Source organism: Gaetbulibacter sp. PBL-D1 (genome assembly GCF_050509525.1).
GTDB lineage: Bacteria > Bacteroidota > Bacteroidia > Flavobacteriales > Flavobacteriaceae > Gaetbulibacter_B > Gaetbulibacter_B jejuensis.
In genome coordinates, this window is sequence record NZ_JBNWKB010000009.1 from 115,343 (window position 1) to 169,649 (window position 54,307).

The following is a 54,307-nucleotide window of genomic DNA, read 5'->3' on the forward strand; positions in this document are numbered from 1 at the left end:
ATGGCTTCATAAAAACCATTCACTATCCAAAGGCATATATCTTATTTTCTACAAAGTAGAACACGAAAATGAAAGTATGCGATGGGAAGAAGCTGTAAAAGTAGCCCTTTGTTATGGCTGGATAGATTCTACAGTTAAAAGTCTTGGTAACGGAAAACGCAGACAATATTTTTCACCTCGTAACCCTAAAAGTGTTTGGAGCGCTTTAAACAAGCGTTATATAGATGACCTAATTACTGAAAATTTAATACATGATGCAGGTCATAAAACTATTGAAATAGCAAAAGAAAACGGAAGTTGGTCTGTACTCGATGATGTTGAAAATGGTATTATTCCTGAAGATTTACAAATTGCTTTCAATGCAAACAAAACAGCATTTACCAACTACCAAAACTTTGCTCCATCATACAAAAAAGGATATTTGTATTGGCTCAATCAAGCTAAACGAGAAGCTACAAGAATAAAACGAATTTCTGAAATTATTGAATTGTGTAGTAAAAACATAAAATCAAGAAGTAGTAGGTAATATTTTAGTAACTTTAACTCTAGCTATTTATCAATTAACCATGTCTGAAGAAACTACCCAACCAAAAAAAAGGAAATGGAAGGTTAACTGGACCACTGAAAAAGTAATGAGTACCTCTGCTCTTTTTATCAGTGTCATTTCTTTAATTGCATTAATTTATCAATCTTATTTAGCGAGAGAAGACAATAAACTTACTCAAAAACAGCAAAGTGCAAGTGTCTTACCATATCTAAACCAATGGCAGAGTAATTACAATAATCACTTCCAGCTTATACTTGGTAATAAAGGTGTTGGTCCTGCTTTTATTAAAAAAGTAAAATTAACTTTAAACAACTCTAAAACATTTAATAACTCTGACGATTTATTTAATGAAATCTTCAAATCCTCTGAAGAGATTGACACAATACCAAAAGTAACTAGCGCATTGGTGAGTGGTTTTGTACTACCAGCAAATGAATATATTAGCTTAATTGAAATTAATGGTAAAAGAAATATTGAAATGTTTTTAAAGGTTTTAGAAACAAAAAATATTTCTTATGAAATTACCTATGAAGATGTTTATGGAACGCAGTGGATTATAAACAATAATGAAGAAGATAAAAACAAAGCTAGTGTTCCAACTTTAATCTTAAAAGAGTAAACTCGCATTAACAAGAGTTTAAGATATTTTTAAGGAATATTATATATTTTTAGTGTTTCTTAACTTTTTTGTAAATCTTAAGCTTGAAACAAAAACGAAAACAACTCGCTAAAACCTCTAGAACATACAGAAAACTTCATCGTTATGTTGCAATTCCCTTAGTGTTTTTTATGTTTCTTTTAGGAGCTACAGGCTTTCTTCTAACTTGGAAAGAACAATTTCAATTCAAACCCAAAACGCATGCTTCGTCCTCAAACACATTATCTCTAATATCATTAGATATAATTAGAGACAATGCTATAAAACATATAGAGTCTTTAAACCTTTCACCTGAAATCAACCGAATAGATTACAGACCAAATAAAGGTGTTGCTAAAGTGAGGTTTGAAAATCACTTTACCGAAATTCAAATAGACTGTTACACAGGTGAAGTCCTATCAGTAAAACAAAGAACTGCTGATATTATTGAAATGATTCATGATGGTTCAATAATGGACTTTCTATTTAAAAACCAATCCACTCCATTTAAGCTTTTCTATTCAACTATCACATCCTTAGGGTTGATGTTGTTATCGTTTAGCGGATTTTGGTTATGGCTTAAACCCAAACAAATCAAACGTTTAAAAGACTAGAATATAAGCGCTTGATTGTTTTTTTACGTAAATTTAAAACTCAATAATAATAAACACATGAAAAACGTCTTCTCAATCATTCTCTTCTTAAGTGCCTCATTGCTTTTTGCCCAAGAGTTTTCAATGGATTTAGTAAAAAACATGAAACCACGAAATATAGGTCCTGGTGGAATGTCTGGTCGTGTTACAGCCATTGATGTAGTTACAGATAATCCTGACGTTATGTACGTTGGCACAGCATCTGGTGGTTTATGGAAGTCAACTTCTGGAGGTATAAAATGGGAACCTATTTTTGACAACGAAGCTACTGCTTCAATAGGAGCTGTTGCTATACAACAATCAAACCCAAGTGTAATATGGGTAGGTACAGGAGAAGGAAACCCTAGAAACAGCCTTAATGGTGGTTATGGCATATACAAATCGCTTGATGGAGGTAAATCTTGGATGCTCATGGGACTTGAAAACACAAGACACATTCATAGAGTAATTATTGACCCAACAAATCCTAACGTAGTTTATGTTGCTGCAATTGGCTCTCCTTGGGGAGAACATCCTGAAAGAGGTATTTTTAAAACCACAAACGGAGGAGAAACATGGGAAAAAATCTTGTTTGCCAATAATAAAACTGGTGCTGCAGAATTAATCATGGATCCAACAAATCCCAACAAATTAATTGCTGCTCTATGGGAACACAAACGCGACCCTTGGTTTTTCAAATCTGGTGGTGAAGGTTCTGGTTTACACATTACACATGATGGCGGAAAAACATGGAAAAAAATAACTGATGAAGACGGATTGCCAAAAGGAGAATTAGGAAGAATTGGTATTGCAATAGCACCAAACAAACCTAATATTGTATATGCATTAATAGAAGCTAAGAAAAATGGTTTTTACAAAAGTGAAGATGGAGGTTTTACTTGGAAAAAAGTAAATGACAACTTAAATGAGATAGGAAACAGACCCTTTTACTATGCCGAAATATATGTAGCTCCTGATAATGAAAATCGTGTGTATACCATTTTCACTTACGTAAACGTATCTGAAGATGGCGGAAAAAGCTTTGACCAACTTATGCCAGCTTATGGTGTAGATAATGGTATTCATCCAGACCATCACGCATGGTGGATTCATCCTAACAATGGTAATTTTATGATAGATGGTAACGATGGTGGATTAAATATCACTAAAGATGGTGGAAAAACATGGCGATTTATTGGCAATATACCTGTAGCTCAATTTTATCACATCAATGTCGATAACGACTACCCTTACAATGTATATGGAGGCATGCAAGACAATGGTTCTTGGAGAGGTCCTGCTTACGTATGGAAAACACAAGGTATTCGTAATAGCTATTGGCAAGAAATAAGTTTTGGTGATGGTTTTGATGTCGTTCCTGATAAAGACGACTCTCGTTTTGGCTGGTCAATGAGTCAACAAGGTTATGTAAGTAGATACGATTGGGAAACTGGTAATAACCTTTTAGTAAGACCAACACATCCTGACCCAAATGTAGAGTTACGTTTTAACTGGAATTCTGCAATTAATATTGATCCTTTTAATAATAGTACACTGTATTTTGGAAGTCAGTTTGTTCATAAATCAACTGATAAAGGTGAAACTTGGACAGTCATTTCAGAGGATTTAACCACTAACGACCCAGAAAAACTAAAACAATCAGAAAGTGGCGGATTAACAATGGATGCTACAGGAGCAGAAAACCACTGTACCATTTTGGTCATTGAACCTTCTCCTGTTGAAAAAAATATGTTGTGGATAGGAACTGATGATGGTCGTGTTCACGTTACTCAAAATGGTGGACAAACCTATACTGATGTGTCCAAAAACATAAAAGGATTACCCAAAGGCAGTTGGATTCCTCAAATAAAAGCATCAAACAAAAACAAAGGAGAAGCATTACTAATAGCTAATGATTACAGACGTTTTAATTACACACCTTATGCATACAGAACCAAAGACTATGGTAAAACATGGACACGCATAGTAGATGAAAATGATGTAAAAAGCTATACACTCTCAATTGTTGAAGATATTGAAGAACCAAACCTGTTATTTTTAGGAACTGACGACGGTTTATACATTTCCTTAAACGCTGGAGAAAGCTGGACTAAATGGACAGAAGGCTTCCCTACTACATCTGTAAAAGATTTAGTAATTCATCCAAGAGAGCACGATTTAGTAATAGGTACTTTTGGTAGAGCTGCTTGGGTTTTAGATGACATAAGACCTTTACGCGCTCTGGCTAAAAACAAACAAGTATTACAACAAAAAGTAGAGTTATTTCAACCTCCTACAGCTATTCAAGCTGCATACCAACAACCAACAGGAAGTCGCTTTGGAGCTGATGCTTTATACAATGGAGAAAACAGAAGCTATGGTGCTCAATTGTCATATTATGTAAATATTGATACTCAAAAAGAAGACGCAAAAGAGGAAGCTTCAAATGAAGACGAAGAAACTTCTGCTGAAAAAACCAATGAAGTAAAATGGGATTCTTTAACATTAAAAATATATGATGGAAAGCGTTTAATAAGAACATTAAAGCAAAAAGCGCCTAAAGAAACAGGTATTCACAAATGGACATGGTATATGGATGAAGCTGGTGTTGAAAGAGCTTCTAGACGAAATAGAACCAGAAACAGCGAACCAGGAGGTATCACTGTTAAACCAGGCACTTACAAAGCTGTTTTAAATTTTGGAGACCAATCTTCAGAAAAACAAATTACAGTAATGTATGACCCAAGATTAAATATTTCTACAGCAAACATCAATGAAGTTTACAACACTTTAAAAGATTTAGAAAGCGCTCAAGAAACTATGGCTAATGCTGTAAAACAACTTGTTGAAAGCAAAGAAATAGCTGAGAAATTTCAGTCTGAACTTAAAAAACTAGATAAAGAAAAATATAAAGACGATATAAAATCATCTAAAGACATCGTCAAAAAAATAGATGAAATTATTGATATTTATTTAGGAAAAGTTGACGAAAGACAAGGTATTACCAGAAACCCAGAAGTTACCATCAACACAAGACTTAGTCTTGCAAGAGGTTATGTTCAAGATAGTCAAAACGGTATCACAACTACCGAAACTACGTTAATTAAAAACTTTAAAGACGCTTTAAATAGTGCGCTTGAAAAAACCAACACCTTCTTTAATGAAGACTGGAAATCGTATCAAACAAAAATGGAACAGTTACAAACTAATCCGTTTAAAGACATATCAACCTTTAAACTCAATTAATTATGAAAAACATTTTAATATTAGTGTTTTTTGCTACTATGCTGTCTTGCAAAAAAGACACTGAGAGCAAGAATGAAGCCCAAGCTAAAAGTATTGAACAGTACAGCATTGAACAGTTCATGAACAACGAAGCTGTAAGTGGAGGAAGTTTTTCTCCTGACAACTCCAAGCTTTTAATCTCCAGTAATCGCTCTGGTATTTTCAATGCGTACACAGTACCTACAACAGGTGGTGAATACACACAAATCACAGCATCAGATAGCATTTCATACTTTGCTGTTTCTTACTTCCCTAATGATGAGCGTATGCTACTTTCAGCCGATGGGAATGGTGACGAAATAGACCATATTTATATGAGAGACACAAATGGTGAGATTAAAGATTTAACACCTGAGCAAGGAGCAAAATCTTCATTTTATGGTTGGTCTGCTGATAAAAACAGTTTTTATTTTGGGTCAAACAAAAGAGATGCTCGCTATTTTGATGTGTACAAAATGAGTATCGCTGATTTTTCATCTGAATTAATTTACCAAAATAATGATGGTCTAAATTTCAGTGGAATTTCTAATGACGAAAATTACATTGCTTTAGTTGAATCTGTCAACACTAACGATAGCAACTTGTATTTATTCGACAGAAGTTCTAACGAAAAAACAAAAATCAATGACAACCTAAGTGCAAATGCATCTGAAGATTTTGCAGTTGATAGTAGTGCATTTTATTACACTACTGATGATGGCGAAGAGTTTTCATACTTAATGAAATATGATTTAGCGTCTAAAACAAAAACTAAAATTGTACAAAAACCTTGGGATGTTAGTGGAGCTGGTTTTACTGATAAAGGGACTTACTTAGTAGTTTATGTAAACGAAGATGGTAAAAATGCTATTGAAGTTTTAGATAGCAACACATTACAACCAATAACACTACCTAATTTTGATAATAAAAGTATTACCAGTGTAAGTTTTTCAAAGGATGAAACATGGATGCGCTTGTATGTTGGTGGTTCCAATTCGCCTTCTGATTTATACACTTACAACTTAGAAACCAAAGAACAGCACAAACTCACCAATGTTTTAAACAAAGAGATTAATCCTGACGATTTAGTTACTGCTAAAGTTGTTCGTTTTAAGTCTTTTGATGGTACAACAATTCCTGCCATATATTATTTACCACATCAAGCATCTGCAGATAATAAAGTGCCTGCAATGGTTTGGGTTCATGGTGGTCCTGGAGGTCAAACACGTCAAAATTTCAGCTCTTTAATTCAGTATATGGTTAATCATGGATATGCTGTTTTAGCTGTGAATAATCGTGGAAGCAGTGGTTATGGTAAAACGTTTTTTAAAATGGATGATAAAAACCATGGCGAAAAAGATTTACAAGACTGTGTTGAAGGAAAAAATTGGTTAGCTGAGCAAGCTGAAATCAATTCTGAAAAAATAGGAATCATTGGTGGCTCTTATGGTGGATATATGACTATGGCAGCATTAACTTACACTCCAGAAGAGTTTGATGTTGGTGTTAATATATATGGTGTTACCAACTGGATGCGTACATTAAAAAGCATTCCGCCTTATTGGGAATCGTTTAGAGAATCATTATACTTAGAGTTAGGCGACCCTTATTCTGCTGATTCAACACGTTTAAAACGAATTTCTCCTCTTTTCCATACTGATAAGGTTACCAAACCTTTAATTGTTTTACAAGGAGCTAAAGACCCTAGAGTATTACAGGTTGAGTCTGATGAAATTGTTGCTGGAGTAAGAAAAAATGGCGTTCCTGTTGAATATGTTTTATTTGAAGACGAAGGTCATGGATTTATAAAAAAGGAAAACCAAATTGAAGCTTACAGCAGAATTTTAAAATTCTTAGACGAGCATCTTAAAAAAGAAAATGCACCTTTAGATGGTGAAACTCCCAAAACGGAAATAGATCCAAAAACGGAATAAACAAAACAAAAACGGCTAAACTATGTTTAGCCGTTTTTTATTCTATAAGCTTTAATGCTTTACTATCTTCTATCTTTATTTGTTTGCCTTCTGTAGAAATTAATCCTTCTTTTTTAAATTGAGACAATATTCGTATTGCAGATTCTGTAGCAGTACCAACAATATTAGCATAGTCATCTCTAGTAAGTACTATATTTAAAAATCCATTATCATCTTCTCCAAAATTGGTTTGCAAATACAAAAGCGTTTCAGCTAAACGTTGCTTCACCGATTTTTGGGCCATATCAACAATAACCTTATCAGCAAGTTTTAGTTCCTCAGCCATATCCTTTAGCATTTCCAACGAAAAATTAATGTTATGTGTTAGGTCGTGTATTATTTCGTGCTTTGGAATAAAACACACTTGCATATCATTTATAGCTACAGCACTTAGGTTAGAAGCCTCATCAGAAATTAAAGAACGTTGCCCTAACAAATCTCCTCTAACAACTAATTTTACAATTTGGTCTTTTCCGTTTGCGCTTAACTTAGATAATTTACAAACACCATCCTTTATACAGTAAACACCATTAACATTATCACCTTCTTCAAAAATAATCTCTCCTTTTTTGATAGTGTGTGTTGTTTTACATCCAGAAAGCCGTATAAGGTCATCCTTTTGTAACGCTCTTAAAGCATTAAACTGCCTGATAATACATTGTTCGCACTTGCTCATACCTTATTTTGAAGTGTTCTGTAAAAATAACTAAAAACTGATAAATATCATATTTTTTTTAGCCTTTGCTTTCGACCTTTGCACTAGGTATAAATGAGCAAATATTATGAAACAAGCTACATGTTTTCATTGTGGTGATAATTGTACAGTTGAACATATTGTTCACAACGAAAAAGACTTTTGTTGTAATGGTTGTAAAACCGTTTACGAAATTTTTTCTGAAAACGATTTAACCTGTTATTACGATTTACAACAAGCTCCTGGAGCTACACCTAAAGAAATTCAAGGTAAATATGATTTCCTGTCGGATGACGCTATAATTGAAAAGCTCACCGAATTTAATGATGATAAACACCAAATTGCAACCTTAACCATTCCGCATATTCATTGTAGTTCTTGCATCTGGATTTTAGAAAACCTCAACAAACTCAATGCAAATATTACTGCTTCTCAAGTAAATTTTGGAAAAAAGACCGTAAGAATAACTTATAAAACTGAAGCTTTTTCATTAAAAGAAGCTGTACTTCTATTAAGTAAAATTGGTTACGAACCTTACATTTCTCTTGAAGATTTCAATACAGGAAAAAACAAAGTAAACCGCAGTTTAATTTACAAACTTGGTGTTGCTGGTTTTGCTTTTGGTAATGTGATGTTTTTATCGTTTCCAGAGTATTTTGAAGTCAATGAGTTCTGGCTAGAGCAGTACAAACCTGTGTTTCGTTGGCTCATGTTTACATTTTCACTACCAGTAGTTTTTTATGCGGCTCAAGATTATTTTATTTCGGCTTACAAAGGATTAAAGGCGAAACTTTTAAATATAGATATTCCTATTGCGCTTGGTATTTTAGTGTTGTTTATACGAAGTACAGCCGAAATTATTCTAGACCTAGGCACAGGCTTTTTCGACAGCTTAACAGGTTTGGTGTTCTTCTTATTACTTGGGAAATATTTTCAGCAACGCACCTACAATTTCTTATCGTTTGAGCGCGACTACAAATCGTACTTTCCTATTGCTGTGACGAAAATTTTAAACGGAATTGAAACACCAATTCAGGTTTACGACATTAAAAAAGGCGACCGATTATTAATTAGAAACGAAGAGTTAATTCCTGTTGATGGCATTTTAATTAACGGAAACGCTAATATAGATTACAGTTTTGTTACAGGAGAATCTGAAGCTGTTAAAAAATCGTCTGGTGATAAACTTTTTGCAGGTGGCAAACAATCCACTGGAAGCATTGAAATGGAAGCTTTAAATGCTGTTGAGCAAAGTTACCTTACTCAACTTTGGAGCAACGATGTGTTTAACAAAAATAAAGAAGATAGCTTTACAACACTAACAAATACCATAAGCAAACGCTTTACTATTGCTGTGTTGAGCATTGCTTTTTTAGCTACAACTTACTGGCTGTTTGCCGACTCAAGTAAAGCACTTAACGTATTTACTGCTGTGTTAATTATTGCTTGTCCTTGTGCTATTGCGCTTTCTGCCCCTTTTACTTTAGGAAATTTGTTACGCATTTTTGGAAAGTTAAAATTCTATTTAAAAAACGCTTCGGTTATTGAACAGTTGGCAAAAATAGACACCATTATTTTTGATAAAACAGGTACCATAACTTCCAACCAAAAAAGTAAAACAGCCTATAAAGGTGAAACGCTTACGGAAGAGGAAACAGTTATTTTAAGTAGTACACTTAGACATTCTAACCATCCATTGAGTAGATCGTTATACAACTTGCTTAAGCAAAACAACATTATAACCCTAAGCCATTTTGAAGAACATTTAGGTGAAGGTATTTATGGCAAAAGCAATAATCAATCGGTAAAAATAGGTTCTGCAAAATATGTTGGACAACTTCAATCAGAAACCGAATTAAGTACAGCAGTTCATATTAGCACCAATAACACATACAAAGGAAAGTTTACCTTTTACAATGCATACCGAAAAGGCATTTCAAAACTGTTTAACAAACTAAAAAAAGACTACGATTTAGCGATACTTTCGGGTGACAATGCAAGTGAATTAAATAACCTAAAAAAATTACTTCCAAGCAAAACCAAACTTATTTTCAATCAAAAACCAAACGATAAGCTAGAATACATTAAGCATCATCAAAACAATGGCGCTCAAGTACTCATGGTTGGTGATGGTTTAAACGATGCAGGTGCTTTAGCACAGAGTAATGTTGGCATTGCTATTTCAGAAAATATCAATGTGTTCTCGCCTGCTTGCGATGCCATTTTAGATGCTTCAAAATTCAATCAATTATACAACTATATAAAAGCTTCAAAAGCAGCTATTAAAATCATAAAATGGAGTTTTGTGTTCTCCTTTTTCTACAATGCTATTGGTTTATACTTTGCCATTACTGGTCAACTTATGCCTGTGATTGCAGCTATTTTAATGCCTTTAAGTTCCATAAGTATTGTTGTATTTACCACAATTGCAACAAACCTTTTAGGTCGAAAATTAAAATGAAAAAATTAATGAAACATGACAAATATCATCTTTTAAAAAGAGATGCCAACGTAATTTTGAACTATAACTTCAAGTAGGTATGAGTGTTATTTATGTATTACTAGCTATTAGCATTATCATTGCTATTGTCTTTTTTATTGGATTTATAAAAGCCGTAAAATCAGGACAGTACGATGATGACTATACACCATCTGTACGCATGCTGTTTGAAGACGAACTGGTTAAAAACAAAACCAATAAATCCATTAAAAATCAAAAGTCTAACTAATTATTATGGAAGTACAACAATTTTATTACGACAACAAGATTGTTAAAAAATTCTTACTCGCTACCATGCTTTGGGGTGTTGTGGGTATGCTTGTAGGTTTACTACTAGCCTTTATGTTCTTGTTCCCTAACCTAACCGACGGTATTTCGTGGTTAAGCTTTGGTCGATTGAGACCTTTACACACAAATGCTGTTATTTTTGCCTTTGTAGGTAACGCCATTTTTGCAGGTGTGTATTACTCTTCTCAACGTTTACTAAAAGCAAGAATGTTTAGTGACGCTTTGAGTAATATCAACTTTTGGGGTTGGCAACTTATAATTGTTGGAGCAGCAATTACACTTCCCTTAGGTTATACAACTAGTAAAGAATATGCCGAATTAGAATGGCCTTTTGATATAGCCATTGCTATTGTATGGGTTGTATTTGGTTGGAACTTAATAGGAACTATTTTAAAACGTCGTCAACGTCACATGTATGTTGCCATTTGGTTTTATTTAGGCACATTTGTTACAGTTGCTGTTCTTCATATTTTTAACAGTTTAGAATTACCAATCAGCGGATTAAAAAGTTATTCAGTTTATGCAGGTGTTCAAGATGCCTTAGTACAATGGTGGTATGGACACAATGCAGTAGCATTCTTCTTAACAACTCCATTCTTAGGGTTAATGTACTATTTTGTTCCAAAAGCGGCAGATAGACCTATTTACTCTTATAGATTATCTATTGTACACTTTTGGTCATTAATATTTATTTATATCTGGGCAGGACCACATCACTTATTATATACTGCTTTACCAGAGTGGGCTCAAAATTTAGGTGTAGCATTTTCGGTAATGTTATTAATGCCTTCTTGGGGAGGAATGATAAATGGTCTATTAACATTAAGAGGCGCTTGGGATAAAGTGCGTGTTGACCCTGTGTTGAAGTTTATGGTTGTAGCAATTACTGGTTATGGTATGGCAACCTTTGAAGGTCCAATGCTTTCACTTAAAAACGTAAATGCTATTGCCCACTTTACCGATTGGGTTATTGCTCACGTACATGTTGGTGCTTTAGCTTGGAATGGCTTCTTAGCTTTTGGTATGATTTATTGGTTGATTCCAAGATTATTCAACACCAAGCTACACTCAACAAAATTGGCAAACTTCCACTTTTGGATTGGAACTTTAGGAATTATTATATATGCATTACCTATGTATGTTGCTGGATTTACTCAAGCAAGTATGTGGAAACAATTCAATCCTGACGGAACATTAGTTTATGGTAACTTTTTAGAAACAGTTTCTGAAATCATCCCAATGTACTGGATGCGTGCTATTGGAGGATCGTTATACATTATTGGAATGTTTGTCTTAGCTTACAACATAATTGTTACTATTAAAAAAGGTAGCAAGGTAAGCGATGAACTTGCTGAGGCTCCTGCTCTACAACGTGTTTCAAAAAGACGAATTGCTGGAGAAACCTTCCATACTTGGTTAGAGCGTAAACCAGTGCAACTAACTATACTAGCTACTATTACGATTTTAATTGGTGGTATTATTCAAATTATACCAACAATAATGGTAGAGTCTAATATCCCAACTATTTCAAGTGTTAAACCATACACACCTTTAGAACTTGAAGGTAGAGACATCTATATACGTGAAGGTTGTGTAAGCTGTCACTCACAAATGGTTCGTCCTTTTAGAAGTGAAGTAGAACGCTATGGAGAATACAGTAAAGCGGGCGAATTTGTATACGACCATCCATTCCTTTGGGGAAGTAAACGTACAGGACCAGATTTGCATCGTGTAGGTGGAAAATATTCTGACAACTGGCACCTTAACCATATGTACGATCCACAAAGTACCTCATCAGGTTCTATTATGCCTGCTTATCAATGGTTGATTCGTGATGAACTTGATAAGTCTATGACTGAAGCTAAAATGAAAGCTATGGTAAAATTAGGAGTTCCTTATACCGAAGAGGATATTGCCAATGCACAACAAAGCATGACAGAACAAGGTATTCAAATTGAGAAAAACCTTTATACAGATCCTGATTTTGCTGAAAGCTACGAAGCTGATAAAAAAGCAGCTGGAAGCGAATTTATTGAAATGAGAAATAGAGAAATTACAGCTTTAATCGCTTATTTACAACGTCTTGGAACTGACATAAAAGTTCAAGAATTAGAAGCACAATTAACAACACAAAACCAATAAGTCATGTTGAAATTTGTAAAAAACCACATGGAAAGTATTACTGGTATAGAGATATATCCTTTAATATCCTTAATGATATTCTTCCTCTTTTTTGTTGCACTGTTTTGGTGGGTTATAACAGCTAAAAAAGAGTACATAACTACTGTGAGCAATTTGCCATTAGACAAAAAAAACAATTAAAATTATGAGACAATTTATTCCATCATGGCTTAGAGTTCCAATCGTATTTTTCGCTATTGCTTTTTTTGCTGAATATATGATTGACTCAGGTGATAAACCAGCATTTATTGAGTATCCATTGCTATCACTGTTTTTGGTATTAGTACTACTTATTCTTATTGCTACTGAAGGTATAGTAAGTTCTATGGATAACGTACTTTATCAAAGTTTAGATGAAGAAGCAAAAGCGAGATACGACGCACAACGTACAAGAACACCAAAATTCATTAAGTGGATTCAAAACACTTATAAAAAACTATTAGGCGCAAAACCTATCGAAGAAGAGCACGAAATTATTTTAGACCATAATTATGATGGTATTAAAGAGTTAGACAACTCTCTTCCGCCTTGGTGGATTTATAGTTTTTACATCTCAATTGCTTTTGCTGCTGTGTACTTATTAAAATACCATGTATTTAATGGTGACAGTCAATATGATGAATTAGCACAAGAATATGCCGAAGCAAAAATAGCTATCGAAGAATACAAAAAAACGGCTAAAGACTTGGTTGATTTTAATACTGTTGAATTACTTACTGAAGCTTCAGACTTAAGCAACGGAAAGAAAATTTTTGACACCAACTGCGTTGCATGCCACAAAATTGATGGTGGTGGTGGTATTGGTCCTAACCTAACCGATGAATATTGGGTTTTAGGTGGAGGAATTAAAAATGTATTTAAAACAGTATCAGAAGGAGGTCGTGATGGTAAAGGTATGATTGCTTGGAAACAAAACTTAAAACCTTCTGAAATTGCACAAGTAGCAAGTTATGTACTCACATTTCAAGGTACAACACCTGCTGAACCAAAAGACCCTGAAGGCGAACTTTGGATACCTGAAGGTTCTAAAACTGAAAATACAGAAACCAACTTAACAGAAGAAATTTCTACTGAAACTGATTCTACAACTGTGAATTAAACGTTGCTTAATGAGCCAACAAACACAAAACAACGAAAACTTTAGAGACTCTATTGGTACTATTACCGATGAAGGCAAGCGCGCTTGGATTTATCCAAAAAAACCAAGTGGTAAATTTTATGAAAGACGTAAAATAGTTAGCTACTTTTTGCTTGCCTTTTTGTTCTCTGCTCCATTTATTAAAGTAAATGGCAATCAGTTTTTAATGTTTAATGTATTAGAAAGACGCTTTAACATTTTTGGGTTTCCGTTTTGGCCTCAAGACTTTCACCTGTTTGTTATTTCAATGATTATTGGTGTCGTTTTCGTTACACTTTTTACAGTTGGTTTTGGACGTATATTTTGTGGGTGGATTTGCCCTCAAACCATTTTTATGGAAATGGTTTTTAGACGTATTGAGTATTGGATTGATGGCGACAGAAACAAACAACGTAAACTAGACAAACAAAAGTGGGATGCCGAAAAAATAAGAAAACGTCTTTTAAAGTGGTTTGTCTTTTTGATCATCTCGTTTTTAATAGCTAATATTTTTCTTGCGTACCTTATTGGTAGCGATAAACTTTTAAGATATATTATCGATGGTCCTCAAGAGCATTTAGGGACATTATTTCCATTACTCATTTTTACAGCTGTATTCTACTTTGTTTTTGCATGGTTTAGAGAGCAAGTGTGCATTATTGCTTGCCCTTACGGAAGACTACAAGGTGTATTATTAGACAACAAATCGGTAGTTGTTGCTTACGACCATAAGCGAGGTGAAGGTGAAAATGGTCGTAAAAAATTCAGAAAAAATGAAGATAGAACTGCTTTAGGACATGGAGACTGTATTGATTGCCTACAATGTGTACATGTTTGTCCTACAGGAATTGATATTAGAAATGGCACACAACTAGAATGTGTAAACTGTACTGCTTGTATAGACGAATGCGACCATATCATGGAAAGCATTAATTTACCAAAAGGCTTAATTCGTTATGCAAGTGAAGATGAAATTGAGAAAAAAGAAACCTTTAAGCTTACTAGCCGAATGAAAGGCTACATAGCTGTCCTAACTATTTTAACAGGAGTTTTAATAGGTATGCTCTTATTAAGAAATGATGTTGAAGCTAGAATTCTTAGACTACCAGGACAACTTTACGAGAAAAAAGACAACAACATTATAAGCAATGTGTTTACTTATAAAATTATAAACAAAACCACTCAAGAAATTGATAATGTAAGTTTTAAACTTAGAAACTTTGAGGGCGAGATAAAGCTTGTTTCAACAACTAAAGATTTTATGGTTCCTGAGCAAGGTTTAGCAGAAGGCACATTATTTATTGAAATAAATAAAAGCCATTTAAAAGGTGATAAAAACAAGCTAATAATAGATGTGTATAGTCACGACAAATTTATAGAAACTACAACAGTTAACTTTTTGGGACCAAGAAGTTATCATTAAAAAAATAGTGTTATGAAATTTAATTGGGGAACTGGAATTGTACTTGCATTTATTGGCTTCATTGGTTTTATCATGTACTTTGTTGTTACCATGAGTACAAATGATAAGTACGATCATGATTTAGTTACTGAAGATTATTATAAACAAGAATTAGAACTTCAGAAAAATATAAACAAAGAAAAAAATGCAGCTCAGCTAAAACATAATATTACCTGCAAAAAAACTAATACAGGTTTATTAATAAGCTTTCCGGAAGATCTTGATGCATCAAAAATAACCGGAAAAGTGTTCCTATATAGACCATCTAACAAGCAATTTGATTTTGAAACACCAATTTCTTTATCAAACCACAATTTGCTCGTACCTGACAACCGTTTGTTAGGTGGTCGTTGGAACATTACTATTGATTGGGAATATAACGAAATTCCTTATCGTTTTAAAAAAGAAATTGTTTACTAAATGCTTTGGTCTGCATTCATATTAGGTCTATTAGGTAGCTTTCACTGTGTTGGTATGTGTGGTCCTATTGCCTTTATGTTACCTGTTGACAGGAGTAATTCCGTAAAAAAAATAAGCCAAATTACAACCTACCACATTGGAAGACTGTTAGCATACAGTACAATAGGGCTAATTTTTGGGCTTATTGGTAAAAACCTTTACATCTTTGGTTTACAGCAACAACTTTCAATATGCATTGGTGTATTAATGATTGTTGTGGTTTTATTACCCTACAAAACGTTTAGCAAATACAACTTATCAAAACCGTTACACAAAATAATTTCAAAAGTAAAAAGTGAACTAGGTAGTGCCTTAAAAAAGAAAACTGCAGACACTTTTTTAACTATTGGATTTTTAAATGGGTTTTTACCTTGCGGATTAGTTTATATGGCTGTTTTTGGGAGTTTAGTAAGTAGCACCATTACACAAGGTGCTATGTATATGGCTCTTTTTGGTTTAGGGACTGTTCCTTTAATGACAAGTGCTATTTATTTAGGAAAATTTTTAAACACAACTATTAAACAACGAATACAAAAAGCGATTCCTGTTTTTGTAGTTATTATTGGTGTGTTATTTATTTTAAGAGGTTTAGGATTAGGAATTCCTTACATATCTCCTACTCCTGTTGTGGAAATGGTTTCAGGGAACATTAACTGCCACTAAAACAATTAAAACCCTCATAACAAACACATTGAACTATAAAACTGTATCTTTGTTAAACGAGGTAGTATACTATGAAAAACATTCTTCTTCTTACCGATTTTTCTAAAAGTGCAAATAATGCTATTAGCTATGCGTTGTCTCACTTTAACTCCAGTCCTTGTCACTTTTTCTTAATGTATGTGTATAAGTCTGGAAACTTTATAATGGACGATTTAATGACTAGCAGCAGCGATACTGTTTATGATGCTATTATAAAAGACGAAAAACAAGAGTTAGAACATTATAAATCTAAACTTACAGATGAATACAAGCAGCATCAATTTTCAACCATTATAGATTATGACGCTTTGTTGAGTGCCATATCTCAATCTATCGAATTGAATACTATTGATTTAATAGTTGCTGGTTATGATGGAGCTACAAGCTTAATGGAAACTGTTTTTGGTTCTAATACGCTTAAAATTATCAGAAATATTGAACACCCTACTTTAATTGTTCCTGAGGAATTTCACTATCAAAATATTAAAAATGTTTTAATTCCATTAGATGAGTCTGATAAGTTAAATACTAGCGAGTTTGACAGATTACTAAAGTTTATAGATTTAAAACACACAAATATTCATGTGCTAAGAATTGACAATGATGATACTTTAGCCGAAAGTGATAAACTTCATCTTGAAGAAAAAGTAGTAAACTACACTTATAACATTATTAAAAATGTTGCTCTACCTGATGCTGTAATGACATACCAGCAGTTAAATGAAATTGATTTAGTTGGACTAATAATTGAAAAAGAAAGCTTCTTAAAGCGTTTAATTTCTGAGTCTTCAACAACAAAAATCAGTAAGAGCTTAAACTTGCCCTTACTGATTGTTCATAATTAATACCAAAGTAATATATAAGTATATTATATTTTAAATGTCATTACTGGCAGTATTGCGTGGTTTGCAATATCTTCAGAAATACTGCCTTCAAAGAAATGTGTAATCCCTTTTCTACCATGTGTTGCTACAGCAATTAAATCGGCATTAATAGCATTAGCATGATTTAAAATACCAGATTCAACTGTATAATCTGACACAAAAGTTGTTTGCGACATTGCATCTGTATTGCCTGCTGCAGCTGTTAAAAACCCTGATACTTTTTGCCTCATCTCGGTAGAATTCAAAAACTTACCAGGAGTATTTACATAAACCAAGTGCACTTTTGCTCCCATACCTTCAAATTTATTAATTGCTGTTTTATAAACATCTATAGATTCTTTAGAGAAATCTGTTGCAAACAATACATTTTTAAAAGCAGAAGATTCTAACTTGTTTTTTAAAACCAAAACAGGAATTTCAGAATGTCTTACCACTTTCTCTGTATTTGAACCTACAAATATTTCGGATAAGCCACTAGTACCATGCGATCCCATTACTATTAAATCTGCACTATGGTCTTGTGCTACTTGACTCACTTCACTAAACACCTTAAAGTGTTTAACAATTGGAGTTACAGTTACACCTTTTAGATAGTCTTTATCTAAAAATTCTTCAAATCGTTTTTCAGCTAGTTTTAAATAAAAAACAGCTTCTTCTCCTTGCTCTAGACTTCCTTTGGTTAAAACTGCATCAGAAAGCTCCAACATATGCAACGCCAAAACCTCTCCATGATTTTGTCTTGCCATTACAGAAGCAGCTTCTAAAGCATATTCAGAGTGTTCAGAAAAGTCTATTGGAACTATTATTTTTTTCATTTTTAGGGTGTTTTTAAAGGTTAAATTTTGTGTTTTTTGTAAGTATTAATTTACAACTTTTTTATGTGTCTCACAAGTTTTTAAGATTATTAAATTGTCATAGAAAACAATTGTTTTTCAGGTTGTTTTCGTTGCAACAACACATCAAATGCCATACAAATATTGCGCACAAAAGGCTTTCCCTTTTTAGTAACCTTTAAACCTTCATTTTCTAGTACTAGTAACTCATCTTTTATCATTTCAGATAATTTAGCTTTAATTAATTCTAAATCATTAAGCTTTAACGACTCACATTTCCATGAGGTTTTATAGTGACACATTAAATTAAGAATATGTTGTCTAATAACTAAATCTTCTTCATTTAATATATGTCCTTTAAATACAGGAATAATTCCTTCTTCAATTAAATGATAATACTCTTCAATACCTTTTACATTTTGAGCAAAACCATACCAACTGTCGCTAATTGACGACACACCTAATCCTATCATCATTTGAGTTTTTGAAGCTGTATAACCCATAAAATTTCTATGTAGTTTTTGTGTTGTCATAGCTTCATATAAGGTGTCTGTTGGTAATGCAAAGTGATCCATTCCTATTTCAGAATATCCTGCCACATTAAGCATATCTTTACCTATTTCATATTGCAATCGCTTGTCTTCGGCTTTTGGCAAATCGGTATCTTTAAAGCCTCTTTGACCATTACCTTTTATCCATGGCGTATGCGCATAGCTATAAAATGCTATTCGATCTGGCATTAGCTGTTTTGTTTTTTCAATGGTTTCTTTAATATGCTCAACTGTTTGAAACGGAAGCCCAAAAATAATATCGTGTCCTACGCTTGTATATCCTATTTCTCTTGCGGTTTCAGTCACATATTTTACATTTTCGAATGGCTGAATTCTATGTATTGCTTTTTGAACTGTTTCATTATAATCCTGAACTCCAAAACTCACTCGTTTAAATCCTAGGTTAAAAAGTGTTTGTAAATGCTCTCTTGTAGTATTGTTTGGATGTCCTTCAAAACTAAACTCATAATGGTCTGCCAAAACTGCTTTTCGGGTAATTCCTTCAATTAACCGCTTTAAGTTTTGAGACGAAAAAAAAGTTGGTGTGCCTCCACCTAAATGCAATTCTTTAATTACGGGTTTACTCTCAAACAAATTGCAGTACAATTTCCATTCTTTTAAAAGTGCAGTTATATAAGGAGATTCTACTTCATGACGTTTGGTGATTCGTTTATTGCAACCACAAAATGTACATAAACTTTCACAAAAAGGCAAATGAATATAAAGACTAATCCCTTCGCTGTTATTACTCTCAACAAACGATTGCTGTGTTGAGGCTTTCCATTGCTTAAGAGAAAATGTATCCATATCCCAAAATGGTACAGTTGGATAGCTTGTATATCTTGGTCCTGGTATGTTGTACTTGCGTATTAATTCGTTATGATTCATTTGTGTAATTTTATACTTCAAAGGTAGACGCACAACAACAGTTACACTATGACATTTATCATATAAAAGTTAACTATTGTTTTAATTTATTTGAAATAATGCTTACCTTCACTATTCATTTAAAAAAAACCTAAATACAAAATGAAAAAAACACTTCTTATTATAGTTGCATTAGTATTAAGTTTCAATATTTCTTGTAAAAGCGATAAAAAAGAAACTGAAACAGCAACAGACAATGTTGAAACCGAAACTCCTACAACTACCGAAACAAAAAAGACAACCTCAGAGCCTTACGTTCCAACTGATGTAGTAAAAAAAGTAACTGTAAAACTTGAAGCTAAAAGCGAAAGTAATGTTACTGGTAATGCTCTTTTTAAAGAAGAAAAAGGTGTTGTTACTATGATTGCTGTTTTTGATGGTTTAACTGAAGGTTCTCACGCTATTCACCTTCATGAAAAAGCCGATTGTTCATCATCAGATGGAACCTCAACAGGTGGTCACTGGAACCCAACTGCTCAACCTCATGGAAAATGGGGAGACGACAAAGGATACCACAAAGGAGACATTGGAAACTTTAGTGCTAACGCAAACGGAAAAGGAACCGTTACTTTTAGTACTGACCAATGGTGTATTGGCTGTGGCGATGACACTAAAGACATTTTAGGAAAAGCTGTTATTGTTCACCAAGGAACAGATGACTTTACCTCTCAACCATCTGGAGCTGCAGGCAGTAGAGTAAGCTGTGGAGGAATTATTGAATAACAAAATTAAATACCCAATAAAGACTTAAAGCTACCTCGTGTAGCTTTTTTCTTTGGTTTAAATTCACTATTTTCGGTATTCTTAAAACCAAACAATGCAACTAGAAACTCTTATATCTCAGTTTCAACAAAAAGACGAAAAAGCATTTGAATCGTTATACAATATGTATAGCGAAAGCATGCATGGAGTTATCTACAACATTGTTAGAGACAACGATATAGCTGAAGAAATTATGCAAGATGTTTTTATAAAAGTATGGCATAATTCTAGCAGCTACTCACCTGAAAAAGGTCGCTTTTTTACTTGGATTTTAAACATTGCAAGAAACGCAGCCATAGATAAAACAAGGTCAAAAGCATTTAAAAACTCAAAGAAAAACCTTGATGCGGAATTTTTCGTAGATATCTTGGAAAACAATGAAAACCTTAATGACAAAACTGATGCCATTGGTATTTCAAAATATGTAAAGAAACTTGCCAAAAAGTGTATTAAAGTTATTGAGCTACTTTATTTTAAAGGTTACACTCAAAAAGAAGCTTCTGAAACACTTGAAATGCCTATAGGTACCATAAAAACAAGAAACAGAAATTGCATTAAGGAATTAAGAGAAATGTTAATAAAGTAAATGGATATTAAAGCATACATAGAATCTGGAATTTTGGAACTTTACGTTGCAGGATCACTTTCTGAAAAAGAAAGTAAAGAAGTGTATGAACTTATGCTAAAGCATCCTGAAATTTTACAGGAAGTATTAGAAATTGAAGCTTCTGTTATAAAGCTTACAAGTGCTGTATCGCCAAAATCTAGCTCTCATATTTTTAACATAATTAAAGAAAAACTAAAACTTGGTGATAACGAGGTAAAGGTTGTTTCAATAACTAAACCTAAATATAATTGGTTTACTTACACTGGTTGGGCAGCTGCTCTTATTGTAGGAGCTGGTTTACTGTGGACACTAAACCAAAACAAGCAATTAGAAGCTGATATTACTACAGCTGATATTGAAAATGCCTTTTTAGAAGAGCAGATTGAAGCTGCTAAAAACGATCTTGCAGCAACAAAAAACCTTTTAAACGTACTACGTGATAAAGACATCATTGCTGTACCACTTGGTGGACAAGGTGAGTTTGAAAATGCTTATGCTAAAGTATACTGGAATAAAGCAGACAACAGCATTTACTTAGATGCTCAAGGATTACCTAATGCACCTGAAGGCAAAGTTTGGCAAGTATGGTCGTTAACCTTAAACCCATTAACACCAACAAGTTTAGGTACTATTGATGATTTTAATACTGATAACAACAAGATATTTGCTATAGCCAACACGTATGAAAGTCAAGCGTTTGGTATCACATTAGAACCTGAAGGCGGAAGCGAATCACCAACAATGGAACAACTTTATACACTTGGTGTTGTTACGCCATCTACCCCTTAAAAAATCTCTTTTAGAAAATAGCAAAAAGCATTAAACAATAGTTTAATGCTTTTTTAATTTAAAAAAAAGAAAATGCCTGCTTACACAAGATAAACAGACACTTTCCACTAACAAAAAAACTCTAAAAACAACCATAACTAGTATGGTTTACCACTAATTCAACCTATATCAATTTATTTTTTGCTAGTTGTTGTCAACCATTATTTCCCTCAAATTAATAGTCAAATTGAATCTTCTATTTAAAACCTATATGCAATAGTTCCTTTAATAAAAAAAGGTGTTCCAGGTGTAAAATGTATTTCTTCAACAGACTGTGCTTCGTTTTGCAAACGAGACTCTGTAGCAAACTGTGTTTCATTCCATTCGGTATCAAAAAGGTTTTCTATTACAAACCCTAAAGTGATATTATCAAAACTATAGTTAGCATTAAAATCGGTTACAAAATAGCCTTCAGCTACAATACTATTGTCTTCATTTGCTGGTCTATCATCAATATATCTATACCTAATTCCTCCAGAAAATCCATTCAAATCATTAACCGATAATCCTCCAGCCAATGTAAAATCAGGAGCTAACGGAATATAGTTTTGTCCATCAGGATCTTCTGTACTTCTTGCATGAGTAATTGTTGCATCAGTATCAAAAAACAACCAATCATTAAATTGATACCTTAAGCCTAAATCAAGTCCATAACGTTCAGTTTTTCCGCTAGGTTCTACAATTCCAGCATCTCCTACATACACAAACTCTTGTTCTAAAAACAAATACCACAATGCCGAATTAAGCACTAGTTTTGGAAATGGCTTCCATACTTTACCAAAATCCAATCCATAAGCTCTTGGTAAAACATCTTCTCCTTGATTACTTACAACAACTCTTGTATCATTAGAGTGAAAACCAATTCCTGATTTTAAAAACAGTTGAAGGTTACTAGCTGCATCGTAATAAAAATTAAGTTTCGGACTTAAAATTGTTTTAGTTTCAGACTGCGTAGTGTAATTAGCTTGTAACTTATCGTTGTATAAAAACTTAAAATAGTCTAAGCGCAATGCAGGAGCTACTTTAAGCTTTCCAAACTCAAATTCTGCATTTACAAAAGCATCTACATTTGTTTGATTTAAATCACCCAATTGTATTTGCTCTAAAGTGGTTTTTCTGTTAAGTGTATGCGACAGTTCAATATCATTTACAATATCATGTCTAAGACCTAAACCAGAACTAATAGTTACAGGAGTTGACCCTAAACTAGTTTCTTTAACAACACTTGCATTAGCACCAAAAATATGTCTATCCTCTTGCTGTTTAATTTGATCTCCATTAACTGGATCTTCTAAGAAAAATGTGAAGTTAGAATACAATTCAAAAGCATAATGCGAATAAAACGCATTAGTTTTTAAGCGTGTGTTATCTGTAATATACTTATTGAATTCAACGTTAAAATTTGTGCGTTGGGTTTCTCCTCCTTCAGTGTCATCAATAGCTCCAAAACGTGTAATATTTCCATTATCAACTTCACGTTGCGGAATTTGACCAGAAGCATCCCATCTGCTTGTAAAGTGAGAAGCAGTTAATGACAATTTTGAATTATCTGATGAAAAAGTAACATACTTTCCAAATACATTAATTCGATTAAAATTTTGAGGCGATTCAAAAGGTCCATCGGTTGCTAAATATTCAGTAGCTATATATGCATTTTGATGTTTTGACTTTTCTAGAAGATTAAACATCCCAAGAGTTCTTAAGGTATTAAAATCTCCCATTGAAAATGTTATCGCACTTTCTTTTAGATAATCTTTTGTAGAAAAATCTACAAAACCTGCTGTAGTAAAATCGCCTTTATCGCCATAATAAGGACCTTTACCAAAATCTATTTTATTAACCGTTTCAGGGATTAGAAAATGTAAATCACTATAACCTTGTCCATGCGCATGAGACACCATGTTTACTGGCATACCATCTATATTTATTGATACATCAGTACCATGATCTATATCAAAACCTCTAAGAAAAATTTGTTCTGCTTTTCCTCCTCCAGCATGCTGTCCAATAATTAACCCAGGTACTTTACGCAGTGCTTCTTGCGATGAATTCAACGGATTGGTATTCATATCCAACCTAGTTATAGTACTTGCTGTATTTAATTCTTCAGTAATTATCATTTCATCTAATTGAAACGCCTTTTCCTGAAGCGTAATAAGTAGTGTTGCTTCAAAACTTGAAGAGCTTACAACAACAAACTTTGTTTCATAACCCAACAATCCTATCTTTAGACTGTCTCCTACACTTGTATTATCAATAGTGAACAGACCATTTTCAGATGAATGTGCATGACTTTTTGTAGTAACGTTAAATACATAAGCAGATTCCAAAGGTTGACTAAAAGTGTTTAAAACCTTACCTTTTAAATACTGTGAAAAAGCGGTAGAACTCACCATTAACATTAGTAATACCAATATTGTATGTTTAATTTTCATAATGTTGAGTGATTAAAGTTGCTCTATCTTTTCTTTCATGGTTGGTCCCAGTTCATACAGACTTCCTAAGAGTTCTTCTTTTAAAGGTTTCACTTTTTCATACTTACCAAAAGCCTTGTAAATTTCAGCTATATGGTATAGTGTTTCAGGTTCAAAAGTTTTATCAGCTATATGGTTTTCAACAATATTTAAGGCTCCATTTAGATTTCCGTTTTTAAATTCAGCCCAAGCCAACAAATCATAAGATTGTGGTGTTGGTCTGTTATCTACTTCAGTTTTAGCAATCATTATAGCTTCATCCCTATTTTCTTTTTCACAGGCATACAACAACACATTGAATTTGTTATACATATCACCATACGAAGTATCTTTTACAGCTTCTTTATACAGTTTTAGCTGCTCGTTTTTTAAAGCTATGTCTTGTTTATATTCGGCAATTTCAGCTTTAAGTAGGTAATAATCTGGAGCAAAAAAAGTGGTAGTAACAGTGTTTAAAATTCGTAAAGCTTCATCAGGATTATTCTCATGAGAATAAACAATCCAAGCAATTCCTTTTTTAGCATAAGCGTCATTTGGATTTAATTCTAATGCTTTTAAATAATGAGTATACGAAGCTTCGATTTTTCCTGCATGACCATAAAAATCGGCAAGATTGGTGTAAGACCATTGTTTAATTCCGTCAAGATTAGAAGATTCAGCAATAGATTTTGCTTTTTCCATGTATTTAATGGCAGCATCCAGATTTCCTTTATGATCGCTCCATTTTGATAAACGAATGAGATAATCAAAATCACTAAAATCTTTAAACATCTCCAGATAGCCTTGTGCTAACTTATAGTTACCCAATTCTAAATGTGCATCAAAAAGCATTTTTTGAGTTGCCTCAAGGTTTTCTCCTATTAACTCAGCCTTAGTAAGCTGTTGTAAAGCTTCTTTAAATCTGTGTTGAGAAATATAGTTTGAAGCTAATGCTCTTAAGTAACCTGCATCTTTTTGCTCGGTTGCCTTATTGGCTTGTACCAAGTAGTTTTCAGCTTGTTTTAGGTATGAAATTTTGCCTGTAACTTCAAATAAATTAGAATATGACGTTGCAAGTTTTCCTAAATATGGAAACTGATTAGGTGTAGTTTCTAACTTTTGTTTCCAAAATTCATTATCGTTCTTAGCAGCTTGCAACGCCTTATTCTGGGCTAATTCAAGGTAAATATTATAATCATTAGTATCAGTAATTTTTTTTGGTGGTGTTGTGCAACTAGATACAATAATTGCACTGCACAACACTATTTTATATAGAGAGTTCATGAGTATTGAGAGTTTTTTGTTAGTTGTTAAATAACCTTGAAATACGACTAACTAAATATTTCAAGGTTATTTAAAATTGTATTACCATGGCGAAGCCAAGTATGGAAATGAGGTAAGGAATTCCTTATCATTTGCGTCAACGTTATCATTGCTTAAAGTTGGGTTTTCAGAAAAATCTTCTCCTCCAAAAATCAATAGCAGTTCTACTGTAATAACATCATCAGCTAGTGCTCTACCAGTAAGTACATTGGTACCATCATAAAATGTAGTTGTTCCATCTAATGATACATTCAACACATCAGTAGCTAAAAGACCTGTAAATGTTGCAGAGTCTAAGCCTAGTGCATTAGTATCTCCAGGATTTGCATAAGCAGGACTTAAGGCTTCCAAGTTAGTTTGAAACATAGTTTGAAACGCTGCTCCTTGATTTGAAGGTATTGTAGTATTAAAATCGTCTTTACTAGATGAAGACACAAACACTGTGTTTACAGCTGGTCTACCCATTTGGTCTTCTTGTATATATGTACCCGAAAAATCAGGTCCAATTGGTTCGGTATTACTATCATCGTCATTATTACAGTTATATGCTGTTAAGGCTATAAGTGCTGCAATAGCATAAAGTTTTATAGTATTTAGTTTCATAATATTAATGTGTTTAAAGTTTATTGTTTTCTTTTAGTTTCAACCCAAGTACTTATTGTTCCTGTTCCTCCAATCATTGATTTTGGAACTTCAACAACAACAGACATTACATTGGTTCCAGCAAATGTGTCGTCACCTGGATTGTTAAACGCTGTAGCTGTTCCGCCAACAATTGCGCTATACTGAGCAAAGTCCATAAAGAAAGGGTCGTCTCGTGGTCCTGCAAAAAAGCGCATTCCTCCATTTGTTGAAATAGTAGCAGGAGAACCATAGCTTGTAATGTCTACAACTCCTTGTTGGGAAGCTGTTAAAATAGAACTGCTTAATCCTGTTGAGCTAGGTGCTGCTGGTCCAAAAAAGTACATTTTTCCATCTCTTGCAGTAGCTTGAATTACCAAGTCTTCAACATTATCACCTGTAGTGTCAATATTAAACTCTATGAGTGTGTTTTCATCAAACGAAGCACTTCCAGTGGCTGAAGGACTCAAAAGACCTTGTGTATTTGCTACAAATACCAGGTTGTTTGTGTCTTCTCCCTGAAAAGCATAAAAGTCAGTAATATCGTTCGTACCACCTTGAACTGCTGGCGCATCAATGTGGTCTGCTGCAATGGCAATGAAACCTGCAACTGCAACAATTGCGATCCCTAAAAAGATTTTTGATTTTTTCATAATAATGAGATTTTTGTTAATTAATTGTTTTGTCTCTGCTCTACCTACGGAAAAATCTAAAGTGCGGTTTTGTTAAATTTTTGTTAACAAAAAAATTATAGCGCTTTTAAAATTTAAAACTATCTTTACTCTATAATCTTAAGCCCATGAATCCTTCTGCCAATGGCTGGATAAAAAAATTACTCAAGGAGCTCAGTGCCAACACCTCTTTTTGTCAACTAAAGTTGGATGACTTTTATGTAGCCTTAAAGCAAAGTGGATTTATCTACGGAAGTAATATTTCTATTGTAGATAATTGCATTGAAAACAGAGAGTTTCTTCATGAAGAGTTGACCAAAGTAAACCTTTTAGCCTCTTTTTATTACATTCACAACAAGGAAGGTGACAAAGCAGATTTTATTGAAAGTGTTATTAACTTTTACAACACTATTGATGTTTACAAATCCTCTTTTTTTGAAGAGCTTTTAGGTGAAAAAAAATCTTCCGAACTTTTGGAAGCTATGGTGAATAAACGTGTGCATATTGATGACAATATCCTCACAAAAAACTTTAATTACTTTATCACCAATGCACTGCTTTTTGTTGATGTTATTGCGTATCAAAAGTACCTTAGAACAGATGTAGTTTCTGAGACCTACTTAAAAAATCTTGAAGCAGCTATTGAAACCATTATTATTGAGGTTTTTGAAAACAAATCGGAAAAAACCAAATACGACAAAAGCCTTATTAAACTCATTGAAGCATCATTGAGATACCAGGACAATAGAACGCATAGCTATAACGAAGTGATCACTTTTATAAACGGACGCCTCAGCAAATACTACATTACTGATATTGTGTGTATGGCGTTTTGGAGTGATAAAACCATTGATCTTGAAGAGAAACAGTTTTTACAAAAACTTGGTAAAGACCTTGATGTAAAACAAGATATTATTGAGGCTTCCATTGAGCATATTAATGTGTTTTACGAAACCAATAAAGATAAAATTGCATTACTGAACTCTAAAAACATGGTTCAGAGTTTTTATGACAACTCCAGTAAAATGGTACGAAAACTCATAAAACGCAATAGCAAACGCTTACTCAAAGAGCTTAAAGAAAGTAAAGAGCTCATGATATTGCTTACCAAGTCAACCACAAGACCACTTAGTGACGACGAACAAAAAAAAGTACAAGACCAATTACTAGATATTTTTAAATCCATACCTAGCTTAGCCATTTTTATGTTACCTGGTGGAATGCTTTTACTACCTATTTTTATAAAATTTATTCCTAAATTGTTACCATCGGCTTTTGATGACAACCGAATTGAAGAGGATTAAATACATGTTGTTGTTATGTAGTTGTTCACATTAGAGAAATGAACATTTTAGAAGAAAATATAACGGAATTTAAAACTGACTTTCCAAAAAGTTGGTCTTTTCTTTGGTCGCCAGAAGAAGCCGAAAAAATCTCTGAAGAACATAAAGACCAAATCCATTTTCTGAACAAAAAAGGAACTAAAATTGTAAAAGAATATCTGAATTATTCTAAGATGTTGGGCTACTCAACTGGAACTGAATGGAGTCCATTTACGAAAGGATATTTCAAAACCGAAAAGAAGTTTCTTGTCACTATTGACTGTGATTCGGAAATAAAAAAGTGGCTCTATAACCTCGGAATTCCATTTGACAAGTATGTTTTTGTGGATTCAGACAATTCTGGGCAATCAATAATGCTGACTTGGAAAATGGTAATCAAATATTGGGAAGGAATGTTTTGGGACACTGACCTAACAATATTTGACGGAAGTCTGAATTGGGCGCTGTTTTACTATCACGAAAGTCAACTGTTTTTTGGAAAAGACAACGTATTTGACCAAGAAGCAGAATTTAAAAAAAATCTTGAACAGAATAAATTATTAAACGAAATAAAAAACCGAATAAAATAACTTGCTACAACAACGTGTATAGTTTATTGCTTCTGATTTTCCGAAAGGAAAACCCTCGTAGGTTTTCACGCAACTATACATAGCAGAGATCCTTATATAAAATTAAAAACCCGACCTAGAAAACAAATGAAAGTTTACGGAAAATGCAAAAAGTGTAAAACTGAAATTAGATACTCAACAAGTGCCAATACTAGAGTTGAATTTGCAATGCAAAACGGAGAAAATAAAACTCTGAATTGTAAAAATTGCGGAATAAAAACAGAATTTCACGTTGACGAATTATACACAAAAGAATCAAAAATTGCTCAAATTGGAGCAGGACTGATTTTTTTAATCGGAACACCATTATTGTTCTTTTTTGTGAATCCAATATTTTCTGGTAGTCGAAGTCATTATGTGATTTATATTGTTGGTGGATTTTTACTAGTCCCAGTTATTGCATACGGAATTATAAAAAAGCAAGACCAAACAAGAGTGAGTTCATTTAATCGGAATAAACTGAAAGGTCGAATTCATAATATCGGATGAAAAAAGCAATCCTACTTATTTTATTGACAACCTCAATTGTTTCTTGTAAAAGTCAAGAAGAAATTGATTTTAAAGTTGGTTACTTACCAAATTACAATTACACGTTGACTCAAAAACAGATTTCTGAAAACAATGTAAAATATATTGCATCAGATAAAATACTTCAAAACTTAAAAAATAATGGAGTTGAAAATCCGACAATAACGAAAGATACAAGTCTTCTAAAAAGTGTTTCTAAAACAGGAAGTCTGAAAGGAAATGAATTTCCAATTGATATAGAATTGTTAGAATCCAATAATCCATCTTTAAAAAGCGGAACTAAATTTTTCGGAAAATCAGTTGACGGAAAAACAAAAATTGACTCTATTTCTTCTTCAACAATGACTGAAGAAAAAAAGAGAACATTACTTCCTGCAATGGAATCGATGATGAATCAAATCAAATATCCTAACAGAAAAATTAAAGTTGGAGAAAGTTTTGAGCAAAAAAGTCCAATGTCAATCCCAATTGCAGATGTTACAATTGAAATAGAAATTAATTCAATTTACACTTTAAGAAAAGTAGAAAACGGAATTGGATATTTTGACCTTGACCAAGTTTACACTATAAAATCAACAACTAAAGATTACGAAATGGAATTAGACGGAACTGGAAAAGGACAATTAGAATATGATATAGAAAAAGAATTCTTCACCAAATTCTATCTAGAAATGGAAATGGATTTAAAAACGGAGTTGGAAGTATTCAGCATTGAATTGCAAACAAAAAGTATAACTGACCAAGCAACTAAAATAACAGAAACTAGTAGCTAACAATCTATTAATTTCAGTCTCAACCAACTACTCCAACCACAATTTAAAATCTTTAACACGCTCTCTAGCCACAATGACCTCTTGTTCGTTATAGTTGTTTAACTTTACCTGAAGTCTGGAGTTGGTATAGCTAATCATGTCTTTTATAGCATTAATGTTGACAAAGAACTTTCGGCTTATTCTAAAAAAGGTTTGCGGTTCTAGTTCGTCTTCCAACTGTTCTAAAGTTAAATCTAACAAGTAGTTTCTACCTTCGACAGTATAGGCATAAGTGCCTTTGTTTTCGCTGTAAAAACATTCAATCTCATCAATATTAATAAGCTTAAGGTGTTGACCAACTTTTACCGAAAATCGTTTTTTATACTCTCGCTCTATTGGGTTTACCAACAGTTTTTTAATATCGTTAAAATCTAACGTTACGGCTTGTTGCTGTGGCAAACGCTCTTTGTATTTACTTACTGCTTTAGCAAGATCGTCTTCGTCAATAGGCTTTAATAAATAGTCAATACTATTTAATTTAAAGGCTTGTAACGCATACTCATCGTAGGCAGTGGTAAAGATGACAGCAGACTTTATATCAATGTGTTCAAAAATTTCAAACGATAAACCATCGCTTAATTGTATGTCTAAAAAAATTAAATCAGGATGTTGGTTATTTTGAAACCAATCCAAGGCTTCTTCAACCGAGTGTAACATGGTTTCTACAGTAAGGTCTAACCTTTCAATCATTCTGTGTAACCTACGTGCTGATGGTTTTTCGTCTTCAATAATGATAATTCTCATTGCCAATCTTGTTTATCTTTATCCATAAATTCTTTTATTTTTTTGGCTTCCCATTGCTTTCCAAATAAAAAGTCTGGTCCAAAAACGCCTAATCCGTGAAAAAGCAGTCCTATTCCCCAAAAAAAGGCTGTTGAATAGGTAGCAAAGCTTTTTAAACTGCCACCACTATACACTATAATAAAAATAACAACAATATTTATAATAATGTATGATGCCAAATGCCAGTAGAAGCCTACTATTTTTTCTACTTTTTTCTTAGCTCTTAAATACGCTTCTTCATGACGTATTTTATCTTCGAGTTGATTATTCTCGGGATTGTAATTAAACTGTTCCATAGCTTTTAGTTCCATTTTTTCTGTTCTTCTTCTTTCATAAATTGCTCAATCTTACGCTTTTCCCAGGTTCTACCTAAAACGCCATCGTTAACAAATACTTTGTAAGCATGGAAACCTATTCCCATTCCCCAACCTAACATTGGAAACCAAAACCATTGAAATCCCCAATACGTCTTGTAATTGATGAAAATTAAAAAAGGAATGACTAAGCAGTACGAAATTAAACCGTAGTAAAACTCTTTTAGGTTATCTACATGCTTTCTTGCACGTATGTAACTGTCGTCAAATTGCGATGGTAATTCAGACTTTCTCATGATTGATATTTGTTTTGTAAGCATTGGTATTGCAACTGCAAAACGGTTTGCTTGTTGATTGATGTATACTTTTTTAGTAGTAAGGAGCTGATAACGTTGTTTAATGTTTTCGAGACCTACTCCACTACTCTTTTTTACTATTTGTTTAGGTTGCAGATTATTTTCAACAACCAGGTTTTCATTTTCATCTTCATATATTTTAATATGCAGAGGCTTGGTAGATGTTACCATATTATGCTTTACAGCATTTTCTAACAGTAACTGTAACGATAATGGTACCACTTTACTTTCAGGGTTTGATGCCTTTTCAGGAATATCAAACGTTAAGCTATCTTCAAACCTCATCTTTAATAGCAGCATATAGGTTCGAGCAAAATCCAATTCTTCGTCAACGGTTACTAAGTCTTTATTTTTTTGCTCAAGTACATATCTATATACTTTTGAAAGTGATGTTGTAAACCGTTGTGCACTGTCTGGGTTTTCTTCAATTAAACTGGTTAACACATTTAAACTGTTGAACAAAAAATGTGGGTCTAATTGATTTTTTAACGCATCAAACCTTGCTGTTGCTGTTCCTGCAATTACTTTTTGCTCCTTTACTTTATTCTGTTGATAACGATTATAGAAATAGACTAGATGAAAAATAACAACAATGGTCATTGTAATCCACAATCCAAAACTATATTGGTTCCAGCTTTGTAAGGCTATAAAATCTTCCCATGACACACCACGATAAACGATGTATTGAAAAGCATTCATAATAAACAAGCCTAACATGGTAATAGCAACCGAACCAACAAGACCTATAAGTATTCTTTGAAAACGTTGCTTTTTGGTCCAGTTGAATTTTTCAAGGAACGCAAAATAGTAGTAGTTAGAATACCCAAGCAAGAAACTATACATTTGATAGAAGCAAAAGCTTATCAAAAAGTCGTTGAAATTATCAAAATCAAACCCATCATAAAATAAGTTACCTACTATAAAAACTGCACAGCCAATAAAGAAAGTAAGCGCTGCATTTTTGAAGGATTTGATCATGATACTTTAGTTTTTTGTTTATTATAATTATTCTTTACAAGCAGCAACTGTTTGTTCTACTCGCTCTTTTCCCCAATTAGGGTGAAATGGTGATTCTGGTTTAAAGTTAGCAAAAAGTTCTAATGCTCTTTCTAGATCTTTACAAAATGGTGCTGTATCCTGTCCAAAATATTTAGCACTTCCCATATCCCATTCGGCTTTTCCTGATACTACTCTTGGGTTATCTGGTGCAATTTTTAAGGCTTTACTGTACAATTCGCTAATTTTTCCTGAGTATTTCATTCCGTAGGTCATCCCATCAAAAGCAACCCAGTTTGTTAATACATGTGCTTGCATTACCAATAATTCAGGATTGTCTTTACTAATTGACATAGCAGTATTTAAGTGTTCCTGAGCTTTATCTAGCTGCGCTTTAAGAACGTTAGCGTCTTTTTCGCTCCAGCTTTTTAAGCTATTCATTTGAGCAATGTAATAATGTGGTAACCATTGGTCTGACTCAGCGTTTGCAATGCGTTCAAACATGTTTTCGGCTTCGTCCCATTTGTTGGCTTCCCAAAGGCTAAATGCTTTTTGCATTCCTTTTTCAAAATTGGTTTGCGAATGTATAATTCCTGAAACCATTAGTGTTGCGATGATAATTAAATGTTTCATTTTTGTATTGATTTAGTGTTTGTGTTTTTAATTTGATTCAAATATCTTAAGTATGGTAACCGTTTGAAAATCTATAGTACCGAACTGTAAATTTTGGTTACTGAATTGTGATTTTTATTGTTTGTAATTTATCATTACTTACGTCACCTCGAGCACAGTCGAGAGGTCAATAAAACTCAATAAGTTGTTTAATAAGGTCTCTATTTGCTTTGCAAGGTGCTTTCAAATAAAATGTATTTTCTTTTCAAGCAATGCTCGACCTGACAACGAAAATTTATTATAGGCAATTACTATTCATTGTAATCTATTGTGATTTTTATAAATTATCTAACTGATTATCCTTTCCATCGTCGCTAATAGTCCAGAAAAATCCAACAAAGAAGAATTGATCTGCTGCTGGTAAAATGGCTTGTCTGTTAAAATTACCGTTAGCATTTGCCGTATTAGAATATTGATACCCATTAATATTATTAAACCCTAAGACGTTATTCACTGAAAAGTAAAGTATCTTTTGTTGGCTTAGTAAATAGGCCCAGTTAAAACTTAAACTGTTATAGCTTTTTGTGGTTTCATTTAAAAAACCGTTTCTGTTTGGGTTAGTATATGGTCGTCCTGAAGCGTAGCTGTAACTTAACCCAAGTTGACTTTTCCAATCATCTACCCAATACTTTACTACTGCTGAAAAATTATGTGTATTTGCAAAACTTGGTTGCGCTCTTTCAGGGTAATTAAGGTATTGTCTTTCGGTATCTAAATAAGAATAACTTAACCAGTAATCTATATTTTTTAAACTCTTATTATCTCTCCAAAAAACATCTAATCCTTGAGCATATCCAGAGCCTTCATTTGTATAGTCGCTATCAAAACTTGCCATATCAGTATCAAACAACACCAAGTTGTCATACGCTTTTCTATAGGCTTCTGCTCTAAACAATCTACCATCACTTACATGTTGATAGTTTAAAATATAATGCTGTGTGTTTTGTGTTTTAAGGTCGTTGTCAAACTTTAAATAATCTCCTGAAACAGTTTGAAAAAAGTTACCATAAGCTAATGATACCTGACCATTTTTTGAAGTCTTGTAAGCTAAAGATGCTCTAGGTGCAACATCAAAACGCTTAGTAGTGTTGTAATAATCACCTCGTAAACCAGCTTTTAACGCTAGTTTTTTACTAAATACAATATCAGTTTCAGCAAAAACTGCAGAGATATTGTTATTAAAGCCATAGCTAGCACTAATGCTCTCGTCAGTATACGTTTCATTAAAATCGGTTAAAAATTGTTCTGCACCAAAACTTAGTTTAAAACGACTACTGAATCGCTTTTTAAGTTTTAATTTAAAATGAGCAGAATGTTCTTTGTTATCAATATCGCTATCAATAATACCAACATCAGTATTGGCAACTGTATAACTTAAACCCGATTTTATAGACCAGTTATTGTTTAACACACCACTGTAACTAGCGTTTGTATAGAAATTGTTGTTTTTTAATTTAAAATCAATTCCCTCTTCATAATTGATATCTTCTTGATTCAATTCTAAATTAGAAGTATCAAAAGCAGCATAAAACTTTAATAAACCTGAGTCGAATTTTTGTCTAAAAACAGCTTCTCCTTGAGCACCTCTATACGGCTTTTCCCAATCGTTTCTATCTGGAAACAAAGCAATATAAGGTGCTAAATTTATATAAGACGCATTAACACTCAATGAGGAATTGTTCCATTTTTCGGTGTGACCCAATCCTCCACCAACAGTCATTATACTAATATCTGTTTTTTCTTGGTCTGGTTCGTCAATAGTGTTCAACAGCAACACACTAGAAAGCGCTTGTCCGTATTCTGCTGAATATCCACCTGTAGAAAATGTAATTCCGTCAAATAAAAATGGAGAGTATCGACCTCTAGTTGGCATATTGTTAGGTGTTGGACTATAAGGCGTAAACACTCTAATACCATCAATAAAAATTTGAGTTTCTGCAGCATCACCACCTCTTACAAAAAGTCTACCATCTTCAGCAACTGTTGATGTTCCTGGTAATGTTTGTAAAGCACCAACAAAGTCACCTAAAGCACTTGCAGTAGTTACCACATCTAAAGGTTTAAGTACCGAAACTTTACTGTTATCATTAGCTTCAAAAGTTCCTGCTGAAATAACAACTGCATCCAATACACTAACGTCTTCTCTTAACTTAATTTGAACATCAGTAAATGTTGTTACCTCATTGGTAATTGATTTTGTTTCATAAGATAAAAAGGACACTATTAAAGTTTGTTGCCCTGTTTCTTCTGTAGTAAAGCTAAAATTACCTTGTTCATCAGTAGTAGCACCATCGTAAGTGCCATCTAGATACACATTTGCTCCAAAAACTGGCTCACCAGAAGTATTGGTTACCTTACCACTAACTGTTGTTTGAGCTATAGTAAGTGTTGTAAAAAGCAATACTAAATACGTAATAAATTGTTTCATTGTAATAGTTGATTTAAACTGTTCGTTTTTTGATTGATGCCACAAAACTGCAACAGACCTATTAATACTGAAATTCAATGTCACCGAATTGTATGTTTTTTATGACGAATTGTAAAAAATTGAGAAAATGAGTAACTAAAAGCCTACATTTACTACTAATGAAGTAGCTATTACTTATCTAAAAACCAACACAATGAAAAAGTCAGTTTTATTCCTGTTCAGTATCTTGTTTTCAATAACCTTTAATGCCCAAGACAAACGGCTTAGAGGCATAGAAAAGGAACTCAATAAAATACTCGAAGTTACTAATGCACCTGGTTTTGCAGTTGCCGTTGTTGAAGGCGATAAAGTAGTTTATGCCAAAGGATTTGGATACAGAGACTACGAAAACAAAACACCTGTAGATATCAACACCCTTTTTGCAATTGGGTCGTCGTCAAAAGCATTTACTTCTGCTATTTTAGGAGTTTTAAGAGCTGACGAAAAACTCTCTTTTGATGATAATCCTAGACTTCATATACCTGAATTAGAGTTTTATAATAATGACATGAACAACAATATCATTATTAAAGATCTTATGAGACACAGCACAGGTCTTCCAAGGCACGATGGTTCATGGTATTTTTTCCCAACGCATGACAAAGACAGCTTATTGGCAAGAGTAAAATATCAAGAACCTTTTACAGGTATAAGGCAACAATGGTATTACAATAATTTTGGCTTTTTAGCTCAAGGTGTAATTGCTGAAAAAATTACAGGTAAAACTTGGGAAGACAATATTAAAGAGTTGTTTTTTGAACCTCTTGGTATGAATCGTTCCAATGCATCTATTTCTGAAATGAAATCAGCCTCAAATGCTGCTTATGGCTATTTGTTAAAAGACGACAACACCATAAGTAAAATGAAATACTATGACATTGCTGGTATGTCTCCTGCAGGAGCTATAAACAGCAGTGTGTATGATATGACCAAATGGTTGATTACATGGATAAACAATGGAAAATTTAATGATAAAGAGATTATACCTGAAAGCTATATCACAGAAGCTATAGGGTCTCAAATGGTTATTAGTAGTAATATTCCTGATAAAGATTTTCCTGATATTTATTTAAACAACTATGGTTACGGCTGGTTCTTGCAGTCTTATAAAGGACATTATAGGGTGGAGCATGGTGGTAATATTGATGGGTTTTCGGCTAACGTAGCGTTTTTCCCTACCGATAAAATTGGAATTGTAGTACTTGCCAACCAAAATGGTTCAGCGGTTCCATCGTTAGTTAGAAATACAATTGCTGACAGAATGATTGGTGCAGAACAAACTGATTGGGCAGAACGCCATAAAGAAAATCTTGAAAAAAGCAAACAAGCACAAGCCGAAGCAAAAGAAGAGTCTTCAATTTCAAACGTAAAAAATACAAAACCTTCGCATATTACTCTTGACTATACAGGAACTTACTCCAACAAAGGTTATGGCGATTTTAAAATTTATGTAGAAAACGACTCGTTATTTTCTGAAGCTAATGGAGAAAAAATTTATTTTAACCATTTTCATTATGATGTTTTTGAAATGGTTGATGTTACTGACAATAAAGTTGACACCACGCAGTATGGTAAAGCGCTTAAGATAAACTTTCAAACTAATGATGCTGGAGACATTTCAGGAGCAAAACTAAAGTTAGATCCAATGGTTAATGCTATTGAATTTAAACGTACTCCAAGTACTATTGACATAGACTTAAAAACGCTTGAGCAATATTCTGGTGAATATGAATTAGCAGGCACCACTTTAAAGGTGTATGTTAAAGAAGAAACACTGTATCTTTTTGTTCCTGGTCAACCAGAATATGAACTCATGGCTACTGATAAACATAAGTTCTCTTTTAAAACCCTTGAAGGTTTTAAAGTAGAATTTGTTGAAGCTGAAGATGGTAAAATAATTGAACTGAAAGCAATACAACCTAACGGAACCTTTGTGGCAAAACGAAAGTAACTTCTTAATTATAGAGTATTAAAAGCACTTTTACCAAAGTGCTTTTTTTTATGAGTCTGCGTTAGTCAATATATCATGAGTAGCCCATTGTACTGCAGCATCTAAATCGTTAAAACGTCTTATTTTTTGTGTGAAGAATAAGCTTTCAATTAAGGTATTAAGAAAGCTTTTACTAGAATAGCCAACTACTCCATAACCTTTTAGCGCATAATTTCCTTTAAAGAATTTCACCCAACCATTAGGTTTTACAGAATAAGAATGTATTCGGTGAGATAGATATACAATATCTGCACCATTCCCTCCAATGAATTTTGAAACGTCTTCTACAATTCGTTTACCATGATCTTCCCAAGTGAAATTAATACCTTCAGAAATTTCAGAAATCAAATACCCTTTAAACACAAAAACATCTCCAAATTCATAATTGAATTCTTTCAATACTTGTTCGTATAAAGGCGTATGTTTTACACTTATCATAGATTGAAATTAGTAATAAAACGAATACTATAAAAAGCATATATTAGTTTTTCGATGTAATGAATCAAAAACAAGTTAATCTATTGTATTTGAAATAGATAAAACCAAAACAAAGCTTACAAAACCTTGATAAAAAGCAGTTTTAGTCCTTAGTTTTTAAAGAATCTTGATACTTAATAAGTGTTTCGGCAATGTTTTGTGCTCTCGTGTTGCGAGGATTCATTTCAAACGCAATTTTGTAGTTTTTATAGGCTTGCGCACTATCACCTGCACTTAAATATGCTTCACCTAAACTATCATACACATTTGAGCTTTCAGGAAACATAGCCACATTCATTTTTAAAACTTCTATAGCATCGTCGTATTTTTTATCGTTAATTAAGCGATAACCAAGTTGGTTAATTTCACCTTCGTTAACCACATCTTTAGTGGAATCTTTTTTCTTTATTGCAAGAAAACCTTCAACCGCTTGCTTGTACTCTTTATCTTTTAAGTGCATGCGTGGAGTTTTGTAGTCATCTGCAACTTTTATAAAATCATAAGTAATTAAATCTTCATTGTCCTTTGAAATTTCAGATAGGTAAAACACTTCGGTTTCTGGGTGTTTTACAAACCTCAACTTAGCATACAAATCACTTACAAAAAACTCATTGCTATCCATTACGACAGGCTCTATAACACCTTCACGCCAATTAAAATATATGGTATTATCTTTATAGAAGACGTCAATAACATCATTATCATGATACAAATAACGTCCTGTAGTTTGCGCTTTAAATTCTGGAGAAAATTTGACGCTTTTAGAACACGCACTTAGAAGAATTACTGTAAGTAAAAGAAATAGTGTATTACGTTTCATAATAGTTGGTTGGATTGGTTATTAGTTGAGACCAGAGCAAAAAAAAAGTCTCATTTATAAATGAGACGATTTTTTTATTGTATTGTTACGTGTTTACTATAAAAAGTGGCAATCTACTTTACATCCATCAATTCTACATCAAACACTAAAGTAGCGTTTGGAGGTATAACTCCACCTGCTCCTCTACTACCATAACCAAGATCGCTAGGTATTACTAAACGTGCTTTATCACCAACGTTTAATAAGCAAATACCTTCATCCCAACCAGGAATAACTTGACCTACTCCTACTTGAAAATCTAACGGTTGGTTACGCTTGTATGAAGAATCAAACACAGTACCATCGGCTAACTGACCTTTATAATGTACTGATACCATTTTACCAGCTTCAGCAGCTTTTCCGTTTCCTTTTTGAATGATTTGATATCTTAAACCGCTTTTAGTTTCATCAAAACCAGCAGCTAATTTATCTAGCTCAGCTTTTGCAGCTTCGCGTTCAGCAGCTAAACGTTTTTCTCTTGCACCTTCAAATGTTCTAAACGCTTCAACAGCATTAAAGTTTTCAGCGTCAGCGCCAACTCTTACAATCTCTAAAGTATTAATTTCGTCACCTTGTGCAATAGCATCTACTACATCTTGTCCTTCTACCACTTTACCAAACACAGTGTGGTTGTTATCTAACCAAGGTGTTTCAACATGAGTGATAAAAAACTGACTTCCGTTTGTTCCTGGTCCTGCGTTTGCCATAGACAATACTCCTGGTCCATCGTGCTTTAAATCTGGGTGAAACTCGTCGTCAAACTGGTATCCAGGATTTCCTGAACCTGTACCTTGTGGGCAACCACCTTGAATCATAAAATCTGGAATCACTCTATGAAATTTTAATCCGTTATAATAAGGTGTACCTTGTGGTTTTACTGAGTTTTCTAAGTTTCCTTCAGCTAATGCTACAAAATTACCAACTGTTCCTGGTGTTTTTTGATATTCTAATGCGACTACTATCTCGCCTTTTGAGGTATTAAATTTTGCGTATAAACCGTCTTGCATGCTATTTTATTTTAAATGAGGTGCAAAGATAAAAAAGTATGTGCGAAGTACGAAGCAAGAAGTGAGAAGATTAAAGCAAATGTTAATCTATTCTAAAACAAAGAATTAATTGCTACAGACAAAAAACTAGTAACTAAAAACTAATTAGCCACTTCGCTAATAAACTTAATTCTATAGAGACGTAATTCTTCATCATCATAATCACCATCAAACTCTTCAATAGCATCAGAAATTTTATCGGTTTCAGACTCCATAAAGTACTCATGGATTTCTTCTTGCTGGTCTTCATCTAAAATTTCATCAATCCAATAATTGATATTCAATTTTGTCCCTGAATACACAATAGCTTCCATTTCTTTTATAAAATCTGGCATATCCATACCTTTTGCTGAAGCAATATCATCTAAAGGTAATTTTCTGTCCACGTTTTGAATGATATAAAGTTTTATAGCAGAGTTAGTACCTGTACTTTTAACCACCATATCATCTGGTCTTATGATATCGTGTTCTTCAACATAGCTTGAGATTAATTCTATAAAATCCTTTCCGTATTTTTTAGCTTTACCATCTCCAACACCATGCACATTACTCAATTCGTCTAAGGTAATAGGATATTTTAAAGCCATGTCTTCTAACGAAGGGTCTTGAAAAATCACAAAAGGCGGTACTCCAAGTTTTTTTGCGTTGCGTTTTCTTAAATCCTTAAGTAAACCCATTAGCTGTTCATCGGCTACTGCTCCTCCTCCTTTTGAGGCTGTAATAATACTATCATCGGTAGTTTCATCAAATACATGGTCTTCAGTCATCATAAAAGACACAGGAGAATTTATATAGTCCTTGCCTTCATTTGACAATCTTAAAACACCATAGGTTTCAATATCTTTTTTAAGGTAACCAGCCACCAAAACTTGACGTATTAATGCCATCCAATAGCGTTTATCATGATGACTTCCAACACCAAAAAAGTCTTGCGCATCAGTTTTATGAGAAGCAATTAATGCATTGGATTTTCCTGTAAGTACATGTACCAAATCCTTAGACTTGTACTTCTCGTTAGTTTTAGCAACAGTCTCTAAAAGCACTGCAACGTCTTCTTTAGCTTCGTGCTGCTTTTTAGGATTACGCACATTATCATCCATATCGCCTCCTTCACCAGTTTCGTTGTCAAACTCTTCACCAAAATAATGCAGTATAAATTTTCGTCGAGATACCGAGCTTTCTGCAAAAGCAACCACTTCTTGTAATAAGGCTTGCCCAATTTCTTGTTCAGCAACAGGTTTACCTGACATGAATTTTTCGAGTTTCTCAATATCCTTGTAAGCATAAAATGCCAAACAATGTCCTTCACCACCATCACGACCAGCCCTACCAGTTTCTTGATAATAACTCTCAATACTTTTTGGCATATCATGGTGAATAACAAAACGCACATCAGGTTTGTCAATTCCCATACCAAAAGCAATAGTAGCTACAACCACATCAGCATCTTCCATTAAAAACATATCCTGATGTTTAACTCTGGTTTTTGGATCTAATCCTGCATGATAAGGCACAGCGTTTATGCCATTAACCTGAAGCACTTGTGCTAATTCTTCAACTCGCTTTCTACTTAAACAATATACAATACCCGATTTTCCTTCGTTTTGCTTTATAAATCGAATAATATCAGCATCGACGTTTTTAGTTTTAGGACGTACTTCGTAAAAAAGATTCGGTCGATTAAAGGATGCTTTAAAGGTATTGGCTTTGGTGATATCTAAACTCTTTAAGATGTCTTCTTGTACCTTAGGTGTAGCAGTTGCTGTTAATCCAATAATAGGTATGTTATCACCAATTCGCTTTATAATGTGTCTTAAATTTCGGTATTCTGGTCTAAAATCGTGTCCCCATTCACTAATACAATGGGCTTCATCAACAGCCATAAATGATATTTGTACAGACCTTAAAAACTCAACATGTTCTTCTTTAGTTAAAGATTCTGGCGCTACATAAAGCAATTTTGTAACTCCATTTACAATATCTTCTTTTACTTTTCTAACTTCTGTTTTATTGAGAGAAGAATTTAAAACATGTGCAATTCCTTCTTCGTTCGACACACCTCTTATGGCATCTACTTGGTTTTTCATTAAGGCAATTAAAGGCGAAACAATAATTGCTGTTCCGTCTTTAATAAGTGCTGGCAACTGATAACACAGTGATTTTCCGCCACCTGTAGGCATAATCACAAAAGTATCGTTGTCTTGAACTATACTTTTTATTACAGGCTCTTGAAGCCCTTTAAATTTTGAAAAACCAAAGTATTGTTTGAGTGCTGAATGTAAGTCAATTTCTTTTATACTCATTAATCCCTATTAGTATTTTATATACATTTGCATAACAATAAAGATAACAATTTCTTTAGACGCATCAAACCCAAAAATTAATAAATTTTGAACATTAAAGATTCTATCCTTAATACTGCAAAAAAAACAATCGCTATTGAGCAAAATGCTATCGCTAATTTAAGTAATTTACTTGACGATGACTTTGCAAATGCAGTTGAACTTATATATAACTCCAAAGGACGTGTAATTATTACAGGTATTGGTAAAAGTGCCATTATCGCTAATAAAATTGTAGCCACTTTAAACTCTACAGGAACTCCTGCAGTTTTTATGCATGCTGCCGATGCTATTCATGGTGATTTAGGTTTAATTCTTGATGACGATGTAGTAATTTGTATTTCTAAAAGTGGAAACACACCAGAAATTAAGGTGTTGGTACCACTTATTAAGAATGCAAAAAATAAAATGATTGCCATTACTGGTAATAACACCTCATTTTTAGCACAACAAGCCGATTATATTTTAAATGCTTATGTAGAGCAAGAAGCTTGCCCAAATAACCTAGCTCCTACAACCAGTACTACTGCGCAATTAGTTATTGGTGATGCTTTAGCGATTTGCCTATTAGAATTACGAGGCTTTTCAAGTAAAGATTTTGCAAAATACCATCCTGGAGGTGCTCTTGGAAAACGACTGTACTTAAGAGTAAGCGATTTATCTTCGGTTAACCAAAAACCTCAAGTAACACTCAATACTAATGTAAAAGAAGTTATTGTTGAAATTTCTGAAAAAATGCTTGGTGTAACTGCTGTAGTAGAAGACCACAAAATTGTAGGTATTATTACTGATGGTGATTTAAGACGTATGCTTACCAAAACCGATTCGTTTTCTGGATTAACCGCAAAAGATATTATGAGCAGCAATCCAAAACGTATTGATGAAAACGCAATGGCTGTTGATGCTATGGAAGTTATGGAAGAACACGGTATTTCTCAACTTTTAGTAGAACATAAAGGTAAATATGCTGGAGTTGTACATCTACACGACCTCATCAAAGAAGGAATTATCTAATGGCAAAAAAGAACATCAATGAAATGTCATTTCTTGATCATCTTGAAGATTTAAGATGGCATATAATTAGAGCTATAGTAGCAATATTAATTGCTGGTGTGGTGGCTTTTATTTTTAAAGGATTCATTTTTGAAACCATCATTTTTGGTCCTAAACAAATGAGCTTTCCTACCTATAGAATACTTTGTGACATTTCAACCTTTGTAGGTGTTGACACCACGTTTTGTGCTGATGAGTTTCCATTTATTATTCAAAACAGAACCATGGGCGGACAATTCTCTGCACACATTTGGACATCTATTTATGCTGGTTTGGTTATTGCATTTCCGTTTGTAATCTATCAATTCTGGAAATTTATAAGTCCTGGTCTTCATGAAAACGAGCGCAAACATTCTAGAGGGTTTATAATTATTGCATCCTTACTATTCTTTATTGGTGTCCTTTTTGGATATTATATTGTAACACCTTTATCTATTAACTTTTTAGGAACCTATACAGTAAGTCAGCAAATTTCAAACGAGATAGATATTAGTTCTTACATCTCTTTGGTACGCTCATCCTCTTTGGCGTCTGGTTTTATTTTTGAATTACCTATTCTTATTTATTTCCTAACAAAAATAGGATTGGTTACACCTGAGTTCCTTAAAAAATACCGCAAGTTTGCCTTAGTTATTGTATTAATCCTTTCGGCAATCATAACACCTCCTGATATTACAAGTCAGGTAATTGTGGCTATTCCTATATTAATACTGTACCAAGTAAGTATATACATTTCAAAATTTGTGGTAAGAAAACAAAATAAAAAAGCAAAACATGTCTGATATAATTAAAGAATTTAATGACTATCGTTCTAGGATGAACGATGCTATACTTGCTGACAACAACAAAATCATAAAACGTATTTTTAACCTAGATACCAATGCCTTTTCTGAAGGTGCTTTGGATGTAAAAACCAAAGAGCTTTTGGGCTTGGTAGCCTCTACTGTATTACGTTGTGACGATTGCATCAAATACCATTTACAGTCTTGCTATGAAGCTGGGCTAAACAAAGAACAAGTAGTTGAAGCTTTAAGCATTTCTACACTTGTTGGTGGCACTATTGTTATTCCTCATTTGCGAAGAGCCTATGAATTTTGGGATGCTTTAGAAGCACAAAACTAATTAGCGACCAATGTTTAAGCACTTTATCATCACACGTTTTAATTTAAGACTTAAAGAATGGTCTGTAACAAAACATGGTGATGATGTGCTTTCTGAAACTTGGTTAGCTAATCGATTTCAGCTTTTTGAAACCTATTGCTTACCTTCTGTACAACAGCAAACCAATCAAAACTTTGTTTGGTTACTGTGTTTTGACACAAAAACACCTGAAGCTTATAAGCAAAAGATTGAGGCTATTGCTACTACATATAGTAACATTCAGCTGCTCTACATTGATGGTCAAGAACAATTTTCTGACACTATCTCTAACGCTATAAATCAGTCGTTACTTGAAACGGACACACACCTTATCACAACACGTTTAGATAATGATGATGCGATGCATAACACCTTTGTAGATACTATTCAATCACATTTTAAACCTCAAGAACAGTTAACTATCGACTGTACTAAGGGTTATCAACTTATCTTAAAGCAAAATAAAAAACCTACTCTTCGAAAGATGCATTATGTAGGTAATGCTTTTATAAGTTTAATTGAAGCTAAAGCTAATTTTAAAACGGTATTAAGCAGGCGTCATAATTTGTGGAGTGAGGTACCATCTGTTCAAATCAATACTAAGCGCCTTTGGATTCAACTGGTGCATCAAGAAAACATTTCAAATGCTGAAAAACTACAGTATCCTGAAACCAATACATTTACACCTTCTGATTTTGCAATAGACCCTAAAATTAAGTTAAAATCAAACCTTCAAATACGTTTTGGTAACTTTTGGAGTTTAGTACAACGTGTACTAATCAAATTAAAAATCGTAAGTTTGCCGTCATAGTATACAGTGTTCAAAATGTTAAGCCTGTGAAATTAAGAGCCGAAAATTTAATGAAGTCCTATAATGGACGTCGCGTGGTAAAAGATGTGTCCCTTGAAGTTAATCAAGGTGAAATCGTAGGTCTTTTAGGACCTAATGGTGCTGGTAAAACCACATCCTTTTATATGATTGTTGGGTTGATAAAACCTAATGGTGGAACTATTTATTTAGAAAACACTGACATCACCAAATACCCAATGTACAAAAGGGCTCAAAACGGAATTGGATATCTAGCTCAAGAAGCTTCAGTATTTAGAAAATTGAGTATTGAAGATAATATTTTAAGCGTGTTACAACTCACCAAGCTTAGCAAAAAAGAGCAGCATCTTAAAATGGAATCCTTAATTGAAGAGTTTGGTTTAGGACATATTAGAAAAAACCGAGGCGACTTACTCTCTGGTGGTGAGCGTCGTAGAACCGAAATTGCAAGAGCCTTGGCAACCGACCCAAATTTCATTTTATTAGATGAACCTTTTGCAGGTGTTGACCCTGTTGCGGTTGAGGACATACAACGTATTGTAGCCCAATTAACCAAAAAAAATATTGGTATCCTTATTACCGACCATAACGTACAAGAAACTTTAGCGATTACTGATAGAACCTATTTAATGTTTGAAGGTAGTATTCTAAAAGCTGGTATCCCTGAAGATTTAGCTGCAGACGAAATGGTACGTAAAGTGTATCTAGGGCAAAACTTTGAGCTTCGTAAAAAACGATTGGAGTTTTAATTATTTCCCTTTTTTAAACACTGTCTTTAATAACACATACAAAAGCGTAGTTTGTAATAGTAGGTTGATAAGCACTAGCAATAAAACTTTCCATAAACTTCCCATAGCATAAAACGGGTAGCTTCTATCTATCAAGCTCAATGGCAAACTCGTTATTGTAACAAGATAACCCAAGAGAGTTTCTATAAAACTTCCTGCTAGAGCACTACTATTAGATGTTAATAAGTGAAGGACTTGTATAACAACCACTGTTAAAACTACAATTAAAAATAGCTTAACAAAGTACTTAATGTTAATGCGATTCTTCACCTTGTTTCATTTTAGCATGTTGGCTTTCAGCTAATAATTTCTTTTGATAACGACCTTGAACCACATCTACAATAACCAAAACAGCCAATACAAAATAGAAAGTTGTTTTACTCATTGGCACTATTTCGTTTCCAAACAATTTAATGTGTGCCAAATGACCTCCTTCGGTAACTAGCATGATACCAACTATAAATAGTATGAACAATCCAAGTACTTCGTACATTCTGTTTTTTGCCAAAAACGCCGAAATCTTATCCGCTAAAATAAGCATTAGCAATCCGCTTATCACTATAGCAATAGCCATAATAATAAAGGCTGTGGTAGGATTTTCAATATCACTGGTTAAACCAATAGCAGCTAAAATAGAATCAAAAGAAAACACTAAGTTCATTAACACAATACTCACTATGGCAGCATTGGCAGATTTACTACGTTTGGAATTAGCAGCATCAACATCTTGTGTTAAATCGTGTTTAGAAATCATATGCCATATTTCTTTAATAGCAGTATAAATAATAAACCCACCTCCTATTAAGACAATTAAACTATGACCATTAAATGCAAACTCTGCAACGTCTTTAAAGTCTCCTGTTAAAAACGAAAATGGTTCTTGAAAATAATCAATAAGCGACACCAACAAAAACAACAGCACAATACGTAACCCTATAGCTATTAAAATCCCTACTTTTCTTACGCGCTTTCGATCTTGCTCTGGTGCTTTTTTAGATTCTAACGATATGTATAACAAGTTATCAAATCCAAGTACAGCTTGTAACATCACAAGCATTAAAAGGGTAAAAATGTTTTCAAGCATAGTAAATGAGGTTATTTAGTGAATAGAGAAACTAAAATATATAAAGCTATAATCAGTGGTATTGCTGCAAACTGCAAAGCAATTAACAACACAGCGCTTATAATAATAAAGCCATAGCGTACACTATTATTTTTAAAACTCCAATCCTTAAATTTTAGCGCAAAGAGTTTTAGGTTACACACAAGCAAGTAGCTACTTACAACTGTCAGCACCAATAAAAACCAAGGATTAAGAATCACAGCGTTTAAAAACGAATGATTTTGAAACTCCATTATTAATGGCAGTGAAATAATCAATAAGGCATTGGCAGGTGTTGGTAAACCTTTAAAATAGGTTTGCTGGTCTTCATCCACATTAAATTTCGCCAAGCGATACCCTGAAGCCAATGTAACCAACAACCCAAAAAATGCAAAAGGCGACACGTTTAAGTCATACCAATGCATTGCAGAAGTCCAATCTCTTGTAGGCTCATAAAAACCAGAACCACTCATACTTAAAGCCAATAGTTTAAACATAATAATTCCAGGCACCAATCCGCTAGTTACCATATCAGCCAAAGAGTCTAGCTGAAGTCCTATTTCACTTTGCACATTGAGTTTTCGAGCTAAAAGCCCATCAAAAAAGTCAAAGAAAATTCCTAAGAAAACAAATACTGCAGCAGTTACAAAATTGTTATGCATTGCAAAAATCACAGCAACAGCGCCACAAAATAAATTCAGAAGTGTAACAAGGTTAGGAATGTGTTGTTTCAAAAGTTGTCTATTAGTTTTGTGTAAAAATAGAAAACTATTTTGAAAATACTCAGGCAACTTGCACTTCCTATACAATATCTCCTCTAATTTCTAGTTTAATAGATGAAAAATATTGTGCATATTTGTAAAAATTTTTGCTATTGAAAAAGTACATACTTCTTACGCTTACCTTAGTTTCATTGTTAAGTAACGCGCAAACCACCCGAAAGTACTCTAACGAATTTATGAATATTGGTGTGGATGCTGCTGCATTAGGGATGAGCAACGCAGTAGTGTCGCACACAAGCGATGTCAATTCGGGGTACTGGAATCCTGCTGGTTTAATAGCACTCGAAGACAACCAATTGGCGCTAATGCATTCTAGCTATTTTGCTAATATTGCCAACTACAACTATGCAGCTTTTGCAATGCCTTTAGACGACAGAAGTGCGGTAGGTATCTCGTTAATACGTTTTGGAGTCGATGATATTTTAGACACTACTCAGCTTATTGACGACCAAGGAAACATTAATTACGACAGAGTTAAACTCTTTTCAACTGCCGATTATGGCCTTACCTTTTCCTATGCTAGAGACCTACCTGTTCCTGGACTAAGTTATGGTGTTAATGCTAAAGTTATTAGAAGGATTATTGGTGATTTTGCCTCATCTTGGGGATTTGGTTTAGACTTAGGTGTACAATTTCAATCGGAAAACGACTGGAAGTTTGGTATTATGGCAAGAGATATTACCACAACGTTTAATGCGTGGTCTATAGACGAAGAAAAATTTGAACAAATAAGTGGTGCGGTTGAAGGACAAAACCAGGAACTCCCTGAGAGTTCAGAAATCACGATCCCTAAGCTACAAATAGGAATGTCTAAGCAGTGGATATTTCACTATGACTATTCACTCTTAGCAGCTTTAGACCTAAATGTGCGTTTTGAACAAAACAACGACATCATCTCTACCTCCTTTGCTAGTGTCAATCCTGCGCTTGGTTTTGAGTTTGGGTATACCGACTTGGTGTTTTTACGTTTAGGCGCTGGGAATTTCCAAAACGAATTACAGTTTGATGATTCTGAAGATTTAACCTTTCAGCCTAATTTTGGTGTAGGCTTCAAATACAAAGGTATTCAGCTAGATTATGCATTTACCGACATAGGAGACCAAAGCGCTGCCTTATACTCTAACGTGTTTTCCCTAAAACTCGATTTTAGTATCTTTAGATAAATAATAGCTACTTTATGAGATGTCTTTTTAGCCTTATTGTTTTATTGTTACTAATAAACACAGCAAGCGCACAACAGGTACTATCACCTAATGCCGAAATTAGTGTCCTCACAATAGGACCAGGAACGTCTTTAAACGATGCTTTTGGACATAGCGGATTTAGAATCAAAGATAGAACACAAGGTCTAGATGTAGTCTACGGCTACGGACAATACGATTTTGATGCGCCTAATTTCTATTTAAAATTCGCGCAAGGAAAACTCAATTACCTTATTAGCAAACATGATTTTGAAGACTTTTACAGAGCCTATGTGTATTACAACAGAACCGTAAAAGAACAGGTTTTAAATATCACTAAAGAAGAACAACAAGCACTTTTCAATTATTTACAGAACAATTACAAACCTGAAAACAGAGCCTACCTTTACGATTTCTTTTATGACAATTGCGCGACTAGAATAAGAGATGTAGCCAACACTGCTTTAGACCAAAATATTACTTACAACACACCTGAGGATTACCAAGAGCAAACCTTTAGAACGCTCATTCAAAACAACCTCAACAAAAACAGTTGGGGAAGTTTAGGGATTGATATTGCCTTAGGATCTGTTATAGATAAAACAGCAACACCTAACGAACAACTTTTTCTTCCTGAAAACATCTATAGGTTTTTTAGTACTGCTACACTACAAAACGGACAACCTCTAGTCAAACAATCTCAAGTACTCTATACAAAAAAAGAACAACTAGGGTCTTCTAGCTTTCTGTTAAGTCCTTTGTTTATACTTAGTGTTTTAGCATTACTTATTATACAAATCACCTATAAAGATTATAAGAAAAAGAAACGCAGCAAGTTGCTAGACGGTATTATCTTTTCTGTTACAGGCTGCATTGGAATAGTACTTTTGCTCCTTTGGTTTGCTACCGACCATAGTGCCACAGCAAACAACTATAATCTGTTATGGGCATTTGCACTTAACGTATTTGTAATGCAACAAGTACTAAAGCAAACACCTTCTAAATGGTTTTTAAGATACCTCTTTTTTTTAATAACCATGCTTTGTCTATTAGTATTTCATTGGCTAACAGGAGTACAAGTATTCGCCATCACCTTAACACCTTTACTAATCGCCTTAGCGATAAGGTATATATTCTTGTTACGTTACTTTAAAAACAGCACAACAAACTAAACCCACTGCCAACTGAAAACTGAAAACTGCCTACTGAAGACTACTTACTGCCTACTGAAGACTGAAAACTACTTACTGCCCTCTATAATACAACACAGCACTCAAGGTTTTCACTAGGATATTAACGTCCATAAAAAAGCTACAATGTTTAATGTAGTAAAGGTCGTATTGCAACTTCGTTAAACTATCATCAACCGAACTTCCATACCTCGACTTTATTTGTGCCCAACCTGTTAGTCCAGGCTTTATCACGTGACGCATTTCATAAAAAGGAATAATCTGAGACAGCTCGTTAACAAAATAAGGACGCTCTGGTCGAGGTCCTATCACACTCATTTCGCCTTTAAGCACATTAACAAACTGCGGAATTTCATCAATTCTCGAACGTCTTAAAAAACGTCCAAACGGAGTCACTCTACTGTCATTTTTTTGAGCCCATTTGGCCTCTCCTGACGATTCTGCATTAACAATCATACTTCTAAGCTTCACAATGTTAAAAACAGCACCATTTTTCCCAACACGTTCTTGAACATAAAACAAAGGCCCTCTGTTTGCAATAAAATTCCCTATAAGAATGATAGGCAGCATAGCTACTCCAAAAAGCAATCCTACAGTAGAAAAAATAAGATCAAATGAACGATGAAAAAGTTGATAGAGTTTATTTTGATGACTTCTACTAAACGGGAAGTATTTATAAAAATCCTTACCTACAAATTGAATTGGCACTCTATGGGTAATCTCTTCATAAACTTGAGTGTATTCACGAATAGTAAAACCGCTTTCTAAAAGCATCATAAGGTTACCATATATCTCATTAGTAATAGTCTCAGAGTTATAAGCTGCCACTAGAATCTCCGAAATATTCTGCTCATTAATAACTGACAATAACTCCTGAGGCTGAAACTCTTTAAGCCCTCTAAACTTAATAGGTGCTTCGTGCTCTTGTTCACAGTTAATAAACCCAACTATTTTGTAATTAGGATCGGCTTGTTTTAAAGGTTTAATAATGCTTTCAATATTTGAAATCTCGCCTACCAGCAGTACTTTTTTATAAAACCTAGGCTTAGTAATAAACGTCACATATACCACACGCCACAAAAACACCATAACAATAATTGACGAATAGAAGTATACTATTTCAATACGTTTATCAGGTAAAAAAGGCGTAAAGAAAGGAGTTAACATGTATATCAATACAACTGTTGAGGCAGTAAGCACTACATTCCTAAACGTAACATCTAGGGTACTGGACTTTTGTAAATCATAAATTTCAAAAACGGTCCCTAAAATAGTAAGATAAAAGGCTAAAACCACTAAAGCGACTCCATGTTCTTGGTGAAGTGTAAGGTAATTAAAATCAAAAAACTGTTCAAGAAGATACAGTCCCAAAAACACCATTACAATATCCAGTATACGCAGCAACACCTTTCGTTCGGAAATCTCAAAATGGATGTCTTTATTCTTTACCATATAGTTACATTCGCTTTGTAAATATAGAAAGTCTGTTATATATGTACTAAAAAAAAGAGGAAGTTTTTCACCTCCTCTTTTAGTCAATACTATGATTTACAACACTTCCACTATTTGAAGTGCGTTAAACGCACCATTATTTAAAGGATATTGTACACCATTTACTTCTTGAAAAAACGCAATTTTCAAGAGGTAGAAATCCACCCCAGTGCCTACAGGCATTGATGGTGGGGTTAGTGTCAACACTGTAGTAGTCGTGTCGATAGGAAGATTTACAACAGGGCTTATTTGTAAATCCTTCTCATCAGCATTAAAATTGATATTTAAAACCCCTGAGGCCACACTTACATGTGTTGCCCCTTCAGGAGGGTTTAAATCATTTACAGGTATAAAATCTGCACATTGCACTTCACCTGTTGTTGTGTCTAAAGTATAATCAGCTTTCAAAATATTGCTCAATAATGCCCTATCATTGAATTCAAAACCTTTGATTGCTAATTTTCCTTCAGGAGTAACGAGTCCAATCCCAACCTTACGCTCACCTCTAGGAGAGGTTGCATCTAAATTTTTGATACGACTCATTACTTGCGTTAATCTTGAAGTTACACGATTGTCCTTTGCATCGACCATAAAGTCTGCAATAGCTCTACGTAATAACTTACCGCTTTTTGTACAGTGTCCAAATTCGGCACCATTTTCGCGTGTTCTCACAAAAGCAGGGTCATTTTTTATTCGTTTAGAAGAAACGCCTCCTTTTGTTTTTACTAAATACCCCTCTTTGCCCTTATAAAAGGTAAGACCGTCCAGGGTTCCTTCGATCTTAATTATGCTCTTTAATTTAGCCATGTTTATATGGTTTTAAGAATTAAAAAAAATTACAGTTTTTTATTGATGCATCTATTCAACTGTTTTTCAAATGTATGTTAGCCTTTAATTTGCCCTTGTTTTTTATTCGTGTATAGACACTAGTGCTTATATTTTGTGCCTTTTAGACCTCCTTAGCATTAAAGGTATTTACATTCGTTTTTTGCGTATTTATACTCTTTTTGTGGTATTCTGCATCTATAGTTACAGCATACTCTATGCATACTCTATGTATACATTAGGTATACACTAAGTATGAAGTACGAAGTTGAATATGGAGGTTGAAAGTGAGAAGGAGCTTTGATGCTTCGATGCTTCGACAAGCTCAGCACAGGCGGAGCTCAGTAGAGGCTTGCTCAGAGTGACAATATAAAACCCTTCGACAGGCTCAGGGTGACAATAGGAAAGTGAAGGAGCTTTGATACTTCGATACTTCGACAAGCTCAGCACAGGCGGAGCTCAGTAGAGGCTTGCTCAGAGTGACAATATAAAACCCTTCGACAGGCTCAGGGTGACAATAGGAAAGTGAAGGAGCTTTGATGCTTCGATACTTCGACAAGCTCAGCACAGGCGGAGCTCAGTAGAGGCGTTTGCTCAGGGTGACAATATAAAACCCTTCGACAGGCTCAGGGTGACAATAGGAAAGTGAAGGAGCTTTGATATTTCGATACTTTAGCTACGCTCAGTAGAGGCTTGCTCAGAGTGACAATTTAAAACCCTTCGACAAGCTCAGGGTGACAGTTGGTTGATGTTTGGTGTTTGATGTTTGGTGTTTGGTAGGTAAATGATGGTTATTTATTTGTTAATATATTGTTGATAATTAGACCATTAAAACCACACGTGGTAAATCTTGTTTTTTTAAATTTAAAATGCTTTTATGAAGAAAAAAAAAATCAACTAACAAATATGAATGTTATGATGTACAAAAATTTTTATTTTAATTATGAAACGAATTTGCATCTACCCAAAAGATGTGCAAATTATAACTGGGCGGAGCCTACGTTATTGTCAAGGACTAGTAAAACATATTAAATGCGTGCTCAATAAAAAAAAGCATCAAACGATAACCATAAAGGAATTTTGCGATTATATGGATTTTCCTTTTGAAGACGTTAACAATATGATACAATAATTACGATTGCAAGTAAAACGTAAGTTAAAAAAGCCCCTCAATTTGCCAAGCTTACTACGACCTGAATTACCGTAGCAGGCTTATACTTTCTAATTTTAAGCTGCTATTTTTTTATTCAAACACCTCTTTCCATAGTTGTTTCACACGATTCCAGTCAAAAGACTCAGCAACTGCTCTAGCATTAGCTATCATGTGTTCGCGTTCAGTAGCGTGTTCAAACAGATAAAGGATAGCCTCTACCATAGCTTCTACCGATTCAGGAGCTACAAGCAACCCTTCTTGTTG

At 33.8% G+C, this 54,307-nt stretch carries 50 protein-coding genes (1 of these 50 only partly in view); 29 read left to right on the top strand and 21 right to left on the bottom strand.

Annotated elements, in window-relative coordinates; all coding sequences use genetic code 11:
- From ACQ0RB_RS09455 to ACQ0RB_RS09475, 5 genes are all read left to right on the top strand, one after another.
- On the top strand, positions 1 to 526 hold the 3' portion of the coding sequence (locus ACQ0RB_RS09455; protein ID WP_430498130.1) for a YdeI/OmpD-associated family protein. The gene continues 50 nt to the left of window position 1, outside the view; 526 of the gene's 576 nt are visible here — the last part of the coding sequence; its start codon lies off the left edge, out of view; the stop codon is at positions 524 to 526.
- A 40-nt stretch (positions 527 to 566) separates the two neighbouring features.
- Positions 567 to 1,166: a hypothetical protein gene (locus tag ACQ0RB_RS09460; RefSeq protein WP_430498080.1), complete on the top strand. Its 600-nt coding sequence runs from the start codon at positions 567 to 569 to the stop codon at positions 1,164 to 1,166.
- Positions 1,167 to 1,249: 83 nt separating this feature from the next.
- Positions 1,250 to 1,798, top strand: a complete 549-nt coding sequence (locus ACQ0RB_RS09465) for a PepSY domain-containing protein (RefSeq protein WP_430498082.1) — start codon at positions 1,250 to 1,252, stop codon at positions 1,796 to 1,798.
- A gap of 57 nt (positions 1,799 to 1,855) precedes the next feature.
- Complete coding sequence (locus tag ACQ0RB_RS09470; RefSeq protein WP_430498084.1) at positions 1,856 to 5,062, top strand: VPS10 domain-containing protein; 3,207 nt, start codon at positions 1,856 to 1,858, stop codon at positions 5,060 to 5,062.
- Between the two features lie 2 nt (positions 5,063 to 5,064).
- Positions 5,065 to 7,014 (top strand): S9 family peptidase, encoded by a 1,950-nt coding sequence (locus ACQ0RB_RS09475; protein WP_430498085.1) that lies wholly within the window; start codon positions 5,065 to 5,067, stop codon positions 7,012 to 7,014.
- A gap of 37 nt (positions 7,015 to 7,051) precedes the next feature.
- Here the strand turns inward: ACQ0RB_RS09475 and ACQ0RB_RS09480 are convergent, their stop codons facing one another.
- On the bottom strand, positions 7,052 to 7,729 hold the full coding sequence (locus ACQ0RB_RS09480) for a Crp/Fnr family transcriptional regulator (protein ID WP_129761271.1): 678 nt from the start codon (positions 7,727 to 7,729) through the stop codon (positions 7,052 to 7,054).
- A gap of 106 nt (positions 7,730 to 7,835) precedes the next feature.
- Between ACQ0RB_RS09480 and ACQ0RB_RS09485 the strand changes: the two genes are divergently transcribed.
- The 9 genes from ACQ0RB_RS09485 to ACQ0RB_RS09525 all read left to right on the top strand — a co-directional run bounded on the left by ACQ0RB_RS09485 (position 7,836) and on the right by ACQ0RB_RS09525 (position 17,301).
- Positions 7,836 to 10,208: a heavy metal translocating P-type ATPase gene (locus ACQ0RB_RS09485; RefSeq protein ID WP_430498086.1), complete on the top strand. Its 2,373-nt coding sequence runs from the start codon at positions 7,836 to 7,838 to the stop codon at positions 10,206 to 10,208.
- Between the two features lie 79 nt (positions 10,209 to 10,287).
- On the top strand, positions 10,288 to 10,476 hold the full coding sequence (ccoS, locus tag ACQ0RB_RS09490; protein WP_129761269.1) for a cbb3-type cytochrome oxidase assembly protein CcoS: 189 nt from the start codon (positions 10,288 to 10,290) through the stop codon (positions 10,474 to 10,476).
- Between the two features lie 5 nt (positions 10,477 to 10,481).
- Positions 10,482 to 12,677, top strand: a complete 2,196-nt coding sequence (gene ccoN, locus ACQ0RB_RS09495; protein ID WP_134199701.1) for a cytochrome-c oxidase, cbb3-type subunit I — start codon at positions 10,482 to 10,484, stop codon at positions 12,675 to 12,677.
- Between the two features lie 3 nt (positions 12,678 to 12,680).
- Positions 12,681 to 12,857, top strand: a complete 177-nt coding sequence (locus tag ACQ0RB_RS09500; protein ID WP_129761267.1) for a CcoQ/FixQ family Cbb3-type cytochrome c oxidase assembly chaperone — start codon at positions 12,681 to 12,683, stop codon at positions 12,855 to 12,857.
- Positions 12,858 to 12,861: 4 nt separating this feature from the next.
- On the top strand, positions 12,862 to 13,815 hold the full coding sequence (locus ACQ0RB_RS09505; RefSeq protein WP_335976626.1) for a cbb3-type cytochrome c oxidase N-terminal domain-containing protein: 954 nt from the start codon (positions 12,862 to 12,864) through the stop codon (positions 13,813 to 13,815).
- A gap of 10 nt (positions 13,816 to 13,825) precedes the next feature.
- Positions 13,826 to 15,256 (top strand): cytochrome c oxidase accessory protein CcoG, encoded by a 1,431-nt coding sequence (ccoG, locus tag ACQ0RB_RS09510; RefSeq protein WP_129761265.1) that lies wholly within the window; start codon positions 13,826 to 13,828, stop codon positions 15,254 to 15,256.
- Between the two features lie 12 nt (positions 15,257 to 15,268).
- Positions 15,269 to 15,715 carry a FixH family protein gene (locus tag ACQ0RB_RS09515; RefSeq protein WP_262733072.1) on the top strand — a complete coding sequence of 149 codons (447 nt, stop codon included), beginning with the start codon at positions 15,269 to 15,271 and terminating at the stop codon, positions 15,713 to 15,715.
- Positions 15,716 to 16,417 carry a sulfite exporter TauE/SafE family protein gene (locus ACQ0RB_RS09520; RefSeq protein ID WP_129761263.1) on the top strand — a complete coding sequence of 234 codons (702 nt, stop codon included), beginning with the start codon at positions 15,716 to 15,718 and terminating at the stop codon, positions 16,415 to 16,417.
- Between the two features lie 71 nt (positions 16,418 to 16,488).
- Positions 16,489 to 17,301, top strand: a complete 813-nt coding sequence (locus tag ACQ0RB_RS09525) for a universal stress protein (protein WP_430498087.1) — start codon at positions 16,489 to 16,491, stop codon at positions 17,299 to 17,301.
- 23 nt (positions 17,302 to 17,324) lie between these two features.
- Here the strand turns inward: ACQ0RB_RS09525 and ACQ0RB_RS09530 are convergent, their stop codons facing one another.
- Positions 17,325 to 18,155, bottom strand: a complete 831-nt coding sequence (locus ACQ0RB_RS09530) for a universal stress protein (protein ID WP_430498088.1) — start codon at positions 18,153 to 18,155, stop codon at positions 17,325 to 17,327.
- 89 nt (positions 18,156 to 18,244) lie between these two features.
- Complete coding sequence (gene hemN, locus ACQ0RB_RS09535; protein ID WP_430498090.1) at positions 18,245 to 19,612, bottom strand: oxygen-independent coproporphyrinogen III oxidase; 1,368 nt, start codon at positions 19,610 to 19,612, stop codon at positions 18,245 to 18,247.
- A 141-nt stretch (positions 19,613 to 19,753) separates the two neighbouring features.
- Here hemN and ACQ0RB_RS09540 point away from each other — a divergent pair, with 141 nt between their 5' ends.
- From ACQ0RB_RS09540 to ACQ0RB_RS09550, 3 genes are all read left to right on the top strand, one after another.
- Positions 19,754 to 20,374 (top strand): superoxide dismutase family protein, encoded by a 621-nt coding sequence (locus ACQ0RB_RS09540; RefSeq protein ID WP_430498091.1) that lies wholly within the window; start codon positions 19,754 to 19,756, stop codon positions 20,372 to 20,374.
- 94 nt (positions 20,375 to 20,468) lie between these two features.
- Positions 20,469 to 20,999 carry an RNA polymerase sigma factor gene (locus ACQ0RB_RS09545; protein ID WP_129761258.1) on the top strand — a complete coding sequence of 177 codons (531 nt, stop codon included), beginning with the start codon at positions 20,469 to 20,471 and terminating at the stop codon, positions 20,997 to 20,999.
- The gene (locus ACQ0RB_RS09550) at positions 21,000 to 21,809 is read left to right on the top strand and encodes an anti-sigma factor (RefSeq protein WP_430498092.1); all 810 of its coding nucleotides are present in this window, start codon (positions 21,000 to 21,002) and stop codon (positions 21,807 to 21,809) included.
- Between the two features lie 239 nt (positions 21,810 to 22,048).
- Here the strand turns inward: ACQ0RB_RS09550 and ACQ0RB_RS09555 are convergent, their stop codons facing one another.
- From ACQ0RB_RS09555 to ACQ0RB_RS09570, 4 genes are all read right to left on the bottom strand, one after another.
- Positions 22,049 to 24,283 (bottom strand): TonB-dependent receptor, encoded by a 2,235-nt coding sequence (locus ACQ0RB_RS09555; protein ID WP_430498094.1) that lies wholly within the window; start codon positions 24,281 to 24,283, stop codon positions 22,049 to 22,051.
- A 12-nt stretch (positions 24,284 to 24,295) separates the two neighbouring features.
- The gene (locus ACQ0RB_RS09560; RefSeq protein WP_430498095.1) at positions 24,296 to 25,585 is read right to left on the bottom strand and encodes a cell surface protein; all 1,290 of its coding nucleotides are present in this window, start codon (positions 25,583 to 25,585) and stop codon (positions 24,296 to 24,298) included.
- A gap of 81 nt (positions 25,586 to 25,666) precedes the next feature.
- Positions 25,667 to 26,227 carry a DUF4331 domain-containing protein gene (locus ACQ0RB_RS09565; RefSeq protein WP_262733080.1) on the bottom strand — a complete coding sequence of 187 codons (561 nt, stop codon included), beginning with the start codon at positions 26,225 to 26,227 and terminating at the stop codon, positions 25,667 to 25,669.
- A 20-nt stretch (positions 26,228 to 26,247) separates the two neighbouring features.
- Positions 26,248 to 26,898, bottom strand: a complete 651-nt coding sequence (locus tag ACQ0RB_RS09570; protein WP_430498097.1) for a DUF4331 family protein — start codon at positions 26,896 to 26,898, stop codon at positions 26,248 to 26,250.
- Between the two features lie 146 nt (positions 26,899 to 27,044).
- On the opposite strand from ACQ0RB_RS09570, the gene ACQ0RB_RS09575 reads away from it, so the two are divergent.
- The 4 genes from ACQ0RB_RS09575 to ACQ0RB_RS09590 all read left to right on the top strand — a co-directional run bounded on the left by ACQ0RB_RS09575 (position 27,045) and on the right by ACQ0RB_RS09590 (position 30,168).
- Positions 27,045 to 28,220, top strand: coding sequence for an LETM1-related biofilm-associated protein (locus tag ACQ0RB_RS09575; protein ID WP_335976660.1), 1,176 nt, complete (start codon positions 27,045 to 27,047; stop codon positions 28,218 to 28,220).
- 38 nt (positions 28,221 to 28,258) lie between these two features.
- Complete coding sequence (locus tag ACQ0RB_RS09580) at positions 28,259 to 28,828, top strand: hypothetical protein (protein WP_430498098.1); 570 nt, start codon at positions 28,259 to 28,261, stop codon at positions 28,826 to 28,828.
- Between the two features lie 126 nt (positions 28,829 to 28,954).
- On the top strand, positions 28,955 to 29,356 hold the full coding sequence (locus ACQ0RB_RS09585; protein ID WP_430498099.1) for a hypothetical protein: 402 nt from the start codon (positions 28,955 to 28,957) through the stop codon (positions 29,354 to 29,356).
- On the top strand, positions 29,353 to 30,168 hold the full coding sequence (locus ACQ0RB_RS09590) for a hypothetical protein (RefSeq protein WP_430498101.1): 816 nt from the start codon (positions 29,353 to 29,355) through the stop codon (positions 30,166 to 30,168). The genes ACQ0RB_RS09585 and ACQ0RB_RS09590 overlap by 4 nt, the downstream gene beginning before the upstream one ends.
- Before the next feature lie 27 nt (positions 30,169 to 30,195).
- Here the strand turns inward: ACQ0RB_RS09590 and ACQ0RB_RS09595 are convergent, their stop codons facing one another.
- From ACQ0RB_RS09595 to ACQ0RB_RS09615, 5 genes are all read right to left on the bottom strand, one after another.
- Positions 30,196 to 30,951, bottom strand: coding sequence for a LytR/AlgR family response regulator transcription factor (locus tag ACQ0RB_RS09595; protein WP_262733086.1), 756 nt, complete (start codon positions 30,949 to 30,951; stop codon positions 30,196 to 30,198).
- Positions 30,948 to 31,301, bottom strand: coding sequence for a 2TM domain-containing protein (locus tag ACQ0RB_RS09600; protein ID WP_238155816.1), 354 nt, complete (start codon positions 31,299 to 31,301; stop codon positions 30,948 to 30,950). Before ACQ0RB_RS09600 ends, ACQ0RB_RS09595 begins: the two co-directional genes overlap by 4 nt.
- Positions 31,292 to 32,638, bottom strand: a complete 1,347-nt coding sequence (locus ACQ0RB_RS09605; protein WP_430498103.1) for a 2TM domain-containing protein — start codon at positions 32,636 to 32,638, stop codon at positions 31,292 to 31,294. Before ACQ0RB_RS09605 ends, ACQ0RB_RS09600 begins: the two co-directional genes overlap by 10 nt.
- A 27-nt stretch (positions 32,639 to 32,665) precedes the next feature.
- Positions 32,666 to 33,289, bottom strand: a complete 624-nt coding sequence (locus tag ACQ0RB_RS09610) for a tetratricopeptide repeat protein (protein ID WP_129761249.1) — start codon at positions 33,287 to 33,289, stop codon at positions 32,666 to 32,668.
- 316 nt (positions 33,290 to 33,605) lie between these two features.
- Positions 33,606 to 35,756: a TonB-dependent receptor gene (locus ACQ0RB_RS09615; protein ID WP_430498104.1), complete on the bottom strand. Its 2,151-nt coding sequence runs from the start codon at positions 35,754 to 35,756 to the stop codon at positions 33,606 to 33,608.
- Positions 35,757 to 35,949: 193 nt separating this feature from the next.
- Between ACQ0RB_RS09615 and ACQ0RB_RS09620 the strand changes: the two genes are divergently transcribed.
- Complete coding sequence (locus ACQ0RB_RS09620) at positions 35,950 to 37,746, top strand: serine hydrolase (RefSeq protein ID WP_430498105.1); 1,797 nt, start codon at positions 35,950 to 35,952, stop codon at positions 37,744 to 37,746.
- A gap of 48 nt (positions 37,747 to 37,794) precedes the next feature.
- On the opposite strand, the gene ACQ0RB_RS09625 is transcribed toward ACQ0RB_RS09620, so the two are convergent.
- The 4 genes from ACQ0RB_RS09625 to ACQ0RB_RS09640 all read right to left on the bottom strand — a co-directional run bounded on the left by ACQ0RB_RS09625 (position 37,795) and on the right by ACQ0RB_RS09640 (position 42,470).
- Positions 37,795 to 38,223 (bottom strand): hypothetical protein, encoded by a 429-nt coding sequence (locus ACQ0RB_RS09625; protein ID WP_430498107.1) that lies wholly within the window; start codon positions 38,221 to 38,223, stop codon positions 37,795 to 37,797.
- Between the two features lie 142 nt (positions 38,224 to 38,365).
- Entirely contained in the window at positions 38,366 to 39,082 is a 717-nt protein-coding gene (locus ACQ0RB_RS09630; RefSeq protein ID WP_430498108.1) for a tetratricopeptide repeat protein, read from the bottom strand.
- Positions 39,083 to 39,195: 113 nt separating this feature from the next.
- Complete coding sequence (locus tag ACQ0RB_RS09635; RefSeq protein ID WP_129761244.1) at positions 39,196 to 40,128, bottom strand: peptidylprolyl isomerase; 933 nt, start codon at positions 40,126 to 40,128, stop codon at positions 39,196 to 39,198.
- A gap of 140 nt (positions 40,129 to 40,268) precedes the next feature.
- A complete protein-coding gene (locus tag ACQ0RB_RS09640; RefSeq protein WP_430498110.1) occupies positions 40,269 to 42,470 on the bottom strand; it encodes a RecQ family ATP-dependent DNA helicase in 2,202 nt (733 codons plus the stop codon).
- An 87-nt stretch (positions 42,471 to 42,557) separates the two neighbouring features.
- Here ACQ0RB_RS09640 and ACQ0RB_RS09645 point away from each other — a divergent pair, with 87 nt between their 5' ends.
- From ACQ0RB_RS09645 to lptB, 5 genes are read left to right on the top strand one after another with little or no spacing between them, the layout of a single operon-like run.
- Complete coding sequence (locus ACQ0RB_RS09645) at positions 42,558 to 43,523, top strand: KpsF/GutQ family sugar-phosphate isomerase (RefSeq protein ID WP_430498112.1); 966 nt, start codon at positions 42,558 to 42,560, stop codon at positions 43,521 to 43,523.
- A complete protein-coding gene (gene tatC, locus ACQ0RB_RS09650) occupies positions 43,523 to 44,344 on the top strand; it encodes a twin-arginine translocase subunit TatC (RefSeq protein WP_129761241.1) in 822 nt (273 codons plus the stop codon). The genes ACQ0RB_RS09645 and tatC overlap by 1 nt, the downstream gene beginning before the upstream one ends.
- The gene (locus ACQ0RB_RS09655; protein WP_430498115.1) at positions 44,337 to 44,684 is read left to right on the top strand and encodes a carboxymuconolactone decarboxylase family protein; all 348 of its coding nucleotides are present in this window, start codon (positions 44,337 to 44,339) and stop codon (positions 44,682 to 44,684) included. Before tatC ends, ACQ0RB_RS09655 begins: the two co-directional genes overlap by 8 nt.
- Before the next feature lie 10 nt (positions 44,685 to 44,694).
- Positions 44,695 to 45,513, top strand: a complete 819-nt coding sequence (locus ACQ0RB_RS09660) for a glycosyltransferase (RefSeq protein WP_430498117.1) — start codon at positions 44,695 to 44,697, stop codon at positions 45,511 to 45,513.
- 26 nt (positions 45,514 to 45,539) lie between these two features.
- Positions 45,540 to 46,280 carry an LPS export ABC transporter ATP-binding protein gene (gene lptB, locus ACQ0RB_RS09665; RefSeq protein ID WP_129761238.1) on the top strand — a complete coding sequence of 247 codons (741 nt, stop codon included), beginning with the start codon at positions 45,540 to 45,542 and terminating at the stop codon, positions 46,278 to 46,280.
- Here the strand turns inward: lptB and ACQ0RB_RS09670 are convergent, their stop codons facing one another.
- The 3 genes from ACQ0RB_RS09670 to ACQ0RB_RS09680 are packed head-to-tail and all read right to left on the bottom strand — an operon-like array spanning position 46,281 to position 48,155.
- On the bottom strand, positions 46,281 to 46,589 hold the full coding sequence (locus ACQ0RB_RS09670) for a hypothetical protein (RefSeq protein WP_430498119.1): 309 nt from the start codon (positions 46,587 to 46,589) through the stop codon (positions 46,281 to 46,283). It lies immediately after the preceding gene.
- Positions 46,573 to 47,403, bottom strand: a complete 831-nt coding sequence (locus ACQ0RB_RS09675; RefSeq protein ID WP_335976702.1) for a TerC family protein — start codon at positions 47,401 to 47,403, stop codon at positions 46,573 to 46,575. Before ACQ0RB_RS09675 ends, ACQ0RB_RS09670 begins: the two co-directional genes overlap by 17 nt.
- A gap of 11 nt (positions 47,404 to 47,414) precedes the next feature.
- Positions 47,415 to 48,155, bottom strand: a complete 741-nt coding sequence (locus tag ACQ0RB_RS09680) for a CDP-alcohol phosphatidyltransferase family protein (RefSeq protein WP_430498121.1) — start codon at positions 48,153 to 48,155, stop codon at positions 47,415 to 47,417.
- A 140-nt stretch (positions 48,156 to 48,295) separates the two neighbouring features.
- Here ACQ0RB_RS09680 and ACQ0RB_RS09685 point away from each other — a divergent pair, with 140 nt between their 5' ends.
- Entirely contained in the window at positions 48,296 to 49,366 is a 1,071-nt protein-coding gene (locus ACQ0RB_RS09685; protein WP_165353710.1) for a PorV/PorQ family protein, read from the top strand.
- Positions 49,367 to 49,380: 14 nt separating this feature from the next.
- Positions 49,381 to 50,556, top strand: coding sequence for a DUF4105 domain-containing protein (locus tag ACQ0RB_RS09690; RefSeq protein WP_430498124.1), 1,176 nt, complete (start codon positions 49,381 to 49,383; stop codon positions 50,554 to 50,556).
- A gap of 72 nt (positions 50,557 to 50,628) precedes the next feature.
- Here ACQ0RB_RS09690 and ACQ0RB_RS09695 read toward each other — a convergent pair whose 3' ends face one another.
- Entirely contained in the window at positions 50,629 to 52,026 is a 1,398-nt protein-coding gene (locus tag ACQ0RB_RS09695) for a sugar transferase (RefSeq protein WP_430498126.1), read from the bottom strand.
- A 96-nt stretch (positions 52,027 to 52,122) separates the two neighbouring features.
- The gene (locus ACQ0RB_RS09700) at positions 52,123 to 52,872 is read right to left on the bottom strand and encodes a hypothetical protein (protein WP_430498128.1); all 750 of its coding nucleotides are present in this window, start codon (positions 52,870 to 52,872) and stop codon (positions 52,123 to 52,125) included.
- Between the last annotated feature and the right edge of the window lie 1,435 nt (positions 52,873 to 54,307).

Coding starts and splice junctions, on each gene's coding strand:
- ACQ0RB_RS09475 (WP_430498085.1), top strand. CDS start 5,065: ATGAAAAACATTTTAATATTAGTGTTTTTTGCTACTATGCTGTCTTGC.
- ACQ0RB_RS09625 (WP_430498107.1), bottom strand. CDS start 38,223: ATGATAAGTGTAAAACATACGCCTTTATACGAACAAGTATTGAAAGAA.
- ACQ0RB_RS09655 (WP_430498115.1), top strand. CDS start 44,337: ATGTCTGATATAATTAAAGAATTTAATGACTATCGTTCTAGGATGAAC.
- ACQ0RB_RS09570 (WP_430498097.1), bottom strand. CDS start 26,898: ATGAAAAAATCAAAAATCTTTTTAGGGATCGCAATTGTTGCAGTTGCA.
- ACQ0RB_RS09550 (WP_430498092.1), top strand. CDS start 21,000: ATGGATATTAAAGCATACATAGAATCTGGAATTTTGGAACTTTACGTT.
- ACQ0RB_RS09530 (WP_430498088.1), bottom strand. CDS start 18,155: ATGAAAAAAATAATAGTTCCAATAGACTTTTCTGAACACTCTGAATAT.
- ACQ0RB_RS09525 (WP_430498087.1), top strand. CDS start 16,489: ATGAAAAACATTCTTCTTCTTACCGATTTTTCTAAAAGTGCAAATAAT.
- ACQ0RB_RS09575 (WP_335976660.1), top strand. CDS start 27,045: ATGAATCCTTCTGCCAATGGCTGGATAAAAAAATTACTCAAGGAGCTC.
- ACQ0RB_RS09610 (WP_129761249.1), bottom strand. CDS start 33,289: ATGAAACATTTAATTATCATCGCAACACTAATGGTTTCAGGAATTATA.
- ACQ0RB_RS09695 (WP_430498126.1), bottom strand. CDS start 52,026: ATGGTAAAGAATAAAGACATCCATTTTGAGATTTCCGAACGAAAGGTG.
- ACQ0RB_RS09630 (WP_430498108.1), bottom strand. CDS start 39,082: ATGAAACGTAATACACTATTTCTTTTACTTACAGTAATTCTTCTAAGT.
- ACQ0RB_RS09470 (WP_430498084.1), top strand. CDS start 1,856: ATGAAAAACGTCTTCTCAATCATTCTCTTCTTAAGTGCCTCATTGCTT.
- ACQ0RB_RS09505 (WP_335976626.1), top strand. CDS start 12,862: ATGAGACAATTTATTCCATCATGGCTTAGAGTTCCAATCGTATTTTTC.
- tatC (WP_129761241.1), top strand. CDS start 43,523: ATGGCAAAAAAGAACATCAATGAAATGTCATTTCTTGATCATCTTGAA.
- ACQ0RB_RS09585 (WP_430498099.1), top strand. CDS start 28,955: ATGAAAGTTTACGGAAAATGCAAAAAGTGTAAAACTGAAATTAGATAC.
- ACQ0RB_RS09560 (WP_430498095.1), bottom strand. CDS start 25,585: ATGAACTCTCTATATAAAATAGTGTTGTGCAGTGCAATTATTGTATCT.
- ACQ0RB_RS09605 (WP_430498103.1), bottom strand. CDS start 32,638: ATGATCAAATCCTTCAAAAATGCAGCGCTTACTTTCTTTATTGGCTGT.
- ACQ0RB_RS09480 (WP_129761271.1), bottom strand. CDS start 7,729: ATGAGCAAGTGCGAACAATGTATTATCAGGCAGTTTAATGCTTTAAGA.
- ccoG (WP_129761265.1), top strand. CDS start 13,826: ATGAGCCAACAAACACAAAACAACGAAAACTTTAGAGACTCTATTGGT.
- hemN (WP_430498090.1), bottom strand. CDS start 19,612: ATGAATCATAACGAATTAATACGCAAGTACAACATACCAGGACCAAGA.
- ccoS (WP_129761269.1), top strand. CDS start 10,288: ATGAGTGTTATTTATGTATTACTAGCTATTAGCATTATCATTGCTATT.
- ACQ0RB_RS09540 (WP_430498091.1), top strand. CDS start 19,754: ATGAAAAAAACACTTCTTATTATAGTTGCATTAGTATTAAGTTTCAAT.
- ACQ0RB_RS09620 (WP_430498105.1), top strand. CDS start 35,950: ATGAAAAAGTCAGTTTTATTCCTGTTCAGTATCTTGTTTTCAATAACC.
- ACQ0RB_RS09600 (WP_238155816.1), bottom strand. CDS start 31,301: ATGGAACTAAAAGCTATGGAACAGTTTAATTACAATCCCGAGAATAAT.
- ccoN (WP_134199701.1), top strand. CDS start 10,482: ATGGAAGTACAACAATTTTATTACGACAACAAGATTGTTAAAAAATTC.
- ACQ0RB_RS09615 (WP_430498104.1), bottom strand. CDS start 35,756: ATGAAACAATTTATTACGTATTTAGTATTGCTTTTTACAACACTTACT.
- ACQ0RB_RS09515 (WP_262733072.1), top strand. CDS start 15,269: ATGAAATTTAATTGGGGAACTGGAATTGTACTTGCATTTATTGGCTTC.
- ACQ0RB_RS09580 (WP_430498098.1), top strand. CDS start 28,259: ATGAACATTTTAGAAGAAAATATAACGGAATTTAAAACTGACTTTCCA.
- ACQ0RB_RS09555 (WP_430498094.1), bottom strand. CDS start 24,283: ATGAAAATTAAACATACAATATTGGTATTACTAATGTTAATGGTGAGT.
- ACQ0RB_RS09565 (WP_262733080.1), bottom strand. CDS start 26,227: ATGAAACTAAATACTATAAAACTTTATGCTATTGCAGCACTTATAGCC.
- ACQ0RB_RS09690 (WP_430498124.1), top strand. CDS start 49,381: ATGAGATGTCTTTTTAGCCTTATTGTTTTATTGTTACTAATAAACACA.
- ACQ0RB_RS09635 (WP_129761244.1), bottom strand. CDS start 40,128: ATGCAAGACGGTTTATACGCAAAATTTAATACCTCAAAAGGCGAGATA.
- ACQ0RB_RS09675 (WP_335976702.1), bottom strand. CDS start 47,403: ATGCTTGAAAACATTTTTACCCTTTTAATGCTTGTGATGTTACAAGCT.
- ACQ0RB_RS09590 (WP_430498101.1), top strand. CDS start 29,353: ATGAAAAAAGCAATCCTACTTATTTTATTGACAACCTCAATTGTTTCT.
- ACQ0RB_RS09595 (WP_262733086.1), bottom strand. CDS start 30,951: ATGAGAATTATCATTATTGAAGACGAAAAACCATCAGCACGTAGGTTA.
- ACQ0RB_RS09485 (WP_430498086.1), top strand. CDS start 7,836: ATGAAACAAGCTACATGTTTTCATTGTGGTGATAATTGTACAGTTGAA.
- ACQ0RB_RS09545 (WP_129761258.1), top strand. CDS start 20,469: ATGCAACTAGAAACTCTTATATCTCAGTTTCAACAAAAAGACGAAAAA.
- ACQ0RB_RS09700 (WP_430498128.1), bottom strand. CDS start 52,872: ATGGCTAAATTAAAGAGCATAATTAAGATCGAAGGAACCCTGGACGGT.
- ACQ0RB_RS09520 (WP_129761263.1), top strand. CDS start 15,716: ATGCTTTGGTCTGCATTCATATTAGGTCTATTAGGTAGCTTTCACTGT.
- ACQ0RB_RS09660 (WP_430498117.1), top strand. CDS start 44,695: ATGTTTAAGCACTTTATCATCACACGTTTTAATTTAAGACTTAAAGAA.
- ACQ0RB_RS09500 (WP_129761267.1), top strand. CDS start 12,681: ATGTTGAAATTTGTAAAAAACCACATGGAAAGTATTACTGGTATAGAG.
- ACQ0RB_RS09640 (WP_430498110.1), bottom strand. CDS start 42,470: ATGAGTATAAAAGAAATTGACTTACATTCAGCACTCAAACAATACTTT.
- ACQ0RB_RS09460 (WP_430498080.1), top strand. CDS start 567: ATGTCTGAAGAAACTACCCAACCAAAAAAAAGGAAATGGAAGGTTAAC.